At 52.5% G+C, this 57671-nt stretch carries 47 protein-coding genes (1 of these 47 running past the window's edge); 10 read left to right on the top strand and 37 right to left on the bottom strand.

Features of this window, described 5'->3' with window-relative positions; genetic code table 11:
- Positions 1–258 precede the first annotated feature (258 nt).
- The 11 genes from D9734_RS11210 to yfhM all read right to left on the bottom strand — a co-directional run bounded on the left by D9734_RS11210 (position 259) and on the right by yfhM (position 16934).
- On the bottom strand, positions 259–474 hold the full coding sequence (locus tag D9734_RS11210) for a zinc ribbon domain-containing protein (RefSeq protein WP_130207487.1): 216 nt from the start codon (positions 472–474) through the stop codon (positions 259–261).
- 62 nt (positions 475–536) lie between these two features.
- Positions 537–2009, bottom strand: coding sequence for a ribosome biogenesis GTPase Der (gene der / locus D9734_RS11215; RefSeq protein WP_032281443.1), 1473 nt, complete (start codon positions 2007–2009; stop codon positions 537–539).
- Positions 2010–2126: 117 nt separating this feature from the next.
- Complete coding sequence (gene bamB, locus D9734_RS11220; RefSeq protein WP_130207489.1) at positions 2127–3305, bottom strand: outer membrane protein assembly factor BamB; 1179 nt, start codon at positions 3303–3305, stop codon at positions 2127–2129.
- 10 nt (positions 3306–3315) lie between these two features.
- On the bottom strand, positions 3316–3936 hold the full coding sequence (gene yfgM / locus D9734_RS11225) for an ancillary SecYEG translocon subunit YfgM (RefSeq protein WP_130207491.1): 621 nt from the start codon (positions 3934–3936) through the stop codon (positions 3316–3318).
- A gap of 17 nt (positions 3937–3953) precedes the next feature.
- Positions 3954–5228, bottom strand: coding sequence for a histidine--tRNA ligase (gene hisS, locus D9734_RS11230; protein WP_130207493.1), 1275 nt, complete (start codon positions 5226–5228; stop codon positions 3954–3956).
- Positions 5229–5338: 110 nt separating this feature from the next.
- Positions 5339–6457, bottom strand: a complete 1119-nt coding sequence (gene ispG / locus D9734_RS11235; RefSeq protein ID WP_130207495.1) for a flavodoxin-dependent (E)-4-hydroxy-3-methylbut-2-enyl-diphosphate synthase — start codon at positions 6455–6457, stop codon at positions 5339–5341.
- Positions 6458–6483: 26 nt separating this feature from the next.
- Positions 6484–7494 (bottom strand): cytoskeleton protein RodZ, encoded by a 1011-nt coding sequence (gene rodZ, locus D9734_RS11240; protein ID WP_130207498.1) that lies wholly within the window; start codon positions 7492–7494, stop codon positions 6484–6486.
- A gap of 284 nt (positions 7495–7778) precedes the next feature.
- Positions 7779–8933, bottom strand: a complete 1155-nt coding sequence (locus tag D9734_RS11245; protein WP_130207500.1) for a bifunctional tRNA (adenosine(37)-C2)-methyltransferase TrmG/ribosomal RNA large subunit methyltransferase RlmN — start codon at positions 8931–8933, stop codon at positions 7779–7781.
- A gap of 149 nt (positions 8934–9082) precedes the next feature.
- Positions 9083–9514 carry a nucleoside-diphosphate kinase gene (ndk, locus tag D9734_RS11250; RefSeq protein WP_000963835.1) on the bottom strand — a complete coding sequence of 144 codons (432 nt, stop codon included), beginning with the start codon at positions 9512–9514 and terminating at the stop codon, positions 9083–9085.
- Positions 9515–9662: 148 nt separating this feature from the next.
- Positions 9663–11975, bottom strand: coding sequence for a peptidoglycan glycosyltransferase PbpC (gene pbpC, locus D9734_RS11255; RefSeq protein ID WP_130207502.1), 2313 nt, complete (start codon positions 11973–11975; stop codon positions 9663–9665).
- Positions 11976–16934 carry an alpha2-macroglobulin gene (gene yfhM / locus D9734_RS11260; RefSeq protein ID WP_130207504.1) on the bottom strand — a complete coding sequence of 1653 codons (4959 nt, stop codon included), beginning with the start codon at positions 16932–16934 and terminating at the stop codon, positions 11976–11978.
- A 206-nt stretch (positions 16935–17140) separates the two neighbouring features.
- On the opposite strand from yfhM, the gene sseA reads away from it, so the two are divergent.
- Both sseA and timP read left to right on the top strand, forming a co-directional pair.
- Complete coding sequence (gene sseA, locus D9734_RS11265) at positions 17141–17986, top strand: 3-mercaptopyruvate sulfurtransferase (RefSeq protein ID WP_130207506.1); 846 nt, start codon at positions 17141–17143, stop codon at positions 17984–17986.
- A 339-nt stretch (positions 17987–18325) separates the two neighbouring features.
- On the top strand, positions 18326–18451 hold the full coding sequence (gene timP / locus D9734_RS23715; RefSeq protein ID WP_252152855.1) for a small toxic inner membrane protein TimP: 126 nt from the start codon (positions 18326–18328) through the stop codon (positions 18449–18451).
- A 31-nt stretch (positions 18452–18482) separates the two neighbouring features.
- Here timP and sseB read toward each other — a convergent pair whose 3' ends face one another.
- The 11 genes from sseB to trmJ form a co-directional block, all read right to left on the bottom strand.
- On the bottom strand, positions 18483–19259 hold the full coding sequence (gene sseB / locus D9734_RS11270) for an enhanced serine sensitivity protein SseB (protein WP_130207508.1): 777 nt from the start codon (positions 19257–19259) through the stop codon (positions 18483–18485).
- A gap of 118 nt (positions 19260–19377) precedes the next feature.
- A complete protein-coding gene (gene pepB / locus D9734_RS11275) occupies positions 19378–20661 on the bottom strand; it encodes an aminopeptidase PepB (protein WP_130207510.1) in 1284 nt (427 codons plus the stop codon).
- Between the two features lie 58 nt (positions 20662–20719).
- Positions 20720–20920 (bottom strand): Fe-S cluster assembly protein IscX, encoded by a 201-nt coding sequence (iscX, locus tag D9734_RS11280; RefSeq protein ID WP_130207512.1) that lies wholly within the window; start codon positions 20918–20920, stop codon positions 20720–20722.
- An 11-nt stretch (positions 20921–20931) separates the two neighbouring features.
- Complete coding sequence (fdx, locus tag D9734_RS11285) at positions 20932–21267, bottom strand: ISC system 2Fe-2S type ferredoxin (RefSeq protein ID WP_001124471.1); 336 nt, start codon at positions 21265–21267, stop codon at positions 20932–20934.
- A 1-nt stretch (position 21268) separates the two neighbouring features.
- Entirely contained in the window at positions 21269–23119 is a 1851-nt protein-coding gene (gene hscA, locus D9734_RS11290; protein ID WP_130207514.1) for a Fe-S protein assembly chaperone HscA, read from the bottom strand.
- Positions 23120–23135: 16 nt separating this feature from the next.
- Positions 23136–23651, bottom strand: coding sequence for a co-chaperone HscB (hscB, locus tag D9734_RS11295; RefSeq protein ID WP_000384413.1), 516 nt, complete (start codon positions 23649–23651; stop codon positions 23136–23138).
- 95 nt (positions 23652–23746) lie between these two features.
- The gene (iscA, locus tag D9734_RS11300) at positions 23747–24070 is read right to left on the bottom strand and encodes an iron-sulfur cluster assembly protein IscA (protein WP_000028953.1); all 324 of its coding nucleotides are present in this window, start codon (positions 24068–24070) and stop codon (positions 23747–23749) included.
- 16 nt (positions 24071–24086) lie between these two features.
- Positions 24087–24473 (bottom strand): Fe-S cluster assembly scaffold IscU, encoded by a 387-nt coding sequence (gene iscU / locus D9734_RS11305; RefSeq protein WP_000331707.1) that lies wholly within the window; start codon positions 24471–24473, stop codon positions 24087–24089.
- 27 nt (positions 24474–24500) lie between these two features.
- Entirely contained in the window at positions 24501–25715 is a 1215-nt protein-coding gene (gene iscS, locus D9734_RS11310) for a cysteine desulfurase (RefSeq protein WP_001295373.1), read from the bottom strand.
- Between the two features lie 111 nt (positions 25716–25826).
- Entirely contained in the window at positions 25827–26315 is a 489-nt protein-coding gene (gene iscR, locus D9734_RS11315; protein WP_001241357.1) for a Fe-S cluster assembly transcriptional regulator IscR, read from the bottom strand.
- Positions 26316–26583: 268 nt separating this feature from the next.
- A complete protein-coding gene (gene trmJ / locus D9734_RS11320) occupies positions 26584–27324 on the bottom strand; it encodes a tRNA (cytosine(32)/uridine(32)-2'-O)-methyltransferase TrmJ (RefSeq protein ID WP_000940020.1) in 741 nt (246 codons plus the stop codon).
- 118 nt (positions 27325–27442) lie between these two features.
- Here trmJ and suhB point away from each other — a divergent pair, with 118 nt between their 5' ends.
- The 3 genes from suhB to csiE all read left to right on the top strand — a co-directional run bounded on the left by suhB (position 27443) and on the right by csiE (position 30717).
- The gene (gene suhB / locus D9734_RS11325) at positions 27443–28246 is read left to right on the top strand and encodes an inositol-1-monophosphatase (RefSeq protein ID WP_130207516.1); all 804 of its coding nucleotides are present in this window, start codon (positions 27443–27445) and stop codon (positions 28244–28246) included.
- Positions 28247–28391: 145 nt separating this feature from the next.
- The gene (locus D9734_RS11330; RefSeq protein ID WP_130207518.1) at positions 28392–29246 is read left to right on the top strand and encodes an alpha/beta hydrolase; all 855 of its coding nucleotides are present in this window, start codon (positions 28392–28394) and stop codon (positions 29244–29246) included.
- Positions 29247–29436: 190 nt separating this feature from the next.
- Positions 29437–30717 carry a stationary phase inducible protein CsiE gene (csiE, locus tag D9734_RS11335; protein WP_130207520.1) on the top strand — a complete coding sequence of 427 codons (1281 nt, stop codon included), beginning with the start codon at positions 29437–29439 and terminating at the stop codon, positions 30715–30717.
- Here csiE and D9734_RS11340 read toward each other — a convergent pair.
- On the bottom strand, positions 30709–31848 hold the full coding sequence (locus D9734_RS11340) for a 3-phenylpropionate MFS transporter (RefSeq protein ID WP_130207522.1): 1140 nt from the start codon (positions 31846–31848) through the stop codon (positions 30709–30711). The genes csiE and D9734_RS11340 overlap by 9 nt on opposite strands.
- A 256-nt stretch (positions 31849–32104) precedes the next feature.
- Here D9734_RS11340 and D9734_RS11345 point away from each other — a divergent pair, with 256 nt between their 5' ends.
- Complete coding sequence (locus tag D9734_RS11345) at positions 32105–32527, top strand: DoxX family protein (protein ID WP_001087245.1); 423 nt, start codon at positions 32105–32107, stop codon at positions 32525–32527.
- A 159-nt stretch (positions 32528–32686) separates the two neighbouring features.
- On the opposite strand, the gene D9734_RS11350 is transcribed toward D9734_RS11345, so the two are convergent.
- From D9734_RS11350 to D9734_RS11375, 6 genes are all read right to left on the bottom strand, one after another.
- Entirely contained in the window at positions 32687–33559 is an 873-nt protein-coding gene (locus D9734_RS11350; protein WP_130207524.1) for an aldose 1-epimerase, read from the bottom strand.
- Positions 33560–33570: 11 nt separating this feature from the next.
- Positions 33571–34665: a zinc-binding dehydrogenase gene (locus D9734_RS11355; protein WP_072134363.1), complete on the bottom strand. Its 1095-nt coding sequence runs from the start codon at positions 34663–34665 to the stop codon at positions 33571–33573.
- 32 nt (positions 34666–34697) lie between these two features.
- Entirely contained in the window at positions 34698–35696 is a 999-nt protein-coding gene (locus tag D9734_RS11360) for an ABC transporter permease (protein WP_130207526.1), read from the bottom strand.
- Between the two features lie 24 nt (positions 35697–35720).
- On the bottom strand, positions 35721–37232 hold the full coding sequence (locus tag D9734_RS11365) for a sugar ABC transporter ATP-binding protein (RefSeq protein ID WP_130207528.1): 1512 nt from the start codon (positions 37230–37232) through the stop codon (positions 35721–35723).
- A 22-nt stretch (positions 37233–37254) separates the two neighbouring features.
- Entirely contained in the window at positions 37255–38238 is a 984-nt protein-coding gene (locus D9734_RS11370; RefSeq protein WP_130207530.1) for a substrate-binding domain-containing protein, read from the bottom strand.
- A 96-nt stretch (positions 38239–38334) separates the two neighbouring features.
- The gene (locus D9734_RS11375) at positions 38335–41616 is read right to left on the bottom strand and encodes a DUF5107 domain-containing protein (RefSeq protein ID WP_130207532.1); all 3282 of its coding nucleotides are present in this window, start codon (positions 41614–41616) and stop codon (positions 38335–38337) included.
- A gap of 117 nt (positions 41617–41733) precedes the next feature.
- Here D9734_RS11375 and D9734_RS11380 point away from each other — a divergent pair, with 117 nt between their 5' ends.
- Complete coding sequence (locus D9734_RS11380; RefSeq protein ID WP_130207534.1) at positions 41734–42927, top strand: ROK family protein; 1194 nt, start codon at positions 41734–41736, stop codon at positions 42925–42927.
- 197 nt (positions 42928–43124) lie between these two features.
- On the opposite strand, the gene glyA is transcribed toward D9734_RS11380, so the two are convergent.
- Positions 43125–44378 (bottom strand): serine hydroxymethyltransferase, encoded by a 1254-nt coding sequence (gene glyA / locus D9734_RS11385; RefSeq protein ID WP_000919159.1) that lies wholly within the window; start codon positions 44376–44378, stop codon positions 43125–43127.
- Positions 44379–44708: 330 nt separating this feature from the next.
- Between glyA and hmpA the strand changes: the two genes are divergently transcribed.
- The gene (gene hmpA, locus D9734_RS11390; protein WP_130207536.1) at positions 44709–45899 is read left to right on the top strand and encodes an NO-inducible flavohemoprotein; all 1191 of its coding nucleotides are present in this window, start codon (positions 44709–44711) and stop codon (positions 45897–45899) included.
- Positions 45900–45942: 43 nt separating this feature from the next.
- Here hmpA and glnB read toward each other — a convergent pair whose 3' ends face one another.
- The 5 genes from glnB to purL form a co-directional block, all read right to left on the bottom strand.
- Entirely contained in the window at positions 45943–46281 is a 339-nt protein-coding gene (gene glnB, locus D9734_RS11395) for a nitrogen regulatory protein P-II (RefSeq protein WP_000717691.1), read from the bottom strand.
- Positions 46282–46341: 60 nt separating this feature from the next.
- Complete coding sequence (gene glrR / locus D9734_RS11400; protein ID WP_130207538.1) at positions 46342–47676, bottom strand: two-component system response regulator GlrR; 1335 nt, start codon at positions 47674–47676, stop codon at positions 46342–46344.
- The gene (gene qseG / locus D9734_RS11405; RefSeq protein ID WP_130207540.1) at positions 47666–48379 is read right to left on the bottom strand and encodes a two-component system QseEF-associated lipoprotein QseG; all 714 of its coding nucleotides are present in this window, start codon (positions 48377–48379) and stop codon (positions 47666–47668) included. Before qseG ends, glrR begins: the two co-directional genes overlap by 11 nt.
- Positions 48380–48542: 163 nt before the next feature.
- Positions 48543–49970 (bottom strand): two component system sensor histidine kinase QseE/GlrK, encoded by a 1428-nt coding sequence (gene qseE / locus D9734_RS11410; RefSeq protein WP_130207542.1) that lies wholly within the window; start codon positions 49968–49970, stop codon positions 48543–48545.
- A 597-nt stretch (positions 49971–50567) separates the two neighbouring features.
- Positions 50568–54455, bottom strand: coding sequence for a phosphoribosylformylglycinamidine synthase (gene purL, locus D9734_RS11415; RefSeq protein ID WP_130207544.1), 3888 nt, complete (start codon positions 54453–54455; stop codon positions 50568–50570).
- Between the two features lie 258 nt (positions 54456–54713).
- Here purL and mltF point away from each other — a divergent pair, with 258 nt between their 5' ends.
- Entirely contained in the window at positions 54714–56270 is a 1557-nt protein-coding gene (mltF, locus tag D9734_RS11420) for a membrane-bound lytic murein transglycosylase MltF (RefSeq protein WP_130207546.1), read from the top strand.
- On the opposite strand, the gene tadA is transcribed toward mltF, so the two are convergent.
- Both tadA and yfhb read right to left on the bottom strand, forming a co-directional pair.
- On the bottom strand, positions 56267–56770 hold the full coding sequence (gene tadA, locus D9734_RS11425) for a tRNA adenosine(34) deaminase TadA (RefSeq protein WP_064526984.1): 504 nt from the start codon (positions 56768–56770) through the stop codon (positions 56267–56269). The genes mltF and tadA overlap by 4 nt on opposite strands.
- A gap of 57 nt (positions 56771–56827) precedes the next feature.
- The gene (yfhb, locus tag D9734_RS11430; RefSeq protein ID WP_130207548.1) at positions 56828–57463 is read right to left on the bottom strand and encodes a phosphatidylglycerophosphatase C; all 636 of its coding nucleotides are present in this window, start codon (positions 57461–57463) and stop codon (positions 56828–56830) included.
- A gap of 207 nt (positions 57464–57670) precedes the next feature.
- On the opposite strand from yfhb, the gene D9734_RS11435 reads away from it, so the two are divergent.
- Position 57671 carries a 1-nt sliver of a MurR/RpiR family transcriptional regulator gene (locus D9734_RS11435; protein WP_130207550.1) on the top strand. Its footprint extends 848 nt past the window's final position, so just 1 of its 849 coding nucleotides falls inside the window; its start codon straddles the right edge of the window (only 1 of its three bases is visible, at position 57671); its stop codon lies off the right edge, out of view.

Raw genomic sequence — 57671 nt, forward strand, 5'->3', positions numbered from 1 at the left:
CAGCACCGGAGATAAATATTAGTGTTATATAGCGGATCCATTGCAACATGTTTTTCCCTGTGGGAATTTAATTCTAAAATAATGTCTAACATTGTATTCCAGATAACGCAGCAACTGCACACCAGAAGTGCTAAACATAGTCTTAAAGTTATAACAATGAGACTTTGCTCATTTTTAATTAGCCATTTATCTAATAGAGAAGAGATTATAATATTTATATTAGGAATATATAATGCGAAATCATATATTCCAGTGATATTAAGCAATGACAAATTCAATACGGGTTTTAGAAATTAAACCGTGACCATGCTGGCAGAAATAATCCACCGCACCACACGCTTTTAACACCTGTAACGGTTGGTGGCAGTCAGGGCAAAGTGCCTGGACGATGAAATCTTTGTCGCAAGTTACGCAGTGAGCCGTCTCGCCTTGACGTTCGAGAGGTTTTTGGCAGATTGGGCAGCTGAGTTCCATAAATGATCCTCACATTTTCATGAGTTTCCCTTTCCATATGGAAAGGGAAACCAGATAAGTAATTACTTACTTTTCTTGATATGCTTCATCAGGCGCTTACGCTTACGCATCTGGGTCGGCGTCAGGGTGTTACGCTTGTTCGCATATGGGTTTTCCCCTTCTTTAAACTGAATACGAATCGGCGTACCCATCACATCCAGAGACTTGCGGAAGTAGTTCATCAGATAACGCTTGTAGGAATCCGGCAGGTCTTTTACCTGGTTACCGTGAATCACCACAATCGGCGGGTTATAACCACCGGCGTGGGCATATTTCAGCTTCACGCGACGCCCGCGTACCAGTGGCGGCTGGTGATCTTCAACAGCCATGGTCATGATTCGTGTCAGCATAGACGTACCCACGCGACGGGTAGAGCTGTCATATGCTTCACGCACTGATTCAAACAGGTTACCAACACCACTGCCGTGCAATGCAGAGATAAAGTGCACGCGAGCAAAATCAATAAAGCCCAGACGGAAGTCCAGCGTCTCTTTCACCTGCTCTTTCACTTCCTGGCTCAGGCCATCCCACTTGTTCACCACAATCACAAGTGAGCGCCCACTATTGAGAATAAAGCCCAGCAGAGAGAGATCCTGATCGGAAATACCTTCGCGTGCATCAATGACCAGCATCACCACGTTGGCATCTTCAATTGCCTGCAACGTTTTGATTACTGAGAACTTCTCTACCGCATCGGTGATTTTGCCGCGTTTACGTACGCCTGCGGTGTCAATGAGTACATACTCACGTCCGTCACGTTCCATTGGAATGTAGATACTGTCACGCGTTGTGCCTGGCATGTCGTAAACCACAACGCGTTCTTCACCGAGAATACGGTTAGTGAGCGTAGACTTACCGACGTTCGGACGCCCCACAATCGCCAGTTTGATCGGCAGACTTTGCGGGTCGAAGTCGTCTTCCTCTTCTTCTTCGCCGTTCTCTTGCGCTTCAAATTGCGCCCAGTATTCTGCGTCTTCGTCCACTTCTTCTTGCGGCGCGAGATCTTCCATCCACGGCAGAAGGACGTGCTCCAGCAGGCTTAATACACCACGACCATGAGACGCGGCAATTGGGTAGATTTCGCCTAAACCGAGCGAATAGAAATCAACAACTGCCTGGTCTGGATCTAAACCATCAGTTTTGTTTGCCACCAGGAAGGTAGGTTTTTCTCGGGAGCGCAGGTGCTTGGCAATAGCTTCATCTGCCGGCATCAGGCCAGCACGCGCATCAACCATAAACAGTACAACGTCTGCTTCTTCAATCGCCAGCAGCGACTGTTCCGCCATGCGGGTTTCAACACCGTCTTCCGTACCGTCAATACCGCCGGTATCAATACAGATAAACTCGCGGCCTTCAATTTCTGCACGACCGTACTTACGGTCACGAGTCAGACCCGGGAAATCCGCAACCAGCGCATCTCGGGTGCGAGTTAGACGGTTAAATAACGTGGATTTTCCTACGTTAGGGCGCCCGACAAGCGCGACCACAGGTACCATGTTTAAAGCCTCATTTTTATATATCATCAGACAACGATCGCTTTTTTTGCGTCGTTGTTAAAAACAGGAAAACGGCCCCTGTCCAGGAGCCGTTTTCAAAGTGAACGACAGAGACGATTAACGTGTAATGGAGTACACAGTCCCGTCTTTTGCCTGGATCAGCAGTTTGCCATCAGCGGCAACCGGTTCGGTCTGGAAACCGGAGCTATCAACTTTTTGCTGGGCAACGAAACGACCATCTTCGACGTTAATCCAGTGCAGATAGCCTTCACTGTCACCCACCACCAGGTTGCCATTATACAGCACCGGAGAAGTCAGCAGGCGATGCAACAGATCGCTTTGCGTCCACAGCGTAACGCCGCCATCAATAGTCAACGCCATCACCCGGTCATTTTGATCGACCAGATAGATGCGGTTGCCGTCGACGATGAAATCATTCACCGAACCCAGTTCACGTTTCCACATAATCTGACCGCTGCGCAGATCAAGCGCCGTCAGGTTACCATTATAGGCCAGTGCAAAAACAACGCCGTTAATGATTACCGGAGTTGTGTCAACATCGCTCAGACGGTCGATTTCAGTAGAGCCGGTCGCCTGAGAGATGCGCTGTTGCCAAATCATCTGGCCCTGTTGCATCAGTACTGCACTGACACGGCCATTATCACCACCAACAACTGCTGCGCCAAACGCTGTGGCTGGCGCAGATTCGCCACGCAAAGAGAGCGAAGGCATATCAAGGTTAACTGTCCATTTAACAGCACCGTCTGCTTCGTTCAGCGCTTGCAACTGACCATTACTGGTGTGGATAAGTACCAGACCATCGCTAACCACCGGGCGAGAAAGTGCTTCACCTGCGACTTTAGTTTGCCATGCTACAGTACCATCGCTGGTATTCAGCGCGTAAACCTGCGCCTTTTCGCTGCCAATGTAAACGTGACCACCTGCTACGGTCACGCCGCCAGAAAGCAATGCCGGCTCTTTAGACAACCAGCCATCTTTCTCAGCCAGACTGACAGACCAGATTTCTTTGCCGTCATCCGCATTCATCGCTTTTACTAAACCAGCGCGGTCTGCTGCATAGACAACGTTGTCCGCCAGCGCCGGATGAAGATTAGAATAGAAGTTGCCAATGCCGCTACCAACAGAGGTGCTCCACGCCGTGGTCGGCGTAAACTGGTTTTCAACGGTCGGCAATGGGGACATCTTTACCACATCTTCTTCGCTGTTAAACAGCGAACAGCCGCTTAAAAGAGTAACGGAAAGCAGTCCTGGCAGCAGTAATTTACGCAATTGCATCGGGTCCCTCTCAGATGGACAAATTATTAATTTTCATCTGCATCATTTCGCTCAGTGCCGGGGTAGCATCGCTTTTCACGCCTGCTTCCCATGCACTACGCGCACCTTGCTTATCACCTTTGCTCAGCAATGCTTCACCACGCAGGTCGGCAACAATGGCAGCCCACCCTTCACCTTTAATGGTTTCAAGGGTTTTCAGCGCGGCATCAGCCTGCTTGAGCTGCACCTGAACTCGGGCAAGACGCAGATTTATCACGGCTTTGAGATTTTCATCGCTCGTGTCCGCCAACCCCTGTTGCAATTGGGCGGCAGCTTTCTCTAGTTCATTTTTGTCAACAAATTGCTGCGCAAGTTCCAAAGAAGCCAGCGCGCCATAAGTATTTTTATTTTCAGCAGCGAATTTTTCCGCCGCCGGAATGCTGTCTGGTTTGCCTTCGCTAACTGCGGTAACCGCATTTTGATAGGCAAGAGAAGTGGAGCGTGCGGAATCAACCTGATGGCTGTTCCAGTAGCGCCAGCCAATCAGTGCGCCAACGCCCAAAATCACCCCAACAGCCAGTGCTTTGCCATTTTCAGCAAAAAAGCGTTTAACCGCTTCAACCTGGTCGTTTTCGTTCTCGTAAATTTCCACGCTGTCCTTCTCCTTCCTTAACCCAGTAACGTGCGCAAATGCGCGGCTACGCTATCCTGCGCAACTGCCGTTTGCTCACCAGAGCGCAAATCCTTCACTACTGCCGTGCCGTTAGCCACTTCGGACTCACCCAGCACCACAGCAACGCGTGCGCCCCATTTATCAGCACGGGCAAACTGTTTCTTAAAGTTGCCGACGCCGTGGTTGGTCATCAATTTCACACCCGGTAATTCATCACGTAGACGCTCAGCTAATGCCAGCGCCGCAGATTGTGTATCGGCGCCTGAAGCCACCAGGTATATATCGACAACGGGATCGGCTTTAAATTCCGGATTAACTGCCTGAACTAACAACACAAGACGTTCGAGGCCCATCGCAAAACCTACTGCCGGTGTTGCACGGCCACCCAGCTGTTCCACCAGACCGTCATAACGACCGCCTGCGCACACGGTTCCCTGGGAACCGAGACTGTTAGTCACCCATTCGAAAACGGTACGATTGTAGTAATCCAGACCACGCACCAAACGCTGGTTGACGGTGTAGGCAATACCTGCGCTCTCCAGCAGTTTGCACAGACCAGCAAAATGCTCGCGAGACTCCTCGTCAAGATAATCGCCTAACGCCGGAGCGTCATTGAGTAACGCCTGCACTTCCGGATTTTTGGAATCCAGCACGCGCAGCGGGTTGGTGTACATGCGGCGTTTGCAGTCTTCGTCCAGCTTTTCTTTATGCTGTTCGAGGAATGCCACTAAAGCGTCGCGGTAGTTCGCTCGCGCTTCCAGTGAACCGATTGAGTTCAGTTCGAGGGTAACGTGTTCAGAGATACCCAGCGCACGCCACCAGCGAGCAGTAAGCATGATCAGTTCGGCGTCAATATCCGGACCTTGCAGACCGAAGACTTCACAACCTAGCTGATGAAATTGACGATAACGGCCTTTTTGCGGACGCTCATGGCGGAACATCGGCCCGATATACCACAGACGCTGTTCCTGATTGTACAGAAGACCATGCTCGATGCCGGCGCGTACACAGCCCGCCGTCCCTTCAGGACGCAAAGTCAGGCTGTCGCCATTGCGATCCTCAAAGGTATACATCTCTTTTTCAACCACGTCGGTGACTTCACCAATCGCACGTTTGAATAGCGGGGTCTGCTCTACAATCGGCAAGCGGATTTCACTGTAACCGTAGCTGCCGAGCACGTTTTTCAGTGTGCCTTCAATGCGCTGCCAAATGGCCGTTTCGCCAGGCAGGTAATCGTTCATGCCGCGAATGGCTTGAATGTTTTTTGCCACGTTTATTCTCTTTCTGAATATAAAAATGAACCCTCAACGCTTCCGTCAATGTTTCGGGAGCTATGCGGGTTCAATCATACACGGGAAGCGAGGCGCTTCCCATCACGTTATTATTTTTCAACCTGCTGAACGTCAATTCGACGCGCTTCGTCCAGCTGACTGGCTTTCGCACGAATGCGCGCTTCCAGCTGGTCGACCATGTCATTGTTGTCCAGACGGTCTTTGCGCACGCCATCTTCATAAAGGCCGCTTTTCTTATTGCCGCCCGTGACGCCGAGTGTAGAAACCAGTGCCTCGCCAGGGCCATTCACCACGCAACCAATGATCGAAACGTCCATCGGGGTAATGATATCTTCCAGACGCTGCTCAAGTGCGTTAACCGTACCAATGACGTCAAACTCCTGACGAGAACAGGTCGGGCAGGCAATGAAGTTGATCCCGCGCGAACGGATTCGCAGCGATTTAAGGATATCGAAACCGACTTTGATCTCTTCAACCGGATCGGCAGCCAGCGAAACGCGCAGCGTGTCACCAATACCTTCAGACAGCAACAGACCTAAACCGATGGCAGATTTCACCGCCCCACTGCGTGCGCCGCCGGCTTCGGTGATCCCAAGATGCAGCGGCTGATCGATCTGTTTTGCCAGCAGACGATACGATTCTACTGCCAGGAAAACGTCTGACGCTTTGACACTGACTTTAAACTGATCGAAGTTCAGACGATCAAGATGATCAACATGGCGCATGGCGGACTCAAGCAACGCCTGCGGCGTCGGTTCGCCATACTTTTCTTGCAGATCTTTTTCCAGCGATCCCGCGTTAACGCCAATACGGATCGGAATGTTTTTATCGCGCGCACAGTCAACCACCATGCGAATACGCTCTTCATTACCGATATTGCCTGGGTTAATGCGCAGGCAGTCGACGCCGTATTCCGCCACTTTCAGCGCAATGCGATAGTCAAAGTGGATGTCGGCCACCAGCGGTACGTTAACCTGCTGTTTGATGAGTTTGAACGCTTCTGCCGCGTCCATCGTCGGTACTGAAACACGAACGATATCGGCACCAACACGTTCCAGCGCCTTGATTTGATTGACCGTCGCTTCGACGTCCGTCGTGCGCGTATTAGTCATGGACTGTACGGCGATGGGAGCTCCATCGCCAATCGGCACATTCCCAACGTAAATACGTGTTGATTTTCTACGTTGAATTGGAGCCTGGTTATGCATGCAAAATCTCCCGCGTTACCCGTCTGTTACTGCGCCGGTGATTGTTCGGCATTTAGGGTCAGACGCGCAACCTGGTTAGTTCTGATAAAACGACTCAGATCGACAGGTTTCCCTTGATACTGGATCTGTACTGCGGCCGGCGCACCAATTTTCAGTTTATACGGTGCCTGGCCGGTTAAATTCAAATTACCGTCTTTACGCTGCATCCCGCTGAACAGTTTTTTACCGTTAGCATCAGTGACTTCCAGCCAGCAATCGGCAGTAAAGTTCATCACCAGTGCATTCGGGTTAGCCGCCGGCGTAGTCACGCCTGCCTGATCGGTTGGCAGTGGTGCTGTGTCATCTGACGTCGTTGCCGTTGGCGCGGTCGTAGCAGTGGTATCCACATTCGCCTGCGAAGGCGGAACAACTGCGTTCTGCTGTGGTTCAACGGCAGGTGCCGGCGTGGTCACGTCTGACGTTTGCGTGTTTGCAGCGGTAGTATCCGCAGGTGCTGACGTCGTGGTGGAGTCACTCTGACTAGCGTTTGAGGAGGTATCTAACGGCACGCTCTGCGCCTGGCCGCTATTACCGTTCAGTTCCGCTGTGGTCTGATCTGCCATAGTCGTGATCTCTTCCTGCTGGGCTTTGTGATCTTGCCACCACCAGGCACCGCTCAGTCCAATCACCACGAATAACACCAGCCAGGTGAAGGTCATCAGCCAGCCATCGCGTTTTTTACGTCGCTTGCCGAGAGAGAAACTCTGCATAGGCGCAACTTTTGCGGCCCGTAACGGAGCCTGTTTTTCCAGCCCCGGCAGCAGCTCTTCTTCCGGAATATGCACCAGTCGTGCATAAGACCGGATATACCCGCGCAGGAATGTTGATGCAAGGTCGGCTGGCGCCTTATCCTCTTCAATATCGCGTACCGTGGAAACCTTCAGACAAAGTCGTTCGGCAACGGCTTGCTGGCTAAGTCCAAGTTGTTCGCGGGCATTACGCAAGCGAGCGCCGGTAGTAAGTGCTTCATTTTGGTCGTGCGTGGCTTCAGTATTCATTCGCTGCAGGTACGTTTAAATGAGAATTGAGATGCCGGTGAGCCATCATGCTCACCCACACCGCGAGACATCCATTAAGTTAACCTTTATCATACAGTATAAGACTGTCTGTGTGCTCATGACAAAGCCCACATGAATCAAAGCTAACTCACTGTTGCATCGTTACATACTGCCTTAAAGTCAGCAAAAACGCACCGTTAATATTGATCAGACAATTGCAACTTAATGCTATATTCATAAAAGATTACGCCACGGTACAAAAAGTAACCGTGGCGCAAGAGACATCAAACCGTTTTCACGTCGATGGCTTCACCCTGCATCCGTTTGCGCAGGGTACGTTTAGTGCGGTCGATAACCTCGCCCGCTAATTGCCCGCAGGCAGCGTCGATATCATCCCCACGCGTTTTACGCACGATGGTTGTGAATCCATAGCTCATCAACACTTTTGAGAAGCGATCGATACGACTGTTCGAACTGCGGCCATACGGCGCGCCCGGGAACGGGTTCCACGGAATCAGGTTGATCTTACACGGCGTATCTTTCAGCAGCTCCGCCAGTTGATGCGCGTGCTCTGTACCGTCGTTAACATGGTCAAGCATCACGTATTCAATGGTGACGCGGCCCTGATTGGCATTGGACTTTTCCAGATAGCGGCGTACTGCAGCGAGGAAAGTTTCGATGTTGTACTTTTTGTTGATCGGTACAATTTCGTCACGAATTTCGTCGTTCGGCGCATGCAGAGAGATTGCCAGCGCAACGTCAATCATATCGCCCAGTTTATCCAGTGCCGGAACAACACCCGATGTAGAGAGCGTCACGCGACGTTTAGACAAGCCAAAGCCAAAATCGTCGAGCATGATTTCCATCGCCGGAACGACATTGTTCAGGTTGAGCAGCGGTTCGCCCATGCCCATCATCACTACGTTAGTGATCGGACGCTGACCGGTGACTTTTGCTGCGCCGACGATTTTCGCCGCACGCCACACCTGGCCGATAATTTCCGACACCCGCAGGTTACGGTTGAAACCTTGCTGGGCAGTGGAACAAAATTTACACTCCAGCGCACAGCCGACCTGCGAGGAGACGCAAAGTGTGGCGCGGTCGTCTTCCGGAATGTACACCGTTTCAACGCGCTGATCGCCCACGGCAATTGCCCATTTAATGGTGCCGTCAGATGAACGCTGTTCTTCAACCACTTCCGGTGCGCGGATCTCCGCCACCTCTTTCAGCTTGCCACGCAACACTTTGTTGATGTCGGTCATCTCATCAAAGTTGTCGCAGCAATAGTGATACATCCACTTCATCACCTGATCGGCGCGGAAGGGTTTTTCACCCAAATCTTTAAAAAACTCCCGCATCTGCTGACGGTTGAGATCCAGCAGGTTGATTTTTCCATCTTTCGTGGTGACGTTTTCAGGTGTGACTAATTGTTCAGACATATGCTATTCCGGCCTCGTTATTACACGTTATGGCCCCTGGAGGGTTGAAAAAAGAAACGCCCCGGTGAGCGACTGCTCGTCCGGGGGCGCTGCATTGTACAAATTCTGGCGCATGGATGCCACGTTTGCACGCGGCATTTACGAAAATATTAACGTGTGCGCGGACACACTTCGCCTTCACCGAAGAAGAAGGCGATTTCGCGAGCGGCAGATTCTACAGAATCAGAACCGTGGGTACCGTTTTCGGTCAGGCTGTCAGCATAATCAGCACGCAGAGTACCGGCCAGTGCGTTTGCCGGGTTGGTCGCGCCCAGCAGATCGCGGTGACGCTGAACGGCGTTTTCACCTTCCAGTACGGAAACCACGATCGGGCCAGAGGTCATGAACTCAACCAGACCATCAAAGAACGGTTTTCCATCGTGTTCAGCATAAAAGCCACGAGCCTGTTCAACGGTCAGGTGCAGCATTTTGGTGCCGACAATTTTGAATCCAGCAGCTTCAAAGCGCGCAAAGATATTACCAATAACGTTTTTTGCTACCGCGTTCGGTTTGATGATGGAAAAAGTACGTTCAATAGCCATTTTTACCTCTGTAAATTATTCTGTTGTTGTCTGTACCAGCGTACGAGATGGCGCGGATTATAATGAGCTACAGGGCCGTTGACTATTGATGAAGGTAACATTTTTTTAAAATAAACCGAGTTTAAGCAACAAAATCTGACAAAACAGACTACTGCATGGCAAATCTCACCGTCGCGACCTGTCCCATTTCATCCATCACCAGTAACTGATAATCACCTTTTTCACTCAAACGCAACGTAATGTTACGCCCACGTTCAGTTAACGGCGCACCATTAAGAAACCACCATCGTTCACCTGTGCCACCCGTGGTTTGCACAGGCAAAGAAGCATCAGCAGTGCCAGGTAAACGTTTAATAATCGCGCCATCGCGAACGCCTGTCAGCTGCAGCGGGAGCTGGGCATCGTGACCGTACGGCGGGCAACTTGTTGATGCCGATGGCAGGCGTGCGGCGCGGCGCTCCGATGCAGGCAGCCAGGGTTCCAGCGGTAGCGGCCAGACATTTATCATTTCTTGTCGCGCTTGAGGGCAATCAGCGGCAACACGTTTGCCGTTTTCATCCAGCCAGATGGGGAAACGAATGCCATTAATGCCTTCCTGCTCCGGTAGTAATAGAGTTGGCGGCTGGCTCCCGTCCAGCAGCCAGGTTGCCAGGCGGCGGCGACAGTTACCGTCACCTTCCGGCAAAGACTGTCCGCCCGGCCAGCAGATAACGCCACGGCTTACAGAGTCAGGACGCGGGTCTTCCGGCAGATTCGCACTGTGCGACAGTAAGATATTATTGACCTGATTCAACAGCGGTACGGCGCTGGCAAAACCAAACTGACCGACAACGGGCGTGCCGTCCGGCCTGCCGGTCCAGATACCGACCACATAGCGAGCGTTTATCCCTATTGCCCATGCATCGCGGTAGCCATAACTGGTTCCTGTTTTCCACGCCAGTGGTACGACGCGTGGCAAGGCGCTATCCGGAAGCGGCTGCGCTTCATCTGCCATTATACGGCGGATAATCCACGCGGCCCCCGGCGACATTAACGGTCGCTCAAGTAATGGGTCGCCCGGCTGTAAGCGCAACTTACCCGCCTTACCGTGGCGAGCAAACACGGTATACGCTGCAGCCATATCTTCCAGTTTTGCACCAGCGCCGCCAAGAATGAGCGAAAGATTGGGCGCAGCACCGTTGGGCAGATACAACGGCAATCCAACATTACGTAATTTTGCCGCAAACCGTTTCGGGCCATAGGCTTCCAGCACCTGCACAGCAGGTAAGTTCAGCGAGCGCACCAGCGCCTCGCTCATGCTGATCGGGCCATGAAAACCGCTGTCAAAGTTACCAGGTCGATAATCACCGGTGCGTCGGGGGACGTCTTGCAACAGCGATGCCGGGTGGATCAAACCTTCATCCAGCGCCAGACCATAAACAAATGGTTTGAGCACCGATCCTGGCGATCGGATCGCATTAACCATATCAACATGACCAAAGCGTGAATCATCGTTGAGATCGACCGATCCTACCCAGCCGCGAACACGCATATCGGTATGATCAACCACGATCATCGCCAGTGAGCTGCGCGCCGGCAATCGTCCTTTCCAGTTTTGCGCCAGTTCTTCCAGACGTCGTTGAAGACCAGCATCCAGCGTAGTAACGATTTTGTCGCTTTTACTTTTACCGAGCATCATGCGCGAAAACAGCGGTGCCAATTGCGGCATTTGCCTGGGGGCCAGCCAGATGGGCTCTTCACTAGATTCTTTTACCTGCTCACGGGACCACACACCTTGCGCAGCCATCCGTTTGAGCACTTTATTACGTGCGGCCTCAGCACGTTCCGGCCAGCGATCCGGGCGCAGTCGGCTGGGCGCTTGCGGTAACACCGCCAACATTGCTGCCTCGGAATAGCTCAAATTAGCAGGCGATTTTCCGAGATAAGCCCAGCTTGCCGCACCGATCCCCTGTAACGTACCGCCAAACGGGGCGCGGTTAAGATACAAGGTCAGAATTTCACGTTTAGACAGGTGCCATTCCAGTTGAAATGCGCGCCAGAGTTGGCGAATTTTACCGCCAAAGGTTTTCGAATGTGGATCAAGCAGGCGAGCTACCTGCATAGTGAGCGTACTGCCGCCGGAGATAACCCGACCAGAAGTAAGATCCTGCCAGGCAGCACGAGCCACCGAGAATGGGTTCACGCCTGGATGCTTCCAGAACCAGCGATCTTCGTAATTGATCAGTGCTTCGAGATAACGTGGAGAAACATCTTCGATGGTTACCGGATAACGCCAGATGCCATCAGCATCGGCAAAGCGCCAGAGCGGCGTCCCATCCTGCGCCACGACGACGCGTGCGGGGTTAACTTCATGTAGCGGCAGAGGCCAGAGTTTATCTGCCCCCCACGCTGCCAGAATGATAATAAAGGGCGTGACTGCCAGTATTATCCAGCAGCCACGTTTGGTTAACAGACGAGGCATTTACGGTCTGATAATCAGCAAATCTTCAGTAGCGCCAGTCGCCCGCCATTGGGGAACATACATTGATTCCACCATCGGTTGCGGAACCTGATACGTTCCCGGCGTTACCGCCCGCGCCAGATACACCAGCGTTACCGGCTGATATTCATCTACAGCAACCGCCGCTACAAAGCGATCGTCCCGAAACTCAATATGCTTAATGTTCGCTTGTTGCATTTGATTGAGTAGGTTTTGCACTTCGCTGCCACTTTGCTCCAGGCTGGCGCTGCCGTTAGCCAGGTTCTGGTTTTCCAGTTCCAGGCCCGCTGGCAGTAAATCAACGACCAAAGCATCCGGCACGCTGTCACTGGCTTTTACCTGCAACCAGACCAGCACCAGATCGCCGCTACGCAACGAGTCCAGAGACTTACTCTTACCGTCAGTACCAAGAATATGACGCTCAATTTGCAGCACATTGCTCGCTGGTTGTGGTGCGGATTGCGGATAACCGCTGGCATCCACACGCAGCCATAACGGCTGGTCGCCACGGTTGGTCACCTGCAACGCTGCCAGTTGATCGCTATCCAGATTGCTGTTTTGCGCTTTCTCGCCTGTCAACGGCTCGGCAGACAAAGACGTCTGCGCCTGCCATTTACCCGGTAAATCCTGAAGAGTACGGGCAGCCCGGAACAGCGCGTTACTTTCCTGGGTCGAGAGCCAACGTTCGCCAAATGCCTGCTGTGAAAGGGTGTTAATCAATGCCTGCTGTGCATCAGGCAGTAGCTTGTTCTCTTCAAGTAAAGAGAGCATCAGCGCGTTATCGCGGAGTGGGCTACCGTAATCGCCCAGCCATTTCCGTGCATCGTTACGCGACGTTTTCAGCGCCAGCGCAATCGCTTCTTCACCACGCGTCGCATCACCCATGGTTTTCAGCGCAACGCCAAGTTGCAGCAGCGGTAAACCAGAAGCCGCATCTGCACGACGCTCCCAGATTTCGCGTAGCGCACCCAGCGGCGCTTTTTGTTGCCGTGCCAGCACCAGCGCTGCGTAAGACTGAACGGCAAACTTACTGGCTTTAAGATTATCAGCGTACGGAATCGACATCATGCCCGGATCTTGTAAATAGCGCAGCAGACGCTCGTTTCCACGATTAATGGCTTCTGTCGGCACGCTGTAACCCTGTTCACCAGCACGGGTCAGGAAATCCATCACGTATGCGGTCAGCCAGTACTCTTCGTCACCGTTTTTATCCCACAGGGCAAAGCCGCCGTTATCACGTTGCATTTGCAGCAAACGCGAAATGCCAATATCGACTGCCGCACGGCGTTTATCATCGCTGTCACCTTTTATACCCAACGCCTGCAGTTGGGCTGCATTGGTATAAAGTGACGGAAACAGGCCGCTGGTGGTTTGCTCCAGGCAGCCGTAGGGATATGCTTTTAACTCTTTGATATAACGCGCGATGTTCAGCGGTGGCTTGCCGCTCAACAACAACTGCCCTTCCAGCGTAACAGGCGAGAAGTTTTGCAACCCATCAGCCGGGAGCGCCCATGTTTCACCAGGCTGTAATGCCGTACCGTAATTGACCGTTTGTGCCGGGAATGCCGGACGGACGCCGATTTTCCACTGCTTATGCTGATCGGCAACGGTTTCACCTGGTAACGCTAACCCGCTAATGGTGGCCTGAATTTCACCATCGCCAAACCCCGTCAGAGCACGCACCGGGATAAACAGCGTGGTTCGCACACCTGGCGCTAATTCAACAGGTGCGGGGGAATTACTCACCAGTTCAAGCAAGCCACTGGCGGTCAGAGCAACGTTAAGTTTTTGCGGTTTATCGGTAAGATTAGTGATGTCCAGCGTCAGACGTGAGGTGTCGCCGCTAGCCATAAAGCGCGGCATGTTCAGTTCCGCTATCACGGGTGCCGCAACAACCACTTTGCTTTCGTTGCTGCCGAAATCATCTGCCGTCCATGCTTGCGCCATGACGCGCAATTCACCGTTAAAATCGCCAATCGGCAATGTAACCGTGCCTTCGCCCTGTTCGTTGAGCGTTACTGGCAGCGCCTGTTGCGCGACAATATTGACGTGATTTACTGGCGGTTTGCCACCGCGTTTCAGTTCATCACCATCGCCACCAAAGCGCAGTGCAGCCAGACGCCCCTGACCTTCAATAACCTGACCGTAAATATCGTAAATGTCTGCGCCATAGCGTTTCTGACCAAAGAACGCCTGCCACGGATCTGGCGTGACGTAGTCAGTAATATTCAGCACACCACTATCAACGGCAGACACCAGCACATTCACCTGTTTTGGCTTCTCGCCATTTTTAGTGCTGGCTTTAATTTTAACGGTTAATGGTTGATTGGGACGCATTTTTGATGGTGTTTCCAGCGCCAGATCGAGGCGACGGTTTTCATCACCAAGCGGCAAATGCAACACACCAACCGCGCGTTTTGGCGTCGCGGAGCGAGATTTATCGCCAGGACGCACCACCAGAGTACTCAAATAAAGATCATGACGATTCCAGGTTTTATCGACCGGAATCGTCAGATCCAGCCCTTGAGCCGGAACATCAATCTCTTGCCACCACAGCGGCCCTTCACTGGACTCGACCATCGCATAACCTTTACCCGCCGTTGGCGCGGCGATATGCAACTTAATGGTGTCGCCCGGGCGATAACTGGCCTTATCCAGTTTCAGCGTGACACGGTCCGGACGCACTGCGCCGCTACCGTCGCTATTATCCTGCCAGCTATATCCGGCCCAAAAACGCACGCTACTGACCGCTTCATTCGGCGCTTTGACTTCCAGACGATAAGCGCCCCACTCTACCGGAAAACTTACCTTGCCGGTTTCATCCGCTTTCAGATCCAGCGTTTGCTCATTTTCGATCAGATCTTTTTGATCGAACTGTGACTTCCAGCCTTCATCTTCCGACCAGTTCCAGTAGTAATCGCGACGTTCGCGAATCAGTCGCACCTGCAAGCCCGACACTGCTTTTTTCACGCCCTGCGCATCGCTATAAACGATATCAAAAACAGCGTTACTGTCTTCATCAACAATGGGCTGTTTTACCATGCTGTCAGTACGATAATCGTAAACTGATTTTGAAGAGAACTGCGGACGGATCCCTGGCAGCACATCGGCAGGCCAGATAGCCTGTTCAGCGCGGCGCGTCACCGGGCGACCGCCCGATTCCAGCAAACTCCCCTGGAAAATAACCTGTAATGGGGAATGTACTTCCTTCCACTGGCTTTCAGTGGAAACTTCGCCGCGTCCTTTATCATCCAGCGTCAGCTGGACTTCATCCAGCGTGCACGAAAGGTTTTCGGCAGCAATATCACCAAATTCGAAACCAGGCAATGCAGAAACCGCTTCACGCAGCGGTCGCAGGAAAAGCTGTCCCTGCAAGGTATTGCCATTAGCGGGCGCACCGTACAGGTAGTACCCCACCACGGAGAACTTCACTTCATCTTTTGGCGTTAATGGCGTTTTCTCGCCGGTCAGATTCAACGCCATGCGCTCCGGCATAAAATCTTCGACGTGGAAATCCCACATCCGATACTGGTTATCCCCAGTGTTGGCTCGGATATGCCACATTCCAGTTGCCGCAGTGCTATCCAGCGGCCAGGTAAAGTGGTAGAGGCCATTTTCCGGCTGGCTAACAACACTACGCAGTACCTGCCCGTCAGGTTTAATCACGTCCAGTTTGATGGGTTGATCCGGCAGAGCTTTACCGTCTGCATCACGCAGTAAGCCGTTGAGGATTACCGTTTCGCCAGGGCGATAAAGATCGCGCGGACCAAACATAAAGAACTGTTTGCTGTAGCCTGGCGCGCCAGCAATGTTAAATTCCGCTAAGTCCAGTGCCGGTAGTTTTAAATCGAGCAGCGTTGTCTGACCGTCTTTACGCGCCAGCAGTAGCGCCGCGTTTTTATCATTTTCCAACTGCACATGGCCCTGTGAATCACTGGTCGCCTGAGTCAGGGTCTGCCCTTTCTCATTTAATAGCGAGACTTCAATTCCTTGCTGGGCCGCGCCGTTTTCCAGGCTTTGAGTAAAGATATCCAGACGATTGTGATAACGGTGGGCCGATACGCCGATATCACTTAACGTAAATAGCGTGGCTGGATTACTGTAATCGTAATGTCCGGCCTGATTCATAACAGCCAGATACACGCCCGCCTGCTGAAGCGGCTTGATATCGCCCAGCGGCAGCAATAATTTTTCGCGGGTGTTACGCGCAGGATTGAGATCAAACCGCCCGGTATAGACCAGGTCCGCCATCTCCAACAGTTTGTCCGATTGCCAGTTCGCCAGTGAGTTACGATATTCCCACTGGCTAATGAAAGCTGGCAGCGATTCCGGCTTAACACGGAAGAAGTTAACATCGACATTGTTAACGTTGAGCGCCATTACCGGCAGTCCTTCCACGACTTTTCCGGGTAGCAGCGAACCACGGCTGGCAAAGCCGACGCTGGGTTGGATATCGCGGGTGGTGATGGTTTTTTCGTAATCTTTACCGAAGGTTGCGTTATTGAGTGCCTTAACTTCCTTGCCAATAGTGACGATCAAATCACGTTTCGGTTCGAGGTGGCGTAAACGCAGTTCTTTGAGATTATCTGACAACTCCCAGGCGCCATCCACTTTGCCGCTCTTTTTATCGACGACATGAATAACGCGCGAGAAGTCCTGATCCGGGTCGAGGGGGACAGAGAAAGTCAGTACCAGCGTGGCTGCGCCATCGAGCTGTACCTCAGAGAGATCCAGCAATGTCAGTGCCTTACCCGCGCTCTGTTGTGCCAGTTTTTGTCGCGCCGGCGAGGAGAGTTTCGCAGAAGTCGCATTTGTCGAAGATGACTCTTTAGCAACTTCAGAAGACGTATCTTTTTTCACTGCAGTTGGCGCGTTATCGTTGTTGTCGCACCCTGCCAGCGCCAGCATCAACATACAGGCGGCTAAGCGTAACTTTTTCATCTCTCATCCCTGCCACAATGGCCCGTTAGCAACGTCGAATGATTATTATGCGTGAGAAATGATGTTATGTAATTCACTATCACATCTACAAAATCCGAATTTTAGTGAGAAGTGTGGCTCAGGCAGCCAAATCAGCCTCTTTTGCTTGTCGCTTTTCGGCAAACATCCGACAATTTAACTTAACCCCGGCAAAAATGGAGATGCCTATGTCCACGACATGGTTTGTAGGAGCCGACTGGCTCGCCGAACATATTGATGACCCGGAAATTCAGATTATTGATGCTCGTATGGCGCCGCCCGGGCAGGAAGAGCGTAACGTTGCCCAGGAGTATCTGAACGGTCATATCCCCGGTGCAGTATTTTTCGATATCGAAGCTCTTTCTGATCATACATCCCCCCTTCCGCACATGCTGCCTCGCCCGGAAACGTTCGCCGTCGCGATGCGTGAACTGGGCGTTAATCAGGACAAGCATCTGATTGTCTATGATGAAGGAAACCTATTTTCTGCGCCGCGCGCGTGGTGGATGCTGCGCACTTTTGGTGTGGAGAAAGTGTCAATCCTTGGCGGGGGCTTAGCGGGCTGGCAACGTGATGATCTGCTGTTAGAAGAAGGCGCAGTGGAACTGCCGGAAGGTGAGTTTAACGTCGCGTTTACCCCGGAAGCCGTGGTGAAAGTGACCGATGTGTTATTGGCAAGTCATGAAAAAACGGCACAAATTATCGATGCCCGCCCGGCTACGCGTTTTAACGCGGAAGTTGATGAACCTCGCGCAGGTTTACGTCGCGGACATATTCCCGGCGCGGTGAATGTCCCATGGACAGAACTGGTGCGCGAAGGCGAACTGAAAACGACCGATGAACTGGATGCGATATTTTTTGGTCGCGGCATCAGCTATGACAAACCGATTATCGTCAGCTGCGGCTCTGGTGTAACGGCAGCCGTGGTTTTGTTGGCACTCGCAACACTGGATGTGCCAAATGTGAAACTATACGACGGGGCGTGGAGTGAATGGGGCGCACGGGCCGATTTACCGGTTGAGCCATTGAAATAAGCTTTTTACAGGCAATAAAAAACCGCCGAATTTGGCGGTTTTTTATTGCTGGTCTGGTTCGCGGCCTTTCCAGCAGGTTGACTTGTGTTGCATGAACAACGCAGGTGCTTCACAGCAGAGCAATACTCGCCAGTAACTCTCTTTTTGTCAAGCCAAAGAGAGTAATTTTTGTTCAGCTAGTGTATTATCCACTACGGCCCTTTCCGCCGTCTCGCAAACGGGCGCTGGCTTAAGGAAAGGATGTTCCATGGCCGTAAATGCAGGTGTTTCACAGCGCTTGCTATCGCGGCAATATCGCCAGTGGTGCTGTCGTGATGCGGTCTTCGCATGGACCGCACAATGAAGATACGGTGCTTTTGTATCGTACTTATTGTTTCTGGTGCGCTGTTTTCCGAAGTAAATAATAACCGGAGTCTCTTCGGTAACAATTTACTGGTGGTTAACAACCTTCAGAACAGCAGGTAAGCCCGAATGCCGCCCTTTGGGGCGGCATATTTTAGATTATCCGATTCTGTTTAAAGTCACGCAAAAAACCACCCCAGCGACGTTCATAGAATGGCGCAATATGTTCGGTAATAAAGTGGCTAATTCCTTTTTCCCCTTTTTTTACCTGACAAATATCTATTGGTTCATCGCCAGGTAATGTATCGGTCGCTACACTTCCCGCTGCCTGAATAATTTCTTCGATATCACCATCGGCTTCAATGCCAATAAGTAAATTAGGCTGTGCCTCTTTGCTCTCTTTAATTGAACAAATAAAAGCACGCTTCACTGGCTTAATGGTTTTAAATAAGGTGGTGAGTGAATCAATCATTTGTGCTGGTGGCTCTGCGACTTCCGATAATATCAGCGATTCACCGCCTTCCAGTACTTCCTGACTGCTCAGCGGATTCCCTTCTTCACCAATCAACAAACTGATTTCACGCGGCATAAATTCTTTACCGGTTGGCAGTTTGGCATTAAGGAAGAGCGTTTCGCCAAGGGTCATCTCAAACAATGTGCGAACGGGCATTACGACAAATGCCTGTTCGTCTTCAACCGCCTGTTGAAGTGCTTCTAACGAGGTGAAAAAAGGAATGACGCTGGTGCCGTCATCTTTTTCCCAGTGCTGTAAATCGAGCGCGCTATCTTCAACTACAGCCTCGCCCTGTGCCGCCGTACCGGGCACCCAGACGGTGGATTCCAGTAGAGTACGGAAAAAGGCCGGGCGGTGCGCCGGTTCGATTGCTGCTTTTTCCAGCAGGTCTTCAAGTTCGTTTTTTGTTTCGGACATAAGAACCACAATTCATTCAACGTTCGGGGCGGAAGTGCCTGATGCGCTACGCTTATCAGGCCCACAAGGGAGTCGCAATCTATTGAATTTTCGCAATTTTGTAGGCCAAATAAGACGTTTACGCCGTTAACAGATTGGCAATCGTGCGCACACCCAGCCCGGTCGCCCCCGCAGACCACTGTTCAACCGGCGCTTTACGGTAAGTCGCCGAACAGTCAATATGCAGCCAGCCTTGCTGATAGTTCTCAACAAAGTGCGACAGGAAGCCCGCCGCCGTACTTGCACCTGCCGGATAAGCAGCACTGCCCGTGTTGTTCAGTTCGGCAAAGTTAGACGGCAGCTGGCTGCGGTGGAACTCCGCCAACGGCAGACGCCAGAACGGTTCGTTCTCCTGCGCGGCACTCGCCAGCAAGCGACCAGCAAGCGCATCGTCAAAACTGAACAGCGCGTGATAATCATTACCCAGCGCGGTTTTCGCCGCCCCGGTGAGGGTCGCCGCATCAATGATCAGTTCCGGTTTCTGCGCACTGGCATCAATCAGGCCATCGGCCAGCACCAGACGCCCTTCGGCATCAGTGTTCATCACTTCGACTTTTTTACCGTTGCGATAGGTGATGATATCACCCAGTTTGAACGCGTTGCCGCTGATCAGGTTATCCGCACAGCAGAGGAACAGCTTCACGCGCTTGTTCAGTCCGCGCGTAATGGCAAATGCCAGCGCCCCGGTAACCGTTGCCGCGCCGCCCATGTCCGACTTCATTGAGTCCATAAACGCGGTCTGTTTGATGCTGTAGCCGCCGGAATCAAAGGTGATGCCTTTACCAACCAGGCATGCGTACACCGGCGCTTCTTTATCGCCAGTTGGGTTGTAATCCAGCGCCAGCAATACCGGAGAACGTTCTGAACCGCGTCCGACGGTGTGCAGCCCCATATAACCTTGCTCACGCAAATCTTCGCCTTTGGTGATCCGGTAAGTCACACGATCGCCTGCGACGTTGCTGATCAGATCAACAGCACGCTGTGCCAGTTGCGATGGCCCTAATTCTTCAGCAGGTGCATTGATGGTGTCACGCACCCAGTCGATGATCATCAGGCGGTTATCCAGTTCCTGACGCTGGGCATCGTCCAGATCCGGCCACTCCACTTTACGCGTCCCTTTCGGGGCTTTGTAACCTTGCCAGAATGCCCAGCAGCGATCCGCATCCCAACCTTCACCGCTTAACTGAACATGCTTGATGCCCAGACCGTCAATCTTGCGCGCCGCACGCTGGATCAGCCCCAGATCGTCAGCCCCATTCAAATGCAGGGTAATGCCATCATTATTAATGCTGTAAGTCGCTTTTTCTCCCCAGCGCGCGTCGGCAGGTTGGGGAGAGAGGGTAATCTTCATCGCTTCTGTCATTTTAGTTATCCTTATTCGTTTAACAGCAAAACGGGCTACCCCCAGGCAGCCCGTTTATTCATTCGGCTTCGTCCAGCCAGACCAACAAAATCGCTTCGAGGATTTTCTCGTTGGATGCCTGCGGCTCATCGTCGAAATCTTCCAGATCGCAAATCCACTGATGCATATCGGTGAATCGAACCGTTTTCGGATCAAGATCGGGATACGCATCGTACAGTGCTTCGCCAATTTCGCGGCTATCGGTCCACTTAAGTCCCATACTAACCTCTGTTAATGCTCACGCGCATGGTTGATAGTGTAACGCGGGATTTCGACCACTAAATCTTCGTCGGTAACGCGCGCCTGGCAGCTTAAACGGCTTTCCGGCTCCAGCCCCCAGGCTTTGTCCAGCATGTCGTCTTCCTGCTCTGAGCTTTCCGGCAGCGAGTCAAAACCTTCACGAACGATGCAGTGGCAGGTGGTGCAAGCACAGGATTTTTCACAGGCGTGTTCAATCTCGATACCGTTACGCAGCGCAACGTCGAGAATGGTTTCACCGCTATTCGCTTCCAGAACAGCGCCATCAGGGCAGAGATCCTGATGAGGCAAAATAACAATCTTTGGCATATTAAACCTCGTCCACGGAATGGCCTTTCAGCGCACGACGAACCGACTGGTCCATGCGGCGAGCGGCGAAATCCTGGGTTTGTTTGTCTACGTTTTTAATCGCTTGTTCGATGGCGTCAACGTCATCGCCCTGCGCCACTTCACTCAGGTGAGCGGCGGCAGCATCAATGACCTGACGCTCTGCGGCGCTTAACAGCGCGGCATCAGCAGCCAGCGCGCCGTGCAGACTTTCCAGCACACGCGCCGCTTCTACTTTTTGTTCTGCCAGCATTCGGGCTTTTACGTCCTGCTCGGCATAGCTCATTGAGTCTTTGATCATCGAAGCGATTTCGCTATCGGTCAGACCGTAAGAAGGTTTGACCTGAATAGACGCCTCAACGCCGGTGGATTTCTCCATCGCCGTCACGCTCAAAAGACCGTCGGCATCGACCTGGAACGTTACGCGAATATGCGCGCCGCCAGCCGGTAACGCCGGAATACCACGCAGCGCAAAACGCGCCAGCGAGCGGCAGTCCTGCACCAGTTCACGCTCACCCTGCATTACATGGATAGACATTGCCGTCTGACCATCTTTAAAGGTGGTGAAATCCTGGGCGCGGGCCACCGGAATCGTGGTATTACGCGGGATCACTTTCTCCACCAGGCCGCCCATCGTTTCGAGGCCCAGCGACAACGGGATCACATCAAGCAGCAGCATTTCGCTGTCCGGCTTGTTACCCACCAGAATATCCGCCTGAATTGCTGCACCAATGGCGACGACTTTATCCGGATCGATGGAAGTCAGCGGCGGACGACCGAAAAATTCACCTACCCGTTCACGCACCAGTGGCACGCGGGTAGAACCGCCAACCATCACCACTTCCAGAACTTCATCAGCCTCAACGCCCGCGTCTTTCAGCGCGCGACGACAGGCCAGTAACGTCCGTTTAACCAGTGGCGCGATCAGTTCGTTGAATTGTTCACGGCTGATTTCGCCCTGCCAGCCCGCAACATTCACGGTCACAGAGTCCGCATCGCTCAGCGCGATTTTGGCCGCAATGGCGGCATCCAGCAGTTCACGCTGAACGCGATTATCACTACGGTCAGGAATGCCCGCCTGCTCGCGAATGTAATCCGCCAGCAGATGGTCGAAATCATCGCCGCCGAGCGCGGAATCACCGCCGGTCGCCAGCACTTCGAACACGCCGCGACTTAAGCGCAGAATGGAAATATCAAACGTCCCGCCGCCGAGGTCATAAACGGCGATCACGCCTTCCTGACCGGAATCCAGCCCGTAAGCGATAGCCGCGGCGGTCGGTTCGTTAAGTAAGCGCAAGACGTGAAGGCCCGCCAGACGCGCGGCATCTTTGGTGCCCTGACGCTGGGCATCGTCAAAGTACGCCGGAACGGTGATAACTACACCATCCAGGTCGCCTGCCAGGGCTTCAGTTGCCCGCGCCGCCAGTGCTTTGAGGATGTCCGCAGAAACGCGCACCGGGTTCAGCAGCCCCGCCGCCGTTTCAATCATCGGCAACCCGTTTTCGCTGGCCTGGAATTGATAAGGCAGATGCGGATAGCGTTGCTGGATATCAGCCAGCGAGCGCCCCATCAGGCGTTTAACAGAACTAATGGTGTTGGCGGTGTCAAGCGCAGCGTTAGTACGCGCGTCATAACCCACCGAATGCCCTTGCTGTTGATAGTGAACAACAGACGGCAGCAGGTGACGGCCTTCATGGTCGGCTAACGTTTCGGCCTGACCGCTGCGCACTGTTGCCACCAGCGAGTTGGTTGTGCCCAGGTCAATACCGGCCGCCAGACGACGCTGATGCGGCGCAGCACTCAAACCAGGTTCACTAATTTGTAATAAGGCCATGTTTAGCTTCCAGAAATTAAAAATCGAGCAGTTTTTCTTCGAGTTGTTCGGCACTGCTTCGCAGTTTATCGAGAAAACGCAGCTTACGCACGGTATCCGCCGCCGCGTCCCACGTCTCGTTGTCTAACTGTTCAACCATCAACTGATGGCGGGTATCAAACATCTTTTTCACACGTTTGATAAAGCTTTCCAGCCGCGCTTCATCTTTTGCCTGTTCGATCTCGTCCAGTTCTTCGCGCAGCTCCAGCTGTTCCATCAGGAACGCGGTGTCACGCACAGTATGCTGCTCGCTGGCGAGATCAAAACCGTGCAAAGAAAGCAAATATTCCGCACGCATTAACGGATGACGCAGCGTTTGCCAGGCCTGGTTAATGGTTGCAGATTGCTGTACGGCGGCGAGTTGTTCCGCCTGGCTTCCGCTGGCGAATTTATCAGGATGATACTGACGTTGTAGATCCTGAAAACGCAGGCTCAGCGCCTGAGTATCGAGTTGATAACGGGCAGGCAAGCCAAAGAGGGTGAAGTAATCCATAACATTCTCAGGGCTGCGATCCGCCGCGATAACGGCGAATCAGGTAAAACAAACCCCACGCGCAGGCGACCACGGTGGGGTTATCGGTATGCGCATCAAACGTGGAAGCTTTCGCCGCAACCACACTCATCTTTAACGTTCGGGTTGGTGAATTTAAACCCTTCGTTCAGACCTTCTTTTACGAAGTCCAGCTGCGTACCGTCCAGAAATTGCAGGCTTTTGCCATCGACCACGACTTTCACGCCTTTGTCTTCAAACACGATGTCTTCCGGCGTCGGTTCGTCAACAAATTCCAGTACATAAGCCATACCTGAACATCCGGAGGTTCTCACGCCCAGACGCAGGCCAAACCCTTTGCCGCGGTTAGCCAGAAAGGTATTTACTCGCGCTGCTGCACTGTCGCTCAGTGTAATCGACATAACCAAACCTCAACTCTTATTTTGCTTCACGTTTGCTTTTATAGTCCGCAATGGCGGCTTTGATCGCGTCTTCTGCCAGAATAGAACAGTGAATTTTCACTGGCGGCAGTTCAAGTTCTTCAGCAATATCGGTGTTTTTGATCGCCTGTGCTTCGTCGAGAGACTTCCCTTTCACCCATTCGGTGACCAGGGAGCTGGAAGCGATAGCGGAGCCGCAGCCGTAAGTTTTAAAACGCGCGTCTTCAATGATACCTTCATCGTTGACTTTAATCTGCAACTTCATCACGTCGCCACAGGCCGGTGCACCCACCATGCCGCTGCCGACGTTCTCGTCGTTGTTGTCAAAGGAACCCACGTTACGCGGATTCTCGTAATGGTCGATAACTTTTTCGCTGTAAGCCATTATAAATTCTCCTGATTCCGATACCGATTAATGATGAGCCCATTCGATGCTGTTCAGATCCACGCCCTGCTTGTACATTTCCCACAGCGGAGAAAGGTCACGCAGACGACCGATAGATTTACGAACTAACTCGATGGTGTAGTCGATCTCTTCTTCAGTAGTAAAACGACCTAAAGAGAAACGGATAGAGCTATGTGCCAGCTCGTCGTTCAGCCCCAGCGCGCGCAGCACGTAGGACGGTTCGAGGCTTGCTGACGTACAGGCGGAACCTGAAGAAACAGCGAGGTCTTTCAGCGCCATAATCAGCGACTCACCTTCAACGTAGTTGAAGCTGACGTTGAGAATGTTCGGCGCACCGTGTTCCAGGTCACCGTTCAGGTAAACTTCTTCGATATCTTTGATGCCGTTCCACAGACGGTTACGCAGGCCGCGCAGACGTTCCATCTCGGTCGCCATCTCTTCTTTTGCGATGCGATAGGCTTCGCCCATACCGACGATCTGGTGAACAGGCAGAGTGCCGGAACGCATACCGCGTTCGTGACCGCCACCGTGCATTTGCGCTTCGATGCGTACGCGCGGTTTACGACGCACATACAGCGCACCGATACCTTTCGGACCGTATATTTTGTGGCCGGAGAAAGACATCAGGTCAACTTTCAACTGGCTCAGATCGATAGGCAGTTTTCCCACGCTCTGGGTTGCATCAACGTGATAGATAATGCCACGAGCACGGCACATTTCGCCGATAGCCGCGATATCCTGCACCACGCCGATTTCGTTATTCACGTGCATGATAGAAACGAGGATGGTGTCGTCACGCATCGCCGCTTCGAGTTCTTTCAGATCGATAATGCCGTTACGCTGCGGTGCCAGATAGGTGACTTCGAAACCTTCGCGCTCCAGCTGACGGCAAGTATCCAGTACCGCTTTGTGTTCGGTTTTGCTGGTGATGATGTGCTTGCCTTTTTTCTGATAAAAGTTGGCTGCACCTTTGATCGCCAGGTTGTCAGATTCGGTTGCACCAGAGGTAAAGACGATTTCACGCGGATCAGCGCCGACCAGATCGGCAATCTGATTGCGGGCGATATCTACCGCTTCTTCAGCCTGCCAGCCGAAACGGTGAGAACGGGAGGCCGGGTTACCAAAGGTTCCGTCCATCGTCATAAACTGCATCATTTTCTCGGCAACACGCGGGTCCACCGGCGTGGTTGCGGAGTAGTCGAGATAAATCGGTAATTTCATTGCTCTATAAACTCCGTACATCACTCAATGCAAGGAATCAGGCTACCGGCTGGATGTACGACCGTGTTTACGGAGCGCGATACGCCCCGGCCTGATTCTGAATTCTTTTTATTAAGCGCGTAACTTAACGTCGATCGCGTCTTGTGTGCGGGTGCGTGGCGCGTCGTGAGTATGCTGACGACCAGACACATCCAACACTTCCTGGTTATTAACCAGTTCGCCTAAAGTAATGTTGTTGAGAAAACCGGTGAGACGGTCGCTCAAATCACGCCACAGCGCGTGGGTCAGGCATTTATCCCCGCCCTGGCAGCCGCCTTTACCCTGACAACGGGTGGCATCTACAGATTCGTCAACGGCGCTAATCACTTCGCCAACGGCGATGCTGCTGGCATCTTTGCCTAACAGATAACCACCGCCTGGTCCGCGTACGCTGGAAACCAGACCATTTTTACGCAGACGGGAAAAAAGTTGTTCCAGATAAGAAAGGGAAATTCCCTGTCGTTCGGAAATATCAGCCAACGGTACCGGGCCTGCTTCGGAGTTGAGCGCAACGTCAAGCATTGCGGTCACGGCATAGCGCCCTTTAGATGTCAGTCTCATGTCTTACTTCACCTCAAACTCGCCCCTGCCCGGGGTTTTTATTGTAAAAGTGGGGGTATTGCATAGCAGGGTCAAGTCTGACATTCCCGAGTAATTTGGTCAACTATTTACTTGACTGATTTAGTCAGGTATTTAACCTTCAGTGCCATTTTTTATCGTGCCGTTTGTACCTGTTGTCGGATGCGTCGTGAACGCCTTATCCGACCTGGGATTGCGTGCACTTCCAGGCCTGATAAGACGCGTTAAGCGTCGCATCAGGCAATCACTGTTATTCGGTCTTATTACCTTTATTCTGCTGTTCAATAGAAGCCAGAATCCCGCGCAGGATATTCAATTCCTGGCTTTCCGGGCGCGCACGGGTAAACAGACGACGCAGTTTATTCATCACCTGACCCGGATGGTTTTCACGGATAAAACCGGTTGCCAGCAACGTTTGTTCGAGATGACCATAAAAACGCTCCAGATCATCGACCAACGGATACGGCGTCTCTTCATGCTCAACCTGCTCGCCGTTTTCCTGAGTTGCCAGCCAGGCCATACGCACTTCATAGGCAATAACCTGAACCGCCATCGCCAGGTTCAGCGAGCTGTATTCCGGGTTAGCGGCAATCGCGACATGATAATGGCACTTCTGCAACTCTTCATTGGTCAGGCCGACACGTTCGCGACCAAAAACCAGCGCCACCGGGGTATTTGCCGCTTCAGCGACGCTTTTCAGACCGCATTCGCGCGGGTCGAGCATCGGCCACGGCAACGTGCGCGAACGTGCACTGGTGCCAACCACCAGGCTACAACCGGCTAACGCTTCGTCGAGCGTATCGACGATGTGAGCATTACCAATCACATCGCTGGCGCCTGCCGCCAGGGCAATCGCCTGGGAGTCGGGTTTCACCAGTGGATTAACCAGCCACAGATTGGTTAATCCCATTGTTTTCATGGCACGGGCAACAGAACCCATATTGCCGGTGTGTGACGTCTCCACCAGCACAATTCGAATATTTTGCAGCATTGTCTTTCTTCGTCTAAAGATTATTCGCGCATCTTAACATAAAACGAAGACAGATGCCGATCTCGCTGCTATACTCTGCGCCGTTTTCCCGTTCTTTAACATCCAGTGAGAGAAACCGATGCATCCGATGCTGAACATCGCCGTGCGCGCAGCGCGCAAGGCGGGTAATTTAATTGCCAAAAACTATGAAACCCCGGACGCTGTAGAGGCGAGCCAGAAAGGCAGTAACGATTTCGTGACCAACGTAGATAAAGCTGCCGAAGCGGTGATTATCGACACGATTCGTAAATCTTACCCACAGCACACCATCATCACCGAAGAAAGTGGTGAACTTGAAGGTACTGATCAGGATGTTCAATGGGTTATCGATCCACTGGATGGCACTACCAACTTTATCAAACGTCTGCCGCACTTCGCGGTATCTATCGCTGTTCGTATCAAAGGCCGCACCGAAGTTGCTGTGGTTTACGATCCTATGCGTAACGAACTGTTCACCGCGACTCGCGGTCAGGGCGCACAGCTGAACGGCTACCGTCTGCGCGGCAGCACCGCTCGCGATCTCGACGGTACTATTCTGGCGACCGGCTTCCCGTTCAAAGCAAAACAGTACGCCACCACCTACATCAACATCGTTGGCAAACTGTTCAACGAATGTGCAGACTTCCGTCGTACCGGTTCCGCGGCGCTGGATCTGGCTTACGTCGCTTCGGGTCGCGTTGACGGTTTCTTTGAAATCGGTCTGCGTCCGTGGGACTTCGCGGCAGGCGAGCTGCTGGTTCGTGAAGCGGGCGGTATCGTCAGCGACTTCATCGGTGGCCATAACTACATGCTGACCGGTAACATCGTTGCCGGTAACCCGCGCGTTGTTAAAGCCATGCTGGCGAACATGCGTGACGAGTTAAGCGACGCACTGAAGCGTTAATTTCTCTGGCGGGTGACGTTCCTCACCCGCCCTTGCCTTTCAGGCGCTATTCCGAAATACTTTCGCACCGCTTTACTTTCCTGCGCCACTCTCCCACCATCCTTTCCCGATTAATGGATTACAAAGCAAGTCGTAAGGAAAGGTCATGGTTCTGCCAGCGAACAAACGCGTTCTCAAGATTCTGTTTATTCTTTTTATTTCTGCTTTCTGCGTTTATTTAGTGCCGCGCATCGCCATCAACTTCTTTTATTATCCCGACGACAAAATTTACGGTCCTGATCCATGGTCTGCTGAATCTGTTGAATTTACTGCTAAAGATGGCACACGGCTACAAGGCTGGTTTATCCCCTCTTCCACTGGTCCCGCCGAAAACGCTATTGCTACCGTAATTCATGCTCATGGCAATGCCGGGAATATGTCCGCCCACTGGCCGCTGGTCAGTTGGTTACCAGAACATAATTTCAATGTTTTTATGTTTGATTATCGCGGGTTTGGTAAATCTAAAGGCACTCCATCACAAGCCGGATTACTGGACGATACGCAAAGTGCCATCAACGTGGTGCGCCATCGTAGCGATGTAAACCCCAAGCGGCTGGTGCTGTTCGGGCAGAGTATTGGCGGGGCGAATATTCTTGACGTTATTGGGTTAGGAGATCGCGAGGGCATACGTGCGGTGATCCTCGACTCCACATTTGCCTCTTATTCGACCATCGCTAACCAGATGATACCCGGCAGTGGCTACTTACTTGATGAGAGTTACAGTGGCGAAAATTACATCGCCAACGTCAGCCCGATCCCGCTTTTACTGATTCACGGCAAAGCTGATCATGTTATTCCATGGCAGCATAGCGAGAAATTATTTGCCCTGGCGAAAGAGCCAAAACGCCTGATTTTGATCCCCGATGGCGAACATCTTGATGCCTTTTCCGATCGTCACGGAGACGTTTATCGCGAGCAAATGGTGGACTTTATCCTTAGCGCATTGAATCCACAGAATTAACCTTATGGTCGAAACCAGATAAAACAGCAAGAAATCACCTTAAGGGATGGCATTAAACTGCCAGAAAGTGTTTATATCGATAAAAATTCTGTGATGTTTGTCATCATTTCTGATTAATAGCATTCCATTCACCGTATCCCTAAGCAAACTTTAGCTATTCTTATAAATTATGCTTATGGGAGATCTACAGATGATACCTACACTTGCCCCACCATCTGTACTTTCAGCTCCCCAGCGCCGTTGCCAGGTATTGCTGACGCTGTTCCAGCCGGGGTTGAGCGCCACCACGGCAACTTTCAGCGAGATTAATGGTGTGGATGATGAAATGGTGGGTCGCGATATCAGCGAAACAGGACGGGAGATCCAGCGCTATCATCAACTCACCATTACAACTGGATATGACGGGAGCTACCGGATTGAAGGTACAATACTTAATCAACGCTTATGTTTATTTCATTGGCTACGACGCGCTTTTCGCCTTTGTCCGTCATTTATCAGCAGCCATTTTACGCCCGCGTTAAAGGGGGAGCTAAAGCGTCGGGGGATTGCTCGTAATTTTTATGACGACACCAATCTACTGGCGTTAGTTAATCTCTGCTCGCGAAGGCTGCAAAAACGCTTTGACGCGCGTGATGTTCATTTCCTGTGTTTGTATCTGCAATATTGCTTATTGCAACACCATGCCGGAATCTCGCCCTTATTTAACCCGCTGCAACGCCACTGGTTGGAATCTTGCATTGAATTTCAGGTTGCACAGGAAATTGGCCGCCACTGGCAACGGCGGGCGCGTCAACCTGTTCCCCCAGCTGAACCGCTATTTATGGCATTACTTTTTTCCATGTTGCGGGTTCCCGATCCACTGCGAGACACCCATCAGCATGGCAAACAGTTGCGCCAGTCAATTAACCGTCTGGTACAGCATTTTCGGCAGTTGAGTAACGTCCGTTTCTATGATGAACAGGGGTTGTGCTATCAGCTTTATACTCACCTGGCCCAGGCGTTAAACCGCTGTTTGTTTTCTATCGGCATTGATAACACTTTACCGGAAGAGTTCCGTCGACTTTATCCACGGCTCGTGCACACCACCCGCGAAGCGCTGGTCGGGTTTGAAAATGAGTACAATGTCAGTCTTTCCGATGAAGAAAGTTGTCTGGTGGCAGTGATTTTCGGTGCATGGCTGATGCAGGCAAATGAAATTCACGAAAAGCAGATTATTTTGCTGACGGGCAATGACAGCGAACGAGAAGCGAATATTGAGCTGCAATTGCGTGAGCTAACGATACTGCCGCTCAATATTAAACACATGTCTGTGAAGACATTTTTGCAGATTGGCGCGCCGCGCAATGCCGCACTTATTATTGCGCCTTATACCATGCCGCTACCGCTTTTTTCACCACCGCTGATTTATACGGATCTGACCCTGACGGCACATCAACAGGAACAGATCCGCAAAATACTTGAATCAGCATGAGGGAACGACTTTCGGGCGCAAAAACATTGCCGGAAACGCCACCAATGCCATCACCCAGAACACGCCATTCCCCAGATATTGATACAAAAAACCGGCGAAGACGGTCATGATGGCGATACTGCCGCCCATCGCGACGGCAGAATAAACTGCCTGCAAGCGGATAACCTCACTTCCCTGACGAGCGGCAATGTAGCGCATAGCGGCCAGATGGCACACGGTAAAGGTGCCACAATGCAGAACTTGCACCATAATCAACCACGGCAACTCAGTGGTTGCCCCCATAATGCCCCAACGTACTACCCCGCATACCGCCGAGATCAGCAACATATCACGGGCGCTACAACGGCGGAAAAGCTTATTACTCAGCGCAAAGATAATGACTTCCGCCACCACGCCCAGCGACCACAAATAGCCCACCGCCGAGGCCGAGTAGCCAGCTGCCTGCCAGTAAATGGCGCTAAAACCGTAATAGGCCGCATGCGCCCCCTGCAATAAACAAACGCAGGCCAGAAAACGCCAGTTCTGGCGGACCAGCGCCAACCACGCTGGCCACCCCGTGCTCTCCTGTTGACGGCTGGCCCCTTGTGGCTGAATCGTCGGACGGATAAGAAAGCCGAGCAGCATGGATGCCACGCCCAACGTCAGCAATGCCAGAATAACCCGATAATCGAATACGCTGACCAGTTTCCCCGTTAGCGCCGAGCCAATGACAAACGCCACCGAGCCCCAAAGTCGCACTTTGCCATAATCAAGCGGGAACTGCTTTTGCCAGGTATTCGCCAGTGCATCGGTCAACGGTACCAGCGGTGAGAAAAAGAGGTTAAAACCAACCATCACCACCATCAACCACGCCACATGCGCACCCGCCCAGAAGGCGATGGCAAAGAGCAACGCCAGCAACGCCAGCACACGCAGCGCAGAAATCAGGCGAGAAGGATCGCTGACGCGAGGCGCAATTATCAAACTACCGAGAAAACGAGCAACCAGTCCGGCCCCCAACAACAGGCCGATGGTTTCTGGCGTTAAGCCAATCCCCTTAAGCCAGACGCTCCAGAAAGGTAGAAAAATACCGTAGCTAAAAAAGTATGTGAAATAACCGAGCGCCAACCAGCGCGTGGATTGCAAAACCATGAGTCCCTCCCGTCAGGAGGCGTTAGTCTGGAGTTAATCGAATGTTGGTGCAAGTTGAAAAATAAGAAAATTCGAGTCTGCTTCCAGTACACAGAGCTGGAAAAAATATCGTTAATACCGCTAACAAAATATCACCTAAAGAAAATGTGCTGGATATTGACCTGGATAATTACCAAATTTCTCATCCGCTGGGGCGTGGCGAGGTGCAAGAGTGTGTATTACGTTTAAATCACATTATCTTGCAAAGGGATTGGTTATGAACTCACTACGTTATTTTGATTTTGGTGCTGCCCGCCCCGTTTTGTTATTAATTGCCCGTATCGCCGTCATCTTAATTTTCATTATTTTTGGTTTTCCCAAAATGATGGGCTTTGACGGAACGGTACAATATATGGCCTCGCTGGGCGCACCGATGCCGATGCTGGCGGCAGTTATTGCGGTGATTATGGAAGTACCCGCCGCGATATTAATCATACTTGGCTTTTTCACCCGTCCGCTGGCGGTGCTGTTTATTTTCTACACGCTGGGAACTGCGGTGATTGGTCATCATTACTGGGATATGACTGGCGATGCGGTTGGGCCAAATATGATTAATTTCTGGAAGAATATCAGCATTGCTGGCGCATTCCTGCTGCTGGCAATTACCGGGCCGGGGGCAATTTCTCTCGATCGGCGTTAGGAAAGATGCCGGATGCGGCGTGAACGCCTTATCCGGCCGACCGCTCCAACACCAATTGTAGGCCTGATAAGACGCGGCAAGCGTCGCATCAGGCATGGTGCGCCGAGTGCTACAAAATCGAAATTACCCTGTAGGCCTGTGCATCCGGCATTTTATAAATTACAGCCACTCTACCCGCAACGACATCTCTGAGGTTGTTGATTCACCCGGCGCAAGCGCAATGAGGTCACCACCTTCCGGGCGATGATGGTCATCCGGCGCATGACTCATCGGCTCCAGACAGAAGAAATCAAACGCATACCCTTTATCAAACGCGGGATCGGAGACAAAGATGAAATAGCACGGCGCAGGCGGCGTCGTTTCCATGATGACGGCGTAACCCTCCTGCGGCTGCTCGATGCGGGCCTGACCATTCCATCCGGCAAAACCGTTGTTCACCCACTGGTGCGGCAACGGCGCGAGCTGGTTGAAATCCAGTTCTGGCGGTAACTGCTCGCAAAACTCGCCCGCCAACCACTGCTCCCGCTCCAGCCAGTAACCATTCGCCTGCGCCTGAATCCGCGTTTTCGACGACAACGGAAAATAAGGATGCCAGCCAGTACCAAATGGCAGCGTCTCAGTGCCTTCATTGGTGACAGAGAGCGTGACCGTCAGTGAATCCGCCGTTAAATGAAATGCCTGGCGTACACGATAATGATAAACGCCACAGTGATGTTCATACGCCAGACATAAGCTATCATCGCTGCGCGAGACACATTGCCACTGCCCCAACCAGCCATCGCCGTGTAGATAGTGCGCATCCCACTCAACATTCGGTTGCAATTGATACTCTCGCTCCTGCCAGACAAAACGGTTACCACTCACCCGGTTTGCAAATGGCACTAGCGGAAAACAAGAGGCATCGGTTGCCACACCGCTTTTTTTACCAGAACGTAGCAGCGGCGTCGTATCGCGCCAGAAGCCTTCGATTACGCCGCCCTGGTCAGAAACGTCCAGCTTTAGCGGCCCGTGAGATAAGGTATAGATGGTCATCCGCTAACTCCTTAATCCGGGAAGTTAATCACAACTTTCCCGCACTTGCCGCTCGCCATCAGTGCGTAGGCATCTCCCGCCTGTTCCAGAGAGAAGCGGTGGGTAATGGCGTTACGTGGCCATAGTTTCCAGTCGGTCAGATCGTGAGCGCATTTTTCCATATGGAACAGACTGGTTACCCAGGAGCCAATAATCCGCCGTTGATGGTGCATCAGATCGGCGCTGACTTCGAACTCCACTTTTCCGGTTTCACCAATGTAAACCACGCGCCCCCAGTCGGCGGTGGATTGCAATGCCAGCAAGCGCCCCGCAGCATTACCGGAACAATCGAGCGCAACATCCGCGCCGCCGTGAGTGAGTTCAGCGATTATCTGCGGCAGACCTTCGGTCGTCGCTAAATAACCGTGATCCATCACCCCTAACTGTTTCGCCATCGCCAGACGTTCCGGCAACATATCAACGCCGATGATCCGTTTTGCACCGCGACCTTTCGCCAGCATCATCGCCATCATGCCGACCGGTCCCAGACCGACCAACAGCACGTTATCGCTGCCGGAGACTTCGCCGCGCAAAATCCCTTCATAGGCCGTGCCAACGCCGCAACTGATAAACGCACCATCTTCGTAACTCAGTGCATCCGGCAGGAGGATCAGATCTTTTTCTTCCGCCAACAGATATTCGGCATGACCGCCGTCACGCTGCCAGCCGTAAGCCGCTTTTCCTTTGCCAGTACAAGAGATAGGAAAGCCGCGGCGGCAGTTCGGGCAAAAACCACAGCCAGAAATGTGATACACCAGCACGCGATCACCCTCTTTAAAATGGCGACAGCCTTGCCCCATCGCCACAATTTGCCCGCACGGCTCATGACCGTTGATAAAGCCCTGGTATAACGGTTTATCGGGCGCCGCCGCCGTGGCGCGGTGTTGATGGTAGATATAGTGGACATCGCTTCCGCAAATCCCGGAGGATTTCATTTTGATCAGCACCTGGTTAATCCCCGGCGTCGGCACCGCAACTTCCCGCAGATCGACGGTCGAATTTCCTGGTAAATAAGCTGCCAGCATCGTTTTCATAAATCCCTCATTAACAATACGATTAATTTTCATCCCTGCCGCACCCGCGCCAGGGGCGTTAAGGTTTAGCGTTTCGCTTTATTGCTTCGCTGGGTCAGCAAGATATTCGCCAGGACTGCCACCACGATGATGACGCCGCGTACCACCTGCTGGAAAAAAGAGTTAATCCCGAGCAATACCAGACCGTTACCGATTAGCGTAATCACCAGCACACCAAGCAATGTACCGAACAGGGAACCGCGACCGCCGGAAAGTGCCGTACCGCCGACCACGACCGCGGCGATGACGTCAAACTCCAGACCGTTTGCGGCACCTGCGTTACCAGAACCAAGACGCGCCGCCAACAAAATGCCGGTCACCGCCGCTAATAATCCCGAAAGGGTAAAGATAAGAATGCGCACCCGACGAACGTTGATGCCGCACAACTGCGCCGCAGTGGCATTACCGCCAACGGCAAAAACCGAGCGCCCGAAAGCGGTTTTGCGGCTGATGAACACAAACAGCGCAAACAACACCATCATGATCAGCGCGGATACCGGCACACCGAGAAATTGTCCGCCCAGCCAGTCCAGCACTTCGTTTTCGTTAATTGGCACTGGCAAGGCGTTCGTCATAAACAGCCCCATTCCGCGCAGGGCGCTCCATAAACCCAGCGTGGCAACAAAACTTGGCACGTTAAACACGCCGCGCAGCACCCCGGCGAGCGTTCCCATCAGCGCACCTAACAGCAACACCAGCAGACAAGCAATCGCCAGCGGAACTTCAAATTGCAGCAAAAACGCCAGGCACACTGAAACAAAAGCCACCATCGGCCCAACACTGACATCAATTTCCCCGGAGATAATAATCAGCGTCATCGCCCAGGCGGCGATCCCAATGGTAGCGGCATCGCGCAGCACGTTCATTTGGTTATTCAATGAGATAAAGCCAGGCGCGTTCAGAGAGAAGACCAGATACAAAATGGCAATCACCACCAGCAAACCGATCTCATTAATATGGCGACTGACAAATTGTTTGAGCGAGACGCTCTTGCCCTGCGGCAATGGTAATGACGAAGCAGACATCTTCAGGTTCCTCGGTAAAATTCATCAGTGCACAGACAGAATGGCGGACATCAGCTCATCCACATTGACTGGAGAGTGAAACTCCTGCGAGAACGTACCGTGCTGTAACAACAGAATGCGGTCGCACACCAGCGGTAACTCCTCCACTTCACTGGAGATAAACACCACGCTTTTCCCTTCGGCAGCCAGCTCGCGGACGATACGGTAAATCTGCTGTTTGGCTTCGATATCGACGCCGCGCGTTGGCTCGTCGAGCAACAAAATCTGGCTGGCGGCATAGACCCAACGACCGATCACCACTTTTTGCTGATTACCGCCAGAAAGCGTGCCGATGGGTGTTTCGCTACTGGCAGCCTTAACTGTCATCCGCTGCATCACCTCTTCGGTCAGGCGGCGGATGGTGGACCATTGCAGTACGCCGTTGGCGCTGATTTTTTGCCGATTGGTCAGCACTGTATTTTCGTCAACGCCCAGCCAGGGAATGATCCCCGCTTCTTTGCGGTTTTCTGGCGTATAGCCAATGCCGCGTTTCAGCATGTCGCCGTAATCAGGGCGCGTGATTTTCTTGCCGTTGATAACAATTTCGCCCTGTTCATACGCTTCCAGCCCAACTATCGCTTTCAGCAACTCACTGCGCCCTGCCCCCAGCAGGCCAGCAATGCCGAGCACTTCGCCACGACGCAGGGAAAAACTGATCTCTGTAAGTTTGGGTCTGTGGCGTAACGCGCGAACTTCCAGTACGGTCTGGTCCGCAATCTCCTGAGCTGCAACCGGTGCAATATCAACGTGATCGCGTCCGAGCATCAACGACACAATATGGCGAGTTGAGGTGTTTTCGAGCATCACATCGCCCGCCACCTGCCCGTCGCGCATGACGGTGGCACAAGAGGCGATACGGCGGATTTCCTCCATCCTGTGGCTGACGTAAATCACCGCCACGCCCAGTGCCGACATTTTTTTCACGGCGCTGATCACCAGTTCAACTTCCGCACTGGCAAGCGAGCTGGTGGGTTCATCAAGGATGACCACGCGCGGCTCGCCCTTCATCACCCGCGCAATTTCCACCAGTTGCTTTTGCGCCGGGCTTAGCGTTGAAACAAGTTGTTCAGGACTAACGTCAACGCCCAGCGCCTGTAAGCAACGTTGGGCATCCTGCGCCATTTGCGGGTAGTCAATCATGCCGTTGCGGCGAGGCCATTGACCAAGGCAGAGGTTTTCTGCCACCGTCAGCCCTTCCACCAGACTTAATTCCTGATAAACCGCGCGTACCCCCAGTTCAGCGGCACGGCGAGTCAGCGTAGCTTCGTCGCCTTCCAGTCGCGTCTCGCCAATCCAGATATCACCGCTATCCGGACGTTCGCTACCGGTAAGCATTCGAATGAGGGTCGATTTTCCCGCACCGTTTTTGCCTAACAGCGCGCGAACTTCGCCTTTATTGAGCGTGAAGTTAACGTTATCCAGCGCAACGACGCCGGGGTAACGCTTATTTCCTGCCACCACTTTTGCTGCCGGGACTGCCTCTGTTGCCGTGAACATAGGGACCTCTGCGAATCAGCTATTAGGGCAGACCATCAACGTGCGTTGCCAGCCACTGTTTACCGTCTTCAGTTTTGGTATAGAGATCGATTGGCACCTGAATCACTTTTTCACCGTCGGCTTGTTTATTGATAACCTTCAATGTTTGCGCGAAAACAGCATTGCCCATTTTCTTACCGGAAATATCCACTACCGCTTTCAGCACCTGGTTGTTTTCCAGCTCCTGAGCAATTTCAGTGGTCATGTCCGAACCGAAAACGGCAATTTTTCCGGCCTGATTTTGATTGCGTACTGCTTTTACCGCACCGAGTGTCGCTCCGCCCGATTCCCCCATAATGGCGTTGAGATCTGGCGTGGAGATAATCAGTTTTTCACCGACAGAAATCGCTTTATCTAAAACAGTCCCTTCCTGATTAGCGACAATTTGCGCGCCGGGAACGCGGGCTTTTAATACTTCTTCAAACCCTTTACGTCGTTGCACACAAACTTCAAAGGCTTCGCAATTGATGACGGCAATTTTCGGCTGGTCAATTTTGTTGGCAATAAAATAATCGGCGGCAGCGTTACCCAGTTTTTTACCAAATTCCAGCGGGTCACCAACCAGATATGCCGAGACATATTTATCGACACCCTTTTGATTAATACAGGTGTTGTAGCAAATCACCGGAATACCCGATTCACTGGCGCGACGAACGGTACGGCTACTACCATTTTCAGACACTGCCGATAAAATAATGGCATCGACATTACGCGCCACGAGGGTATCTACAAAAGTACTTTCTTTCGAAATATCGCCCTGGGCGTTAGTTTCAATTAACTGTACCTGTACTGAAGAATCTTTTGCCGCATCCTGAACGCCCTGGCGCACTCCAGCGTAATATCCCTGAGTATCAAGGTATATTGCGCCAATGGTCATTTCTTTATCCGCAGCGTTGGCAAATAGCGTGCTACCTAATAGCGTAGCCATTAATAATAGATTACGGGTTGTTCTCATTCTTTTAGGCATAGTGCCTCCTGTAGGGTTTTTATTTACAACGGCTTATTTTAATTATTTGAGCGTGAGCGGCAGCGCGTGCCGCTCAAATATTACAGTTAATAGGGTTTAGTGAACGCGGTTAAAAATAAAAGGCATCACGGTGGTGAATAATGCCGCTTTCGGCCAGGCTGGATTAATCGCAGTCAATTCAGCGCGAGCAGATTCGTATTGCGCAATCTCCCCTAGTCCCGCGGCCGCCAGCATCGCCACCATCAGGCATTTTTCTTTATGCTGCTGTTGTAAATCGCCATACAGCGACAGCAAGTCAGGTTGCGAGACGGCAAAGAAATCCGCTTCGATACTGGTTTTCGCCATCTCTTGCGCCCACTGTTTCATTTCACTAAACAGTTGCTGTGCGGTTTGTTGTTCGCCCAGCAGTCGCAGCGCCATTCCTTGCCAGAAGAGATAATCAACCGGCTGATCGTTGTAATAACTGTGGATGTTAATGGTACGATCGCCGGTCGCCGCCAGACGTAAACAACGCGTCGCTTCAGTTTCATCGCCCTGAGCTTTGGCACATATCGCCTGCCAGAACCAGATGTCGTTGTCAGTTTGCCCCGGTAAACGGCCTTCGCTTAAATTCTCCGGATAGTGCAGCGCGGCATGAAGCAGTTCGCTGGCCTGCTGCGGTTGTCTGGCATCAAGGTGTTGCCAGGCGCGTAACATTTGGTTAAGGATAAACTGACTGGTGACCTTCCCTTCCCCGCCTTCCCACGGGTGGAATTTTCGCGTGGCGAGAATATCCGCCGCTTTGTCGGCCTGACCTGTGAGATGCCACAAATTGAGCAGTTCTGCGGTCATGTCGTCGCGTTTCAGAGCAATTTCCAGATTATTTTCCAGACGTACCAGTCGTTTCTCCGGTGTGGCTCCGCTTAACTTATCCAGCAAATCCCGTTCGAAAAGCAGACGTGCATCCTGCGGCGCAAGCTGATAAGCATTATCAAGATAACGCGCGGCCAGCTCATAATCGTGTTGCTTATTCCACGCATGGATCGCTAACCCGCGCCAGCCGTCGGCAAACTCCGGTGACATCTCTACGCAACGCAGCCATAAAGTAATGGCTTTGTTGTAGCTACGCTTGTTGTAATAGAAGCAGGCCAGTAAATGACGGGCAAACCAGCACTCTTCAATACTCTCCAGCGCCGCCACTTCTTCCAGCGTATTCGGGAAACGGACAAACTGTGGGAAGACATCAATGGCTTTTGCGACCAGTTCGCCGCGTTCGGCTTTCGGCAGCAAGCTGGCTTGCAGGTAAAGCGGAAGCGTGCGCTTGCAGTCCAGTACGTTCAGCATCTCTGCCGCCAGGGCGGGCATTCCCCAGTTAATCAGTTGCCCGGCGGTCATCAGGGCGTTAACGTCGCGTCCCTGACACAGACCGCGCCACTGCGCGAGGGCTGATTCGCTACGACCATCGAACCAGTTCAGCCACCACAGAGTGGCGTTCAGCGGATAATCACGCAGCAGTTTCTCGCGCTGCAAACGCGCGTTGTCCTGACGACCACTTAACACCAGCAGCAGGTTATGCAGGCAAAGCACTTCCTGATTGGTTGGGCAGGCGCGAAGACTTTGTTGGCAAAAATCCAGACCCGCGTCGAAGTTACCATTGCGCGCCGCCAGCCGTGCCAGACCATAATAGCCGCCCGCTTTACTATTGCCGCTCCAGACCGCACGCCAGAAATCCTCTTCGGCCTGTTGATATTGTCCCTGACGTTCATAAGCACTGGCGCGAATCAAACTTGCCTGTCCACACTGCGGGTTTTTGTTCAGCGCATGTGCGCGTTTCAGCGCCTGACTGGCATACGCCACCGCTTGCGGGAAATCTGCGCGGTTATATTCCAGCATCGCCAGCGCCAGGTTACAGCGATAATCCAGCGGGTCCAGCGCCACGCCGCGCAGGTAGTAATCGAACGGTGAACGACTGGCGTGATGATATTGCTCCAGATGCTGACCGATAAACCAGGCTTCATCTGTACTGGCAATGTCTTGTGCAGCCAGTGGCGCTTTGGCAACGTCCGGCAACGGCAACTCTTGCGGCTGATGTTCCTGATAACTCAGTACAATATTGCCGTCAGCATCGGAAAGTTCGATGGTCAGTCTGTCAGGATTGATACCGTGCAACACGCCCTGGATGGCGGTCGCTGGTGTCAGGGCCACGGCATCATCGAGCAACGCGTTGCATTTGCCGATTTCGCGGATCGCCAGACGATATCCACTCAACGGGGAGATGGCATACAACCCCCACTCAATCCCCCGCTCGCTACGCTGGAGTTTTATCACCGCATCGCGGGAGGCATTTTGCACCATGCCCAGAGAATGATAAGGCAGGAAATACTGCTCGAAACACTTCTCTTCGTAAGCATCAAGCCAGGTAAAATCGGGCTGGTTATCGGCAAAAATACCTGTCATCAGCTCGATATACGGACCGTTATTGTCGGTCAGACTCTTATCCCACGCCTGGCCAAATTCACTGTGTCCCCAACTCCACTGTTTTTTACCTGGCGCAATATGGTGGTTGGCAACGTGCAGCAAACCGCCATCTTCATCGTGACACCACGCGCCAACAAAATCGTACTGCGATTTTTCAGCCATATACGAAGTCGGCACTGGCACATTTTTATAGCGAGAAATGTCCACTCCGGCGGAGTAGTCCACTTTGTAGTAGGTGCCGGTGGCGATGGGGAAAGCTGAAACAGCCCGTTTGCCGTGATCAAACACCGCAGTCACATCCGGCGGGAAAACGCTCTGATGCCCTTCACCACCTTTCACTGCCGGGTTGGCCCACCACAAGAAATGACGCGGCGTGGCGTTGCCGTTATAGACGCGGCTGGCGATTTCCAGCGCCGCCCGGTCAGGGCGCAGTGTGAAACCAGTCATCACTTGTAAACCGTGCATCGGCTCCGTTTCACCGACCCACACCGTCTGTGCGCCGTCGTCATGGGCTTCGATGGTGAAATCAACGGGCATAAAGGTGGTCGGGCGATGGTGTTGTGGCCAGTTAAACTCAATCCCGCCCGAAATCCACGGCCCCAGCAGCCCCACCAGCGCCGGCTTAATGACTTCATTGTGATAGACAAAATCTCGCTGTTTCACTTTATCCCATGCGCGATGCACGCGACCGCCCAGTTCCGGCAGGATCATCACTTTGATGTAGTCGTTTTCCAGCCACACCGCCTGCCAGGATTTCAGGGTTTTCTGCTCGCTCAGCGTATCGGTCACGCCATAGGGATAAACCGCGCCGGACGATCCCTGATAAACGCGATTTTCCAGGAACATGGGATGTATATCCTGCGGCCCGGTTTCATAGGTCGGGATCTCAACGCGCTCTTGCCACACTTTTACTGGAGTCATGGTGCCCTCAATATTAACAAGACATACTGAATTAAAAGATTTGTGGCAGTGTATTGAACAATCTGGCAATGTTTTCGCGGAATAATCACGCAATTAACTAAACAAGGTTTAGTGAAGATGAGAGCCTGCATTAACAATCAACAGATCCGCCACCATAACAAATGCGTGATTCTGGAACTGCTGTACCGGCAAAAGCGCGCCAACAAGTCGACGCTGGCCCGGCTGGCGCAAATTTCAATTCCGGCGGTCAGTAATATTTTGCAGGAACTGGAAAACGAAAAGCGGGTGGTGAATATCGACGATGAAAGCCAGACGCGCGGGCATAGCAGCGGCACATGGCTGATTGCGCCGGAAGGTGACTGGACGCTATGCCTGAACGTGACGCCCACCAGCATTGAGTGCCAGGTCGCTAACGCTTGTTTAAGTCCGAAAGGCGAATTTGAATATTTTCAGATTGATGCACCGACACCGCAGGCACTGCTGTCCGAAATCGAAAAATGCTGGCATCGTCATCGCAAACTGTGGCCGGGCCGCACCATCAACCTGGCGCTGGCAATTCACGGTCAGGTTGATCCGGTAACTGGTGTATCGCAAACCATGCCGCAAGCACCGTGGACCACGCCAGTTGAGGTGAAGTATCTGCTGGAAGAGAAGCTGGGCATTCGGGTGATGGTCGATAATGACTGCGTGATGCTGGCGCTGGCGGAGAAATGGCAAAATAATTCGCAGGGACGGGATTTCTGCGTGATCAACGTTGATTACGGCATTGGCTCGTCGTTCGTGATTAACGAGCAAATTTATCGCGGTAGTTTGTATGGTAGCGGGCAGATTGGTCACACCATTGTTAATCCGGATGGCGTCGCCTGCGACTGTGGACGTTATGGCTGCCTGGAAACCGTCGCCTCGTTAAGCGCATTAAAAAAACAGGCGCGAGTATGGCTAAAATCACAACCTGGCAATACTCAACTTGATCCAGAAAAACTGACTACAGCGCAATTAATCGCTGCCTGGCAGAGTGAAGAACCGTGGGTCACCAGCTGGGTTGACCGCAGTGCCAACGCCATTGGTTTGAGTCTGTATAACTTCCTCAACATCCTAAATATTAATCAGATTTGGTTGTATGGCCGCAGCTGTGCCTTTGGTGAGAACTGGCTTAATACCATTATTCGCCAGACAGGATTTAACCCGTTTGACCGCGACGAAGGACCGAGCGTGAAAGCGACGCAAATTGGCTTTGGGCAATTAAGCCGCGCACAACAGGTGCTGGGGATAGGTTATTTGTATGTTGAGGCGCAGTTACGACAGATTTGATGGCGCGATAACGTAACAAGGCTTCCCGAAGGAAGCCTTGACGATCACAAACGTAAGATTGCCTGATGCGCTACGCTTATCAGGCCTACACGGATATTGCAATATATTGAATTTGCAAATTTTTGTAGGCCGGATAAGGCGTTCACGCCGCATCCGGCATGAACAACGAGCACGTTGTCAGCAAATCACCGTTTCTCTTATGCGTAAACCGGGTAACGTGCGCAGATGTCGAGAACTTTACCTTTGATGCGCTCGATAACCGCTTCATCATTGATGCTGTCCAGCACGTCACACATCCAGCCAGCCAGTTCTTTCGCTTCTGCTTCTTTGAAGCCACGACGCGTAATCGCCGGAGTACCTACACGAATACCAGAAGTTACAAACGGGCTCTTCGGATCGTTCGGTACGCTGTTTTTGTTCACGGTGATATTGGCACGGCCCAGAGCGGCGTCTGCTTCTTTACCGGTCAGGTTTTTATCAACCAGATCAACCAGGAACAGGTGGTTATCAGTACCGCCAGAAACCACTTTGTAGCCGCGCTCCAGGAACACTTCTACCATCGCTTTGGCGTTTTTCGCGACCTGCTGCTGGTAAGTTTTGAACTCAGGCTCCATCGCTTCTTTCAGCGCTACTGCTTTACCCGCAATAACGTGCATCAGCGGACCGCCCTGACCACCAGGGAAAACGGCAGAGTTCAGTTTTTTGTACAGTTCTTCGCTACCGCCTTTCGCCAGGATCAGGCCGCCGCGCGGACCCGCCAGGGTTTTGTGAGTGGTGGTAGTCACTACGTGAGCATGAGGAACCGGGTTCGGGTAGACGCCAGCAGCAACCAGGCCCGCAACGTGCGCCATATCAACGAACAGGTAAGCACCGATGCTGTCAGCGATTTCACGCATTTTCGCCCAGTCAACCACGCCGGAATATGCAGAGAAGCCACCGATAATCATTTTCGGTTTGTGTTCTTTGGCTTGTTTTTCCAGATCGGCGTAGTCGATATGACCGGTAGCATCGATACCGTAAGGAACGATGTTGTACAGTTTACCGGAGAAGTTAACCGGAGAACCGTGAGTCAGGTGACCGCCATGCGCCAGGTTCATACCCAGAACGGTATCACCTGGTTCCAGCAGCGCGGTGTAGACCGCAAAGTTAGCCTGGGAGCCGGAGTGCGGCTGAACGTTAGCGTAATCAGCGCCGAACAGCTCTTTCGCACGATCGATCGCCAGTTGTTCAACGATATCAACATACTCGCAACCGCCGTAGTAGCGCTTGCCCGGATAACCTTCAGCATATTTGTTGGTCAGCTGAGAACCCTGCGCCTGCATTACGCGCGGGCTGGTGTAGTTTTCGGAGGCGATCAGTTCGATGTGCTCTTCCTGACGTACTTTTTCCTGCTCCATAGCCTGCCACAGTTCGGCATCATAATCGGCAATGTTCATTTCACGCTTTAACATCCGCATCTCCTGACTCAGCTAACAATAAAATTTTTTCGCCTAATTTTGGCGGTCCTGATGGACAACGGCGAACAGTATAACCGAATCATTGTGCGATAACAGGTCTTGACAAAGGAATTTACGCAAACGATTACCTTCAAGCTATGCAAGGCTTTGGAGAATAAAGGGCCTGCAACCGGAAACGGATTTCTTTTCAGGTTTGTGATGCAAATTTTTCACTTCATCACATTCTTGATGAAAAACACCAAAAGAACCATTTACAGTGCAGGGCTATTTTTTATAAGATGCATTTGAGATACATCAATTAAGATGCAAAAAAAGGAAGACCATATGCTTGACGCTCAAACCATCGCTACAGTAAAAGCCACCATCCCTTTACTGGTGGAAACAGGGCCAAAGTTAACCGCCCATTTCTACGACCGTATGTTTACTCATAACCCAGAACTCAAAGAAATTTTTAACATGAGTAACCAGCGTAATGGCGATCAACGTGAAGCCCTGTTTAACGCTATTGCCGCCTACGCCAGTAATATTGAAAACCTGCCTGCGCTGCTGCCAGCGGTAGAAAAAATCGCGCAGAAGCACACCAGTTTCCAGATCAAACCGGAACAGTACAACATCGTTGGCGAACACCTGTTGGCGACCCTGGACGAAATGTTCAGCCCAGGCCAGGAAGTGCTGGACGCGTGGGGTAAAGCCTATGGCGTACTGGCTAATGTATTTATCAATCGCGAGGCGGAAATCTATAACGAAAACGCCAGCAAAGCCGGTGGCTGGGAAGGTACTCGCGATTTCCGCATTGTGGCTAAAACGCCGCGCAGCGCGCTTATCACCAGCTTCGAACTGGAACCGGTCGACGGTGGTGCAGTGGCAGAATACCGTCCAGGACAGTATCTCGGCGTCTGGCTGAAACCAGAAGGTTTCCCGCATCAGGAAATTCGTCAGTACTCTTTGACTCGTAAACCTGATGGCAAAGGCTATCGTATTGCGGTGAAACGCGAAGATGGCGGGCAGGTATCCAACTGGCTGCACAATCACGCCAACGTTGGCGATGTCGTGAAGCTGGTCGCTCCGGCGGGTGATTTCTTTATGGATGTGACAGATGACACGCCGGTAACACTGATCTCTGCGGGTGTAGGGCAAACGCCAATGCTGGCAATGCTCGACACGCTGGCAAAAACAGGCCACACAGCACAAGTGAACTGGTTCCACGCGGCAGAAAATGGCGATGTTCACGCCTTTGCTGATGAAGTTAAGGAACTGGGGCAAGCACTACCGCGCTTTACCGCGCATACCTGGTATCGCGAGCCGAGCGAAGCCGATCGCGCTAAAGGTCAGTTTGATAGCGAAGGCCTGATGGATTTGAGCAAACTGGAAGGTGCGTTCAGCGATCCGGCCATGCAGTTCTATCTCTGCGGTCCGGTCGGCTTCATGCAGTTTGCGGCAAAACAGTTAGTGGACCTGGGTGTGAAGCAGGAAAACATTCATTACGAATGCTTTGGCCCACATAAAGTGCTGTGATTTGATGTTGCCGGATGGAAACATCCGGCAACCATGACGCGGTTTAAATCGCCGCGTCGTCCTCTTCGCCGGTACGGATACGAATGACCCGTGCCACGTCGAAGACGAAAATTTTACCATCACCAATTTTGCCGGTTTGCGCCGTACGAATAATCGTGTCTACGCAGATATCGACAATGTCGTCCGGCACGACGATCTCAATTTTCACCTTCGGCAGAAAATCCACCATATATTCCGCACCGCGATACAGCTCAGTGTGGCCTTTCTGACGCCCAAAGCCTTTCACTTCGGTCACGGTCATGCCGGTAATACCGACTTCGGCCAGCGCTTCACGGACATCGTCCAGCTTGAAGGGTTTAATAATCGCATCAATCTTTTTCATGCTATTCCTTGAAAAGGTCGCCTGTCTTTTGATCTGCTAAACGTAACACATTACACCGATTCATTCCTTGAAATCGTTTGCATCCAGCTCGTGTCGGGAAAGCAGTTTATAAAATTCTGTCCGGTTGCGCCCCGCCATTCTCGCCGCGTGAGTGACGTTGCCTTTAGTGATTTGCAGCAGCTTGCGCAGGTAGTTGAGTTCAAACTGATTACGCGCCTCAACAAAGGTGGGCAGCGCCGTGTTTTCGCCCTCCAGCGCCTGCTCCACCAGCGCATCACTAATCACCGGAGATGATGTCAGCGCCACGCACTGTTCAATCACGTTCACCAACTGGCGCACATTTCCCGGCCAGCTGGCAGTCATCAGGCGTTTCATCGCATCGGTGGAGAACGCGCGGACAAACGGTTTATGCCGTACTGCTGCCTGACGCAATAAGTGGTTTGCCAGTAACGGAATGTCTTCCGTGCGCTCCGCCAGTGCCGGAATTTTCAGGCTGACAACGTTGAGGCGGTAATAGAGATCTTCACGGAATTCCCCGCGCGCCATCGCTTTTGGCAGGTCGCGGTGAGTCGCAGAAATAATCCGCACGTCGATATCAATATCGCGGTTACTGCCCAGCGGACGGACTTTTCGTTCCTGCAATACGCGCAGCAATTTGACCTGTAACGGCGTAGGCATATCGCCAATCTCATCGAGAAACAGCGTACCGCCTTCCGCCGCCTGGAATAAACCTTCGCGATTGCTGACGGCACCAGTAAACGCGCCGCGTGCATGACCAAACAGCTCCGACTCCAGCAACTGCTCGGGCAATGCGCCACAGTTAATGGCAATAAACGGCTTGCTGTTACGCGGGCTGGCGTTGTGGATAGCCTGGGCAAAAATCTCTTTCCCGGTGCCGCTCTGACCGTTAATCAAAACGCTAACGTCTGATTGCGCCACCAGCCGCGCCTGTTCCAGCAAGCGCAGCATCAGCGGGCTGCGAGTGACAATCGCCTCGCGCCAACGTTCGTCGGTGGCTGGGGCAGATTGCTCCAGTGCATCATCAATTGCCTGATATAGCGCGTCTTTATCAACGGGCTTGGTGAGGAAACTAAACACGCCCTGCTGTGTCGCGGCAACGGCATCGGGAATGGAGCCATGCGCGGTGAGGATGATTACCGGCATACCTGGCTGCACTTTCTGGATTTCAGCAAACAGTTGCATACCATCCATTTCATCCATCCGCAGGTCGCTGATGACTAAATCCACTTTTTCACGATTCAGTATCCGCAGCCCCTCGGCACCACTTTCTGCCGTGACCACGCTGTAGCCTTCGCTGGTCAGGCGCAGGCCAAGTAATTTCAGTAATCCCGGATCGTCATCGACCAATAATAAATGCGCAGGTTTATGGCTCATCAGGGGTGACCTCATTGGTGGATGGCGCGGATTTTTCACTCTCGTGCGGCGTGTCCGGTGGGAAATTTCCGGCCGGTTTGCGAGTCGAGAGTTGACGTTCAATATCCGTCAGGTTCTCCAGCTTGCGGGTGGTTAGTTCCAGTTGTTGCTGTAGAACGTGATGTTGCTGGCGCAGGGCGTCCAGTTCGCTGTCGCAGGATTGCTGGAGTTTACTGTAACGTTGGCGCTCTTCCGCCAGTTGCAGTTGCAGCGCCTGTCCGTCGCGCCAGAGTTGATACAACGGGCGAACCTGCGCCGGGATCTCAGTACTTAACGCATCAATGCGCGCGACCAGTTGGCGGCGCTCAAAAGGCGTGATTTTGGCATCGGCAAGCAAAATCCCCTGCTTAAAGGTATTTTGCCAGCTGCCATCACCATACTTACGGGCTTCCTGACGCGACTGCGCTGGCATTAAGCGGTTGGCGCAATCCATCGCCCGTAGCCAGTAAAGCGGGTTAGTTTCAGTTGATTTACCTTGCAGCGCCCAGATGTCGCTACATTCAGTAGGAAGATAATCAGCCAGTTGATAAACCGGGATTTTTTCTTCTACTGGCGCATTAATGGCTGGCTTATTGTGATTCTGCACGCAGCCCAGCAGCGCCAGACAAGGCAACCCCGCCAGCCACAGCCGTCGGGATAAAAATCGTTGAAAAATGTGTCGCATATTCACCAGACTCAGAGCCTATCCCAGTGGGCGTAATTGTTGCAGGCAGTTTGGACACGGACAGCGCGGAGAAACCGGAGCGTACACGTAGTACGTGAGGATTTCGAGCACTGCCCGGGGCCGAACTGGCAAATAAAATAGCCTAATGGGATAGGCCTTAACATTATTTCGTGTTTTTCGACGAAGGCAATTCAATGCGGAAGCAAACGTCTTGCCCGCTCTCGTCGACCAGATACAGTTCCCCCTGCATACGGCGAATACAATCCCTGGCAATGCTTAATCCCAGACCGCTCCCCTTCACCGCCCCTTTTCGCTGGTGACTTCCCTGAAAAAAGGGTTCGAAGATCATGGCGCGTTCCTCTTGCGGAATGGGCGTGCCTGTATTGATGACATCAATATAAACCCGTGCGCCATGTAAACTGCTGCGAAGGCAAATGTTACCGGATTCAGCCCCGTAGTGCACCGCATTGGAGTAAAGATTATCCAGCACGCTCATCAGCAACATGGGTTCCGCCAGGCATGCTGTTGCCTTGAGATCAACGTCGGTATGCATCATTTTAGTCCGAGCTGGCAGACTGTGAGCGGAAACTACCGTCTCCACCAACGGTGCTAACTCAACATTATCCAGTTCCACCGCGCCATCTGCCTGTTTACGGTTGTAATCAAGCAGTTGTTCTATCAGTTTTTGCAAATTGCGGCTGCTGCTATCAAGGATGCTCACCACCTCTTTTTGCTCTGGCGTAAGCGGCCCGACAACCTGGTCAGCCAGTAATTCAGTGCCCTCGCGCATACTCGCCAGTGGCGTTTTTAATTCATGAGATAAATGTCTTAAAAATTGATGGCGCTGGGATTCCAGCCATGACAGGCGTTCACTTAACCAAAGAATACGTTGCCCTACCGAGCGTAACTCGCTCGGTCCACTAAACGAGACGCTATTACCCAGTGAGCGTCCTTCCCCCAGACGGTTGATCATCCGCTCGATATTTTTCACCGGACCAATAATCATTCGGGTGAAAAGCAGCACCATTATCAGACTCACCAGAAACAACACCAGTGACTGCCAGCCGAAATACTGTCCGCGTTCGGCTATCTCTCGCTGGAGTTGCTGCCCGCGTGAAAACACCACGGTGCGCGTGGCCTGTACCATTTCGGCATTGGCATTGGCAAAAGCTTCCAGACGCGCGGCAGCCGCCGCATCCGGCCCACTGTTGTTACACTGGAGTTGGGCAAGATTGTTCAAATCCTGACGCAATGCCTGGTAAAGTTTATCGTCCGGCAGCACGCCAGCGTGGGCATCGAGCATTTCGCTGTAACGTTTACGCTGGCTTTGATAGACCTTCGCCAGGGTTGAGTCGTCCAGCACGCAATACTGACGGTAGCTACGCTCCATCTCCAGTGCCGCATTAGTCATTGCCTCACTGCGCCGGGCGTCAATAAGCGTTGTGCGATTGACCAGCGCCGCCTGATCGCTAAGCGCATTAAGGCTTTGCCAGGCTTGCCATGCCAGTACCAGCAGAGGCAGCAGAATCAGCAAGAATGCCAGCATGACTAATTGTCGTAATGAACGTGGAAAAACAGGCCAGCGTTTCAAGGTGTTACTCTCGTCAGACGCGAATAGCCTGATGCTAACCGAGGGGGAGTTCAGATACAACAAAGCCGGGAATTACCCGGCTTTGTTGTGGAATAAGGCGGTGCCTAACTCGACGTTTCGCCCGATGGTTGATATAGCTACGCTGATATCAGAAGTTGGACGGCAGGCACCTTGTTGTGCGTCATTCGAATTTTATGTAGCACGTCCCGAAGGGGCTGACATAAGTGGGTGAATGAGCCACTGGTTATTATTATGCAGTAACTGTGCCAATAAATAAAATAGTTTGATAACGTACTGATAAAACATAGCTTTAATGGATTAATGGCTGTTCCACTGGTTGGCTATAAATCAGCCAGCGTGTCGCTTAAAAGAGACGCCCAAAGCTTAAATTATTCGTTTTAAATTAAATCAATAAGTTATGTGTCACCTATAAGCGACACGGCAAACCACCCATTGTCGTGATTTACAGACACAAAAAAAAGCTCCCGGAGTTGGGAGCTTATAATTGTTGGCGAAGTGGTTGTGTGTAATGCCGGATGCGGCGTGAAAGCCTTATCCGGCCTACAAAACAATGGGTTGCGTGGAATTTCCGCAGCCTTACCCCAGCTGCTTACGCGCATTACGGAAAATACGCATCCATGGGCCATCCTCGCCCCAGTTTTCCGGATGCCAGGAGTTGCTGACAGTACGGAAAACACGTTCCGGGTGCGGCATCATAATGGTGACACGACCGCTTTCGGTAGTGACCGCCGTAATACCGTTCGGGGAACCGTTCGGGTTAGCCGGGTAGGTTTCGGTGACTTTGCCGAAATTATCGACATAGCGCAACGCAACCAGCCCTTTGCTTTCCAGTGCCGCCAGATGCGCCGCGTCGCGTACTTCAACGCGCCCTTCACCGTGAGACACAGCAATCGGCATCTGCGAGCCCACCATCCCCTGCAACAGCAGAGACGGGCTTTGGGTCACTTCAACCAGGCTGAAACGCGCTTCAAAGCGATCGGAGGTGTTACGCACGAAACGAGGCCACAGCTCGCTACCTGGGATCAGCTCACGCAGATTAGACATCATCTGGCAACCGTTACATACCCCCAGCGCCAGCGTTTGCGGACGATGGAAGAAGGTTGCAAACTCATCGCGTACACGGTTGTTGAACAGAATAGACTTCGCCCAACCTTCACCGGCACCCAGCACATCACCGTAGGAGAAACCACCGCACGCGACCAGGGCGTGGAAATCCTCCAGACCAGTGCGTCCAGCCAGCAGATCGCTCATATGCACGTCGATAGCATCGAAGCCCGCACGATGGAAAGCTGCCGCCATTTCAACATGCGAGTTCACGCCTTGCTCACGCAGTACGGCAACTTTCGGGCGCGCGCCAGTAGCAATAAACGGAGCTGCTACATCTTCGTTAATATCGAACGACAGTTTCACATTCAGGCCCGGATCAGCGTCGTTGGATTTCGCCTGATGTTCCTGATCGGCGCACTCCGGGTTGTCACGCAGGCGCTGCATCTGCCAGGTGGTTTCTGCCCACCAGACACGCAACGTAGTACGGCTTTCGCTGAATACAGCCTGCCCGTTGGCGGTAATCACAAAACGGTCACCGGAAACCGCCTGGCCAACATAATGGACGCACTCAGCAAGGCCATGCTGTGCCAGTACCGCTTCAACCGCTTCACGGTCAGCGGCACGAACCTGAATCACCGCACCCAGCTCTTCGTTAAACAGCGCCGCCAGATGATCGTCGCCCAGAGAGGCGATATCCGCTTCAATGCCGCAATGACCGGCAAATGCCATTTCCGCCAGCGTCACCAACAGACCACCATCAGAGCGGTCGTGGTACGCGAGCAGCTTACGCTGTGCAACCAGCGCCTGAATCGCGTCATAGAAGCCTTTCAGTTGTGCGACGTCGCGCACATCAGCCGGCTTGTCGCCAAGCTGACGATAAACCTGCGCCAGCGCCGTTGCGCCCAGCGCATTATTGCCAAGGCCCAGATCAATCAGCAACAGTGCGTTATCTTCGGTAGAAAGCTGCGGCGTGATGGTGTGACGCACATCTTCCACGCGGGCAAATGCAGAAATAACCAGCGACAGCGGCGACGTCATTTCACGCTCTTCGTTACCTTCCTGCCAGCGGGTTTTCATCGACATAGAGTCTTTACCCACCGGGATCGTCAGGCCCAGCGCCGGACAAAGCTCTTCGCCCACCGCTTTAACAGCTTCATACAGGCCAGCATCTTCGCCAGGATGACCTGCCGCCGCCATCCAGTTGGCGGAAAGTTTAATGCGTTTGATATCGCCAATTTGTGTTGCGGCGATGTTGGTTAACGCTTCACCGACCGCCAGACGGGCAGAAGCGGCGAAATCCAGCAGCGCAACTGGCGCACGTTCGCCAATTGCCATCGCTTCACCGTAGTAGCTGTCGAGGCTGGCAGTAGTGACCGCACAGTTAGCGACCGGCACCTGCCACGGGCCAACCATCTGATCGCGCGCCACCATGCCGGTTACGCTACGGTCGCCAATGGTCACAAGGAAGGTTTTCTCCGCCACGGTCGGCAGATGCAGCACACGTTTCACCGCGTCAGCAATGGTGATCCCTTCACGGACCAGCGCGTCGCCTTTCGCTTTCAGCGTTTGCACATCGCGGGTCATCTTCGGTGTTTTACCAAGCAGTACGTCCAGCGGCAGATCGATCGGCTGATTATCAAAATGACGATCGTGCAGAGAAAGATGCAGTTCTTCGGTCGCTTCACCAATCACCGCGTAGGGCGCGCGTTCACGCTTACACAGTTCGTCAAACAGCGGTAACTGATCGGCAGCAACCGCCAGCACGTAACGTTCCTGGGATTCGTTACACCAGATTTCCAGCGGGCTCATGCCCGGTTCGTCGCTCAGGATGTCGCGCAGTTCAAATTTACCGCCGCGCCCGCCGTCGCTTACCAGTTCCGGCATCGCGTTAGAAAGACCGCCTGCGCCAACGTCGTGGATAAACAGGATTGGGTTGGCATCACCAAGCTGCCAGCAACGGTCGATCACTTCCTGGCAACGACGTTCCATTTCCGGGTTGTCGCGCTGAACAGAAGCAAAGTCGAGGTCGGCATCAGATTGACCAGACGCCATAGAAGACGCCGCACCGCCGCCAAGACCAATGTTCATTGCCGGACCGCCGAGAACGACCAGCTTCGCACCAACGTTGATCTCGCCTTTTTGTACGTGATCGGCGCGAATGTTGCCGATCCCGCCCGCCAGCATGATCGGTTTGTGATAACCGCGCAGCTCTTCGCCGTTGTGGCTGTTCACTTTTTCTTCATAAGTACGGAAGTAGCCGTTCAGTGCCGGACGACCAAATTCGTTGTTAAATGCCGCGCCGCCCAGCGGACCTTCGGTCATGATGTCCAGTGCGGTGACAATGCGCTCAGGCTTACCGAAATCTTCTTCCCACGGCTGTTCAAAGCCAGGAATACGCAGGTTGGAAACGGAGAAACCGACCAGACCGGCTTTCGGCTTCGCGCCGCGTCCGGTGGCGCCTTCATCACGGATTTCACCGCCAGACCCCGTCGCCGCACCCGGCCACGGAGAAATCGCCGTCGGGTGATTGTGAGTTTCGACTTTCATCAGAATATGCGCCGGTTCCTGATGGAAATCGTAGCGGCCCGTTTCGTGGTCAGCAAAGTAGCGGCCTACTTCAGAACCTTCCATCACCGCGGCGTTATCTGTATACGCAGAGAGAACGTGATCCGGCGTGGTTTCGAAGGTATTTTTGATCATCTTGAACAGCGATTTCGGCTGCTGTTCACCGTCGATAATCCAGTCGGCGTTAAAAATTTTGTGGCGGCAGTGCTCAGAGTTCGCCTGGGCGAACATATACAGCTCGATGTCGTTCGGATTACGACCAAGCTTTGTGAAAGCATCCTGCAGATAGTCAATTTCATCGTCCGCCAGTGCCAGGCCGAGACGCAGGTTAGCGTCGATCAGCGCCTGACGGCCCTGCCCCAGTAAATCAACGCTGGTGACTGGAGTCGGTTGATGATGCGCAAACAGCTGCTCTGCATCATCTAAAGCAAAAAAGACCGTTTCCATCATACGGTCGTGTAGTTCAGCGGTAACCTGCTGCCACTGTTCATTGGTCAGCGTAGCGGCTTCTACATAGTAAGCCACGCCGCGCTCAAGGCGGTTTACCTGTTGCAGCCCGCAGTTATGGGCGATATCGGTCGCTTTTGAAGACCAGGGAGAGATGGTGCCTGGGCGCGGGGTCACCAGCAGTAATTTGCCTTCCGGGGCATGGCTGGCGAGTGCCGGACCATATTTCAACAGGCGTTCAAGTTGCGCGTGCGCTTCTTCGTTTAACGGCGCATTGAGGTCAGCAAAATGGACATACTCGGCGTAAATGTTGTGAACCGGGAGCCTGGCAGCCTGAAAACGCGCCAGCAGTTTATTGATTCGGAATGCCGACAGTGCAGGCGAACCACGCAGAATTTCCATCATAAGTCTCTCGTCTTCTAAGCTTTCGGTGTACCCAAGGGGGGGGAAACGGGCGTCATTATAAAGAATCTGCTGCGCTGACGAAACCGTTTGCGTGGAAATAAAATCACCATCGTGAATTAGCAACGCGTGCCGCCAATGGCTGTAATAAGTTGCCAACTGGCACAGGTTTACGCAAAATGCCGCTCATTGATGATTATACCTTTGTTTAGCATATCGTTTTTTCAAGCCAGGACATGAACGACACAGAGAATTAACTAATTGAAAAAATTAAAGATTAATTATCTGTTCATTGGCATTCTGGCACTGCTTCTCGCGGTAGCTCTCTGGCCATCTATTCCTTGGTTTGGTAAAGCCGACAACCGTATCGCCGCCATTCAAGCGCGGGGAGAATTGCGCGTGAGCACCATTCATACTCCCCTCACATGGAATGAGATTAACGGTAAATCTTCCGGGCTGGATTATGAGTTGGCCAAACAATTTGCCGACTACCTCGGCGTGAAACTGAAAGTGACCGTACGGCAGAATATCAGCCAGTTGTTTGACGATCTCGACAACGGCAACGCCGACCTGCTGGCAGCAGGTCTGGTTTATAACAGTGAGCGGGTAAAAAACTATCAGCCTGGTCCTACCTATTATTCCGTTTCACAACAACTGGTTTACAAAGTGGGTCAATATCGCCCACGCACGCTGGGCAATTTGACGGCGGAACAGCTCTCCATCGCACCAGGACACGTTGTCGTTAACGATCTACAAAGACTGAAAGAAACTAAATTCCCGGATTTAAGCTGGAAGGTGGACGACAAAAAAGGCTCAGCGGAATTACTGGAAGATGTCATCGGAGGTAAGCTGGATTACACCATTGCTGATTCTGTCGCCATCAGCCTGTTCCAGCGAGTTCACCCGGAACTCGCCGTGGCACTCGATATCACCGATGAACAACCAGTGACCTGGTTTAGCCAGTTAGATGACGATAATACCCTTTCCGCAGCTCTGCTCGACTTCTTCAACAAAATGAATGAGGACGGCACGCTGGCACGCATTGAAGAGAAATACCTGGGGCATGGCGATGATTTTGATTATGTCGATACGCGCACATTTTTACGCGCCGTCGATGCGGTGCTGCCACAATTAAAACCTTTGTTTGAGAAATACGCCGAGGAAATTGACTGGCGTTTACTGGCGGCTATTGCTTACCAGGAATCACATTGGGACGCGCAGGCCACCTCGCCGACCGGTGTGCGCGGCATGATGATGTTGACCAAAAATACCGCGCAAAGCCTGGGCATTAACGATCGTACCGATGCTGAACAAAGCATCAGCGGCGGCGCGCGTTATTTGCAGGATATGATGAGTAAAGTGCCGGAAAGCGTGCCAGAAAATGAACGGATTTGGTTTGCGCTCGCCGCTTACAATATGGGTTATGCGCATATGCTGGATGCTCGCGCCCTGACGGCAAAAACCAAAGGTAATCCAGACAGTTGGACCGATGTTAAACAACGTCTGCCTTTACTTAGCCAGAAACCCTATTACAGCAAGCTGACTTACGGTTATGCGCGGGGACATGAAGCTTACGCCTATGTCGAGAATATCCGTAAGTATCAGATTAGTCTGGTGGGGTATCTGCAAGAGAAAGAAAAGCAGGCAACAGAAGCGGCGATGCAGCTGGCTCAGGATTATCCGGCAGTGTCGCCAACAGAATTGAGTAAAGGGAAATTTCCTTTTCTCTCGTTTCTTTCACAGTCGTCATCTAACTATCTGACACACTCCCCTTCGCTGCTGTTTTCCAGGAAGGGAAGTGAAAAGAAGCAAAATTAATCCGCAGAAGATTGCGCTTTTTTCTGCGCTTTGATTTCCTGACGGCGCATGCGAAAGAAGTCGCTGAGCAGCGCTGCACACTCTTCCGCCAATATCCCTTCCGTGATTTCCACCCGGTGATTCATGCCCGGATGGTGCAACACATCCATTAATGATCCGGCAGCCCCCGTTTTCGCATCTCGTGCACCAAAAACTACACGACCAATCCGGCTGTGAATCATCGCTCCGGCGCACATCACACACGGCTCCAGCGTGACATATAATGTGGCGTCGATCAGGCGATAATTTTGCATCACCAGACCGCCCTGACGCAGGGCCATGATTTCAGCGTGCGCGGTAGGATCATGCCGACCAATCGGACGATTCCAGCCCTCGCCGATTACCCGGTTGTTATGCACCAATACCGCGCCGACCGGTACTTCCCGCTCGTCCCAGGCACGCTTTGCCAGCGTCATGGCATGGCGCATCCAGTATTCGTGACTAAATTCGACTTCAGACAAAAAGAAAACTCCGGTTATAAAAGCGCGGCGCATTATACACGGACGCTATGCTTTACTCTATTCCAGTTGCTGGAGTTCACCGCGCGGGGTTACTCGCCAACGATGCTGGCAGAAATAAAGCAACGGGTTGTCCTGATTACTGTCGCTGTAACCACTGTACAACCGCAGTGGCGTGCCGATTTTGCGTTCCAGTTGCGCGACCTTCTCATGCCCGAGGCAACGCATTGTCAATACCCAGCCGCCATAACCACGCTGAATTTGGCTGGCGATAAGATTCACCCGCGGTAACCAGGGCGTATCGAAATAGACCGCTTCAACCAGCGGCTGTGGAGAACCGGTAATCAACCAGATATCAGCATCGGAACTGAGCAAGTAGGTGGTCAGGCGCTCTTGCACCAGCGGAAAGGCAGTCACATTGTCGCGAAACCAGTGTACAAAATCGGCTTGTAATGCCTGTAAACGCGCTTCGCTGTGACCAAAAGTGCATCCCCACAATAGCAGACTCATCGGCCAGCGCGCAGCACGGCCTTTTATCAATAATGCCATGGCAATAATCGGCAATAGCGGCAGGACAAGCAGTGTATTCAGCGGTTGGCGACGCAGTAAGTAGCGCAGAAAACTACCGAACATATCCTGTTGATGCAATGTTCCATCTAAGTCAAAAAACACCACACGACGCTCGTGAGTTGCCAAACCATACTCCTCTGGACTGAAACATCCTGATTAATCATCGCTACTACATAGCCTAACAGATAGATCATCACTTTTCCGGCAACAATCTACCGTATAATGCTGAATGGAATTTTTAATTCATAGATCTTACAAGCTATGGAATATAATATTCACTCGCTTGTGTCTCATATTGCCTGTTGTCGCCATTATTTCATCGCGAGGAAAGATA

It is taken from the genome of Escherichia sp. E14S1 (assembly GCF_004211995.1).
GTDB lineage: Bacteria > Pseudomonadota > Gammaproteobacteria > Enterobacterales > Enterobacteriaceae > Escherichia.

What these genes read in the sequence shown, in the direction of transcription:
- iscA (WP_000028953.1), bottom strand. Translation starts at nt 24,070, where the DNA reads ATGTCGATTACACTGAGCGACAGTGCAGCAGCGCGAGTAAATACCTTT.
- D9734_RS11370 (WP_130207530.1), bottom strand. Translation starts at nt 38,238, where the DNA reads ATGCCTAAAAGAATGAGAACAACCCGTAATCTATTATTAATGGCTACG.
- timP (WP_252152855.1), top strand. Translation starts at nt 18,326, where the DNA reads ATGAAGATACGGTGCTTTTGTATCGTACTTATTGTTTCTGGTGCGCTG.
- D9734_RS11375 (WP_130207532.1), bottom strand. Translation starts at nt 41,616, where the DNA reads ATGACTCCAGTAAAAGTGTGGCAAGAGCGCGTTGAGATCCCGACCTAT.
- D9734_RS11360 (WP_130207526.1), bottom strand. Translation starts at nt 35,696, where the DNA reads ATGTCTGCTTCGTCATTACCATTGCCGCAGGGCAAGAGCGTCTCGCTC.
- D9734_RS11355 (WP_072134363.1), bottom strand. Translation starts at nt 34,665, where the DNA reads ATGAAAATTAATCGTATTGTTAATGAGGGATTTATGAAAACGATGCTG.
- iscU (WP_000331707.1), bottom strand. Translation starts at nt 24,473, where the DNA reads ATGGCTTACAGCGAAAAAGTTATCGACCATTACGAGAATCCGCGTAAC.
- pepB (WP_130207510.1), bottom strand. Translation starts at nt 20,661, where the DNA reads ATGACAGAAGCGATGAAGATTACCCTCTCTCCCCAACCTGCCGACGCG.
- bamB (WP_130207489.1), bottom strand. Translation starts at nt 3,305, where the DNA reads ATGCAATTGCGTAAATTACTGCTGCCAGGACTGCTTTCCGTTACTCTT.
- rodZ (WP_130207498.1), bottom strand. Translation starts at nt 7,494, where the DNA reads ATGAATACTGAAGCCACGCACGACCAAAATGAAGCACTTACTACCGGC.
- hmpA (WP_130207536.1), top strand. Translation starts at nt 44,709, where the DNA reads ATGCTTGACGCTCAAACCATCGCTACAGTAAAAGCCACCATCCCTTTA.
- der (WP_032281443.1), bottom strand. Translation starts at nt 2,009, where the DNA reads ATGGTACCTGTGGTCGCGCTTGTCGGGCGCCCTAACGTAGGAAAATCC.
- sseA (WP_130207506.1), top strand. Translation starts at nt 17,141, where the DNA reads ATGTCCACGACATGGTTTGTAGGAGCCGACTGGCTCGCCGAACATATT.
- ndk (WP_000963835.1), bottom strand. Translation starts at nt 9,514, where the DNA reads ATGGCTATTGAACGTACTTTTTCCATCATCAAACCGAACGCGGTAGCA.
- qseG (WP_130207540.1), bottom strand. Translation starts at nt 48,379, where the DNA reads ATGCGACACATTTTTCAACGATTTTTATCCCGACGGCTGTGGCTGGCG.
- D9734_RS11210 (WP_130207487.1), bottom strand. Translation starts at nt 474, where the DNA reads ATGGAACTCAGCTGCCCAATCTGCCAAAAACCTCTCGAACGTCAAGGC.
- hscB (WP_000384413.1), bottom strand. Translation starts at nt 23,651, where the DNA reads ATGGATTACTTCACCCTCTTTGGCTTGCCTGCCCGTTATCAACTCGAT.
- D9734_RS11380 (WP_130207534.1), top strand. Translation starts at nt 41,734, where the DNA reads ATGAGAGCCTGCATTAACAATCAACAGATCCGCCACCATAACAAATGC.
- iscS (WP_001295373.1), bottom strand. Translation starts at nt 25,715, where the DNA reads ATGAAATTACCGATTTATCTCGACTACTCCGCAACCACGCCGGTGGAC.
- glnB (WP_000717691.1), bottom strand. Translation starts at nt 46,281, where the DNA reads ATGAAAAAGATTGATGCGATTATTAAACCCTTCAAGCTGGACGATGTC.
- D9734_RS11340 (WP_130207522.1), bottom strand. Translation starts at nt 31,848, where the DNA reads ATGGTTTTGCAATCCACGCGCTGGTTGGCGCTCGGTTATTTCACATAC.
- csiE (WP_130207520.1), top strand. Translation starts at nt 29,437, where the DNA reads ATGATACCTACACTTGCCCCACCATCTGTACTTTCAGCTCCCCAGCGC.
- ispG (WP_130207495.1), bottom strand. Translation starts at nt 6,457, where the DNA reads ATGCATAACCAGGCTCCAATTCAACGTAGAAAATCAACACGTATTTAC.
- pbpC (WP_130207502.1), bottom strand. Translation starts at nt 11,975, where the DNA reads ATGCCTCGTCTGTTAACCAAACGTGGCTGCTGGATAATACTGGCAGTC.
- D9734_RS11365 (WP_130207528.1), bottom strand. Translation starts at nt 37,232, where the DNA reads ATGTTCACGGCAACAGAGGCAGTCCCGGCAGCAAAAGTGGTGGCAGGA.
- suhB (WP_130207516.1), top strand. Translation starts at nt 27,443, where the DNA reads ATGCATCCGATGCTGAACATCGCCGTGCGCGCAGCGCGCAAGGCGGGT.
- purL (WP_130207544.1), bottom strand. Translation starts at nt 54,455, where the DNA reads ATGATGGAAATTCTGCGTGGTTCGCCTGCACTGTCGGCATTCCGAATC.
- iscX (WP_130207512.1), bottom strand. Translation starts at nt 20,920, where the DNA reads ATGGGACTTAAGTGGACCGATAGCCGCGAAATTGGCGAAGCACTGTAC.
- D9734_RS11345 (WP_001087245.1), top strand. Translation starts at nt 32,105, where the DNA reads ATGAACTCACTACGTTATTTTGATTTTGGTGCTGCCCGCCCCGTTTTG.
- hscA (WP_130207514.1), bottom strand. Translation starts at nt 23,119, where the DNA reads ATGGCCTTATTACAAATTAGTGAACCTGGTTTGAGTGCTGCGCCGCAT.
- trmJ (WP_000940020.1), bottom strand. Translation starts at nt 27,324, where the DNA reads ATGCTGCAAAATATTCGAATTGTGCTGGTGGAGACGTCACACACCGGC.
- glyA (WP_000919159.1), bottom strand. Translation starts at nt 44,378, where the DNA reads ATGTTAAAGCGTGAAATGAACATTGCCGATTATGATGCCGAACTGTGG.
- glrR (WP_130207538.1), bottom strand. Translation starts at nt 47,676, where the DNA reads ATGAGCCATAAACCTGCGCATTTATTATTGGTCGATGACGATCCGGGA.
- D9734_RS11330 (WP_130207518.1), top strand. Translation starts at nt 28,392, where the DNA reads ATGGTTCTGCCAGCGAACAAACGCGTTCTCAAGATTCTGTTTATTCTT.
- yfhM (WP_130207504.1), bottom strand. Translation starts at nt 16,934, where the DNA reads ATGAAAAAGTTACGCTTAGCCGCCTGTATGTTGATGCTGGCGCTGGCA.
- iscR (WP_001241357.1), bottom strand. Translation starts at nt 26,315, where the DNA reads ATGAGACTGACATCTAAAGGGCGCTATGCCGTGACCGCAATGCTTGAC.
- D9734_RS11350 (WP_130207524.1), bottom strand. Translation starts at nt 33,559, where the DNA reads ATGACCATCTATACCTTATCTCACGGGCCGCTAAAGCTGGACGTTTCT.
- D9734_RS11245 (WP_130207500.1), bottom strand. Translation starts at nt 8,933, where the DNA reads ATGTCTGAACAATTAGTCACACCTGAAAACGTCACCACGAAAGATGGA.
- fdx (WP_001124471.1), bottom strand. Translation starts at nt 21,267, where the DNA reads ATGCCAAAGATTGTTATTTTGCCTCATCAGGATCTCTGCCCTGATGGC.
- sseB (WP_130207508.1), bottom strand. Translation starts at nt 19,259, where the DNA reads ATGTCCGAAACAAAAAACGAACTTGAAGACCTGCTGGAAAAAGCAGCA.